A 57,671-nucleotide genomic window follows, 5' to 3' on the forward strand; every position below is an offset into this window, starting at 1 on the left:
TATTTTCCATTTGGTTTAGTCAACATGGATTTTACAGCCACTCTCAATGAGATTAAATCTCTCAGCATTGAAGAACGCATTCGTTTTGTGCAAGCCATTTGGGATAGTATCGCCGCAGAAAAGACTTACCCAAATCTCACAGCAGCACAAAAACAAGAACTAGATCGACGGATTAATGATTATGAAACTAATCCAGATAATGTGATGACATGGGAAGAGATTAAAGCTTCTATTAAAAAACAATAATGGATTATGTATTGGTTTTTCGTCCAGAAGTTCGTGAAGAACTCGATGAGGCTTATATTTGGTATGAAAATCAGCAAGTAGGGCTTGGCGATGAATTTTTAGACTGTGTGGACGAGATTCTCAACAGAATTTGCCAAATGCCAGAATCTTATGCTGTTGTCTATAACGATGTTCACCGAGCCGTTATTCAACGCTTCCCTTATGCTGTTTACTATCGAATTGTATCAAGTCGAATTATTGTCATAGCAGTTTTTCATGGGCGCAGAGATCCCAAAATCTGGCAAAGGCGAAACTAGTCAATTGATAGACTCAAGTTTAGTTGATTGTGCGATCGCACTTGTTGGTATTTTACAGGCGTTGTCTAATTTAAGCTACACATCAGTGAAATTTGAGTAGGTAAAATCCTATCCGCTATATTTCAGGTATATCGCTCGATTTTTCCGTTTAGTTTGGTCAACATGGAAGTGACAAAAAATTGACTGTATGCAAACTATTACTGATATTGGTACATTAATTGTCCGCACCCCTGGAACTCTTGGCGGTCGTCCTCACATTACAGGAACTAGAGTATCTGTACAGAGGGTTGCTGCATGGTACAAAATGGGTCTTAATGCAGAAGAAATTGTAGAACGAATGGGAAATTTGACTTTAGTGCAAGTGTATGCTGCCTTGACTTACTACCATGCTAATCGAGAAGAGATAGAAGCTTACCTGAGTGTGGAGAAGTTAAGTTATGAACAACTTGCGACTCAAATGAATCAATTGAGTTCCTCAATGCTTATTTAGGAGAATAAGTTGGCTTAATTAGAGAGCGATCGCACTTGTTGGTATTTTGCAGGCGATCGCTTTTAGGTAACTCTATAAAATTATTTAGCGATCGCACTTGTTGGTATTTTACAAGCGATCGTTTCCCTACGAGACGCTACGCTAAATTTTTTAGCCAAAACTATTAAATAATTTGGTTCTTTTGGAGATAGAGATCGTCCACGAAAGGCAGATATACGATAAGACTAATTGTTTTTTCAGAATATTTACGTAACGACAGGTTAGTATAAATCGATTATGATTATTATTTTATGACCTAACTGTAAACAGCAGAGATATTCTATCTAAAACCTAAAACTAGCCCTAATTTTATGAGCAAAATTAGTTGGTTTCCTGCTTGGCTGCCTCATCCACAGTCATGGGTGATGGCAGTTAGGCTAGCAATACCAGCCTACTTCGGTGCAAACGTGATTTTTGCATTTGAATTTTGGCGTTATTCTTTAGTAGGTGTTCTTCTGGCGGTAACAGGTAATAATGCTCTAATATTCTTTTTTGCAGTTTCTGCTGTTGCATTGTTGTTCGCTTTTATGTGGTTTTTGATTTTGACAAAAATATACACATTTTTGCTAAAACTTTTGTGGTCAAATCCACCGCAATGGCTCAGTTTGCCGAAATTTAGAACATTGATAGTTCGAGATTTTGGAATACTCGTTTTATCTGTTTTACCAATTATTGCTATTTTTGCAATTTATATTTTGTTTTTTACCAGTTTTAAACAAAGCTTTGCCGATTTAAAAACACCAAGGTTAACTTATGATAGTTTCCTGCTAAGATTCTGGTGGCTTTGGTTTATTTCTGCGGCTTACCTTTACCAATTATCTATTAGGAAAATCATTAGTAATGACAACTGATAAGATGTTGGTAGAGTGAATTTTATAAAGTTTATTACAGTTTCTAGCGGCAATTCTCAACCATGAAACATTAATGAGCTAATGACTAATCATCAATTAGCCATTAGCCACTCATTAATTAACAGCAAACTCTCCGCGTACCTCCGCGCATACCTTTGCGCCACTTTGCGTTAAAGTCTCTCAACTACGCAGTGCGAAAACGCGCCAACTCCTCGCCTGTCTTCGCATCATGGGCGTGAACAGTACACACCAGACAAGAATCAAACGATCGCGCTACGTGTCCTACTTCCACAGGATCGGTAGAATCTTCAATGGGTGTCCCAATTAAAGCTTCCTCAATGGGGCCACGGATACCATTCCCGTCACGGGGGCCGACGTTCCAAGAAGTAGCAGCAATAACTTGGTAATTCTTAATCTTGCCCTCTTCAATATCTACCCAGTGACACAAAGAACCCCGTGATGCTTCTGTTGCACCCCAACCACGGCCGTCTTTTTCCTTGGGTTTAATATACCAGGGGTCATTTAAAACGAACTCGCGCAAACATCTTTCGGCTTGGCGGTATAACTTGACAATTTCATGAACTCGTGCTAGCTGGCGCACATGAATACTAGCACCGCCCATTTTTTTGAAGACATCTAGGATAAACCCATCATAGTGCTGCCAAGATTCTCCATGTTGACCAGCTGCAACTAACTGACGGGCGAGGGGGCCGACTTCCAAGCGGCCGAAGTCTTCATGTAATACCGCAGTCGCCCAAGAGTAAGCACTGTTGAAGTCTTTATGATTTTTCTGGGTGGGTGTAGTGGTGCGGTCAAAGGGGTGAACGTTGTTTGTCCCTTCGTCATACCAAGCATGGGTGGTATTTTCACGAGCGAAGGTGTGATCCATTAAAGTATGTGTATCGCTAAAGCTGTTGTACACACCACTTTTCATAATGACAGCAGCATTACGTCCTTCAATAGTGGGTTTTTGGTATTTATCTTCGTGAGGTAGATATCCCCAGGAAACGTATTTACCTACACCTGCACCATATCTATCTAAGCCAATATCTAAACCCATGCGCCAATAGAAACCCAAGTCTGACTCACGGTGTTTGATATCTTCATCCAACCAATCCATGAAATCGTCGTAAGTTTGGATTTCTTCGTAGCGTTCTAAAGAACAACCCAACCATACAGGTTCTAGCCAATTGGTGCGGAAATATTCCAAAATTGCCCAAGCGCGGGTGATATCAGTCAAAGTGGGGGCGCACATCACACCACCAGGCACCATATAACTGCTGTGAGGCCATTGTCCACCGAATAGGGCGTAAATTTCTACGGGTTTACTGGAAATTGTCACACCCAATTCATAGGATTTACCTGTGAAAGCAGCAAAGCGACGGACGGCTTCATCATAGTAGCGGCTACTGCGGTATTTTTTATTAGTCAAGTCAATGGCAAACAATCCATAGAAGTAGCGGGGGATACTTTGGATTGTTTCAACAAGTTGACCGAGGTTTCTAGCTAAGATGGCATTGCGGGGGACTTCTGTACCCCAGGCTGTATCTAATGCCCAAGCGGCAGAGGTTAAATGTGAAGCACCGCAGATACCGCAAATACGAGGTGTCACAATTAACCCGGCTTGGGGGTCTTTACCGCGTAAGATAATTTCAAAGCCGCGAAATAGTTCGGCGTGTGTCCAGGCGTTAACTACCTGACCATCTGCAATTTCTACACGAACGTCTAAATCGCCCTCGACTCTACCGACGGGCGAGATGTCTAATGTTTGTATTCCCATGATGATTAGTCCATAGTCAACGGTCAACAGTCATTAGTCATTAGTTATTAGTCATTAGTCATTAGTCAACAGTCAAAGAGTTTGCACTATGGACTATTGACTATGGACTATTGACTAGTGACTAAACAGTAAAAAAGTCTTCATCTGCCCAGTCTGGGGCTGTATTTTTGGCGACCATTGTAAGTAGGGCGTAGTCTTTGGTTTTGACTCCTGGGGGTAATTCTTTGGGAACTCCCATGACGGTTTGAGTCTTAAAGACTGTACCTGGTTGTAGGTCAAAGAAGGGAAATTCTGGTTCTGTACAGCCTAAACAGGGCATTCCGGCGCGAGTCTTGGAGGAAACGCGATTCCAGAGGATGCGGTTGCAAGAGGAATGGGTCATGGGGCCACGACAACCCAAGTCGTAGAATAAGCAGCCTTTACGTTGACCGAATTCGGCGGTGGTGGCTTTGTAGGCAAAGTGGACGTTACGAGTACAACCTGTTTGGGTGTAGGTGTTAAAGAAGGTTTGGGGACGGTGCAATTCATCGAGGGCGATGTCTGCAATGCGTCCGGTAGCGATCGCCACTAATATCTGCGTAATCCAGTCGGGGTGTGCTGGACATCCAGGTATATTAATGACTGGTAATCCTGATTTGGCGACGAAGTTTTTACCTAAAAAGCCACCTTCCTGACGCTTGAGAAATTGCAACCCTTGGGATTCGCTGGGGTTGGGTGACATGGCGGGGATTCCTCCCCAAGTGGCGCAATCACCTACGGCTACAACGAACCTAGCGACTTTTGATAAGTCAGCTAGCCAATCTTTCATCGGGCGATCGGCAAATCGATTCCACTCACCTGTACCATCGGGGGCATTAATTACCGTCCCTTCAAATACTAAGATATCGAGGGGGATTTTACCGAGAATACAGTCCCACAGTAAGGTTTGGAGATTGTAACCTAATTCCAATCCCAAGGAAGGATGCCATAGTACCTTAATGCCAAAATCAGCGATTAAATCGCAGACTGTCGGTTCTTCGGCATTAAGAAAAGACATGGTGTTGCCCGAACAAGCACCACCTTGCAGCCAGAGTACGTTAGTCATTGGCTATTAATTTGTCTATTGTTTACCACTGATGACGCAGGTGTGTACGCTTGTAGAGTTTCACCTGATATATTTAGTTTTAATTTTAAAAATAACTGATTTTTTTTAAATAATTTGCTTTTATTAAATAAAAATTAATGTTTAACTAAAAATAAAGTCTATATCCTATCTCCAAGAAAAAGTAAATTAAACTACAGATTTTGATTATAAATTATGGGTGTTTAAAATAGACACTACAAATGGCAATTACCCTCTGGAATTTCGGAATTATAATGTTTTATATTACAGAATTGATGTCTGAAATTCTTAAGTCATCATTTCCCAATAGCAAGGGAATTCCGCTTCATTAATTCCCACTCTGTGTAAATAAATATACTTTTTGAAGATGATAGAAATGAATATTCTACGGAGAATCAGGAAACATGAATGAATTTTTCCATGACCCACACGTTAGTGCATTTCTCACAAGTATGGTAGCGGGTGACTTAACTTTAGTAACAGGATTATTGTGGTTAATTATTGCCACAATTATTTCGATGGTTGCTGGTGCAGTTGGCGGGATGATACTTGCTGGGAAAGAAATAGGTTATGTATTTTCAGCCACTTTGGGAGCATTATTCGCACCAACTGGGACAATTCCCGCCGTAGTTGTGGGGCTGGCTATTCTAAATTTCTTGAGTCGTTTCTAGGAGATAAATATGTTTGAATTAGGCTGGTTTTCTGCTAAGTTATTTTTCAAGGGTAAACTTATACGTGACCCTTTGTACTTTATTCAACAGGCTTCAATTGGTGTAGGTTTTGGTTTACTTGTACTTGTGTTACTTGGTCAATTAGAAATTCCTTTGTGTTTACCAATTACTGCTGCTAGTTTAACTACAGGTGTGTTAATGCCTTTTCTGCTGAAGGATTTCAAAATGAAGTGATATTCATTAGGGTGTGATGTTTTTTCTGTGTGCGGATGCGCTAAGTATTATCTTGTTTAAACGGGAAAATATGCTGAGGTTAGCGCAGCGAAAAGTCTGATCACTGGAAGCCGGTGATCAGACTTTTAAATACAGAGGTACACAGAGTTTTTCTATTGCTATAGGTTTGTAAACAAGGGGAAGTTTTTGTTAAAATAGCCTCATTTTTTTGAGAACTAGAGGGTTAAACTAATTTTCATTCTATTGCTGACGGAAGATAGTTACTATTTTCTAGCAGTTGTTGATTTTGAGTTTCGGATTTGGAGTAAAGCAACGTGATTCCCAGCATCACAGATTCCACAGTTAAAGCTGCGCTGGCGGCTATTACATCAGAATCAGCAACGACAGCAGAAAAAATTCAAATGCTGATTGAATTGGCGCAAGGTTTACAAAAAAAGCCGAAAACTCCGCAGGATTTATGGAATGCGGTGGAGTTATATCAACAGGCTGATAAACTGTGTGATAACGATTATCCTCTGTGGAAGGCGCGATCGCAAGCTGGGATGGCGGGGGCTTTAAAGTCAATTCCTGATGGGGGTGTGGAATTATTACTTAAGGCGAAGGCTGCTTATGAGTCTGCATTGCCAATATTACAGCAATTAGCTGCACCGGTGGAAGTTGCGGAAGCACAGATGAATTTGGGACTGGTGTTACAGTCTCTAGTACCGTTTAATTTGGCGAAGATTACAGATAGTATCGCCATTTATCAGGAGGCGATGCGGGTATTTACCAGCCAAGATTATCCTCAAGAATACGCGATTTTGGCAAATAATATTGCGATCGCCTATCTGTCTATGTCTGGAAATCCCGAACAGCAAAATTTGTGTGAAGGTTTGGCTGTACAAACTTTTGAAGCCGCTTTAAAACAGATTAACTTAATTGAGCATCCCAGAGAATATGCGATGTTACAGAATAACCTGGGTAATGCTTTGCAATATTTACAAAGTTCCCATCCTGTAGAAAATAATTTGCGAGCGATCGCAGCTTATAATGAAGCTCTCAAAGTGCGGAATGCTCAAGATAACCCCTTAGAATATGCTAACACAATTGCAAATAAAGCTAACGCCTTATTTAATTTACCTGATGACCCAGAAAAACCAGAGTTAGGTAATGCTAAAAATCTTTTACAAGCCAGAGATTACTATCAAGCAGCTTGGGAAATATTTAGCCAATATCAACAAACAGAACAAGCGGCGATAATTGCTCAGGCGTTGCAAGATGTAAATGCAGAAATTCGGGTAACTATGAATAATTAGTATATTGACTAATGACTAACTTAGAAGAATTGGTGACAGAGATTAATCGGTTTGAGGCAATTATTTCTCATTGGGATGAAAGTCAGCGTAGTGTGGCTGTTGGATTTAAAAGGGCGATTGAGGATTTACATAAAGAAGCTTTGACGCGGTTAATTAAAAGTGTAAAGCAAGAATCTTTACCAGCACTACAAAACGCGGTAAAAGATGAAATCGTCTATGCTGTATTGCTTTATCATGAATTAGTTAAACCGCCACAGCTACCACTTTCACAACGTGTTCAAACAGCATTAGAAATAGTACGCCCAGGCTTACAAAGCCATAACGGAGATGTAGAATTAGTAGCCATCAAACCACCAGACACAGTAGAAATAAGGTTAATAGGAACTTGTAGTAATTGTCCCACTTCAACCTTAACCTTATCTCAAGGAATAGAACAAACCATCAAAGAATATTGCCCAGAAATCACCAAAATAATCGCCGTAAGATAGAATCTTTACTCTTTTTTCCTTTGCGCCTTTGCGCCTTTGCGTGAGATAAAAACCATTTAACTCCACACCCCAACCTTGCATACAGACTTAACAAAAACTCCCCCTAATCTTCCCTTATCACCCCAAGGTGCAGAGGTAATTTTAGGTAATATTATTAATCCCGAAATCCTAGCAGTTCCCCTAGCACCAACTCCCACCACAATGTTTGCTCCCCGTGGTGCTTGTTTAGTCTCTGAAAACGGCTCATTATGGGTATCAGACACCGGACATCATCGCTTACTAGGATGGCGTAATTTACCCACAACAGATAATCAACCTGCTGACTGGGTAATTGGACAACCAGATTTTTATCATGAGGGACAAAATGCTAAAGGTACACCAGGAAGAAATACCTTAAGTGTACCAACGGGAATTTGTGTATGTGGCGAAGGTTTAGCAGTTGCAGATGCTTGGAATCATCGGGTTTTAATTTGGCATAAATTACCAGAAGATAGCAATGTTCCGGCGGATTTAGTATTAGGACAAGCTAATTTTACTGATAATCAACCAAATAGAGGAAGTCATCAACCTGCGGCTTATACTATGCACTGGCCTTATGGCATTTTATATCATCAAGGTAAGTTGTTTGTAGCTGATACAGGTAATAGAAGATTATTAATTTGGCAGCAATTACCTACAGAAAATGGACAACCTGCTGATATAGTCTTAGGACAGCCGGATATGACATCACGTGATGAAAATGGCGGCGGTTCTCCGACGGCGGCGAGTATGCGTTGGTGTCATGATATTGCAATGTGGAATGATAATTTAGTTGTCACCGATGCGGGTAATAATCGAGTGATGATTTGGCAAGGGATACCAACAGAAAATAATGCCCCTTGTGCAGTGGTTTTAGGACAGAAAAATTTTGATGTTGTAGAGATGAACCAGGGAGTTTATTTCCCTAGTGCTAGTAGTTTGAGTATGCCTTATGGTGTAGCTGTAGCTGGCGAATGGTTATTAGTAGCGGATACTGCTAATTCTCGATTGCTAGGATGGAAGCAGCCAGAGTCAATATTATCATTGCAGGGTGCTGTGGCAGATGGAATTGTTGGACAAGACACCTTTCAAAGTAAAAGCGAAAATCGCAACTTCGGAACACCCACACGCCACAGCTTAAATTGGTGTTACGGAATAAAAGTTTGTGGCAAAACGGCGGTAATCTCGGATTCTGGCAATAACCGAATTTTGCTATGGCGGTTGAACTATGGCGACTGAAGAAATTAGAGTTCGCGGTAATGTACAGGGGGTAGGATTTCGCCCTACAGTTTACCGTCTGGCTAAAGCCTGCGGTTTGCGGGGAGATGTTTGTAATGATGGGGAAGGTGTGTTAATTCGGGTAGCTGGTGATGAAACTGAATTAACAGAATTTGTCACTAGATTACAGTCAGAATGTCCGCCGCTAGCAAAAATTACTGAACTCGTCAGAACTCCCTATCCAGGAGAGTTAAATTTTGATGATTTTGTCATTTCAGGGAGTGTTAGCGGTGTTGCTAAAACTCAAATCTCCCCTGACGCGGCGACTTGTCCCCAATGTCAGCAAGAAATTTCTGACCCCTTTAGCCGCTTTTATCGTTATCCTTTTACTAACTGTACCCACTGCGGCCCCCGTTTAAGTATTATTCGCGCCATTCCCTACGACAGATGCAACACCAGTATGTCTGCGTTTGTCATGTGTCCCAATTGCGAGAGTGAATACCACGATGTCGAAAATCGCCGCTTTCACGCCCAACCTGTAGCCTGTCATGTATGTGGCCCCCAAGCTTGGCTAGAACGGGCTGATGGTAAACCTGTGACGGCTTCCATGTTCTCGATGTTGGATGAGGTAGACGCGGTTTGTACGTTGCTGCAAAAGGGTGAAATTGTTGCTATTAAAGGTATAGGCGGTATTCATTTGGCTTGTGATGCGACACAAGAGGCGGCTGTACAGAAATTACGTCAGCGTAAGCAGCGTTATGATAAACCCTTCGCCTTGATGGCGCGAGATATTGCAATTATTGAAGAATACTGCTTTGTTAACGATAAAGAAAGAGAGTTATTAAACAGCCCAGCCGCACCTATTGTATTGTTGCAGAGGAAGGGACTGGGTATTGGGGACTGGGGACTGGGGACTAGGAAAGCAGATGAAAAAAAATCCCATACCCCATGCCCCATGCCCCATGCCCCATGCCCAATAGCCCCTTCCATAGCACCAGGGCAAAATACTCTGGGTTTCATGCTACCTTATACACCTTTACATCATTTAATTTTGCGGCGGATGAATCGCCCGATTGTGTTAACTAGTGGTAATCTTTCGGATGAACCGCAATGTATAGATAATGATGAAGCCAGAGAAAAATTATGTCACATTGCTGATTATTTTCTCTTACATAATCGGGAGATTGTGAATAGATTAGATGATTCAGTTGTACGGGTTGTTGATGATAAATTACAAACAATTCGTCGGGCTAGAGGTTACGCACCAACACCGCTAAAGTTACCACCAGGATTTGAGAATGTCCCGCCGATTTTAGCAATGGGGAGTGAATTAAAAAATACCTTTTGCTTATTACGAGAAGGTGAAGCCATTCTCTCACAACATCTAGGCGATTTAGAAAATGCGGCGGCGTTAAATGCTTATCAAGATACCCTCAATTTATATTTAAACTTATTTGAACACCAACCACAAGCGATCGCAGTCGATTTACACCCTGAATATCTCTCAACAAAACTCGGTAAAGAACTCGCCACAGCAAACAATCTCCCCATTTATTCCATCCAACATCATCACGCCCATATTGCTGCTTGCATGGCAGAAAATGGTATTCCCTTAGATACAAACCCAGTTTTAGGTATTGCTTGCGATGGTTTAGGATATGGTGCAGATGGTAAACTGTGGGGAGGAGAATTTCTACTAGCTGATTATCGCCAATTTCAACGCATAGCCACCTTTAAACCAGTAGCAATGATTGGCGGCGAACAAGCAATTTATCAACCTTGGCGGAATACATACGCGCATTTACTTGCGGCTAATCTTTGGGAAGATTGCCAACAACAATATATTGATTTAGAAATATTAAAATTTTTAAATCAACAGCCCATAAAACTGCTGAATCAGCTTGTGGAAAAAGGTATTAATGCCCCCTTAGCCTCCTCAGTCGGCAGACTATTTGACGCTGTAGCGGCGGCTATTGGCATTTGCACCGCAGAATGTAGCTATGAAGGACAAGCTGCGATCGCACTTGAAGCCATAGCCGATATTCACACATTAAATAATCCTAAAGAAACCGCAAACTACCCTTTTAACATAAGCTTTTCAGATAGTATTTATTGTATAGAGTCTAGCCCTATGTGGCGATGCTTACTTAATGATATTAAGCAAGAGACACCCCAGTCAATCATAGCTGCTAAATTTCATCAAAGTTTAGCGAATGTCATTGTAGAAATGGTTAACCGCCTGCGTCAAAAATACACATTTAATCAAGTTATATTAACCGGAGGAGTATTTCAGAACACAATTTTATTAAACCTAGTAAAAATCCAATTAAAAAACCTACAAATAAACATCCTCACCCACAGCCTAATTCCCACAAACGACGGTGGTTTATCACTAGGACAAGCCCTAATCACCGCCGCCCTCAAAAAATTTTAAATCCCCTATTATTACTCTCTGCGCCTCTGCGCCTCTGCGTGATAAAAACTCTTCCTCCCACCCCACCAAGGAACATAAAAATGTGTTTAGGAATCCCCGGACAAATAGTAGAAATCAGCGACACTAACCAAAAACTAGCCATAGTAAACATTGGTGGAGTCAAACGCCAAGTAAACATAGCCTGCATAGTAGACGAACAACATCCCCCGAATCATGCGTAGGAGACTGGGTATTAGTTCACGTTGGTTTTGCCATGAACAGAATCAACGAACAAGAAGCAGAAGAGACACTTAAATTATTAGAAGAAATCGCGTTAGTGACGGGAGGCAGGGGGGCAGGGGGCAGGGGGCAGGGGGAGTAAGAAAACGAAAGCCCTACCCAATACCCAGTACCCAATACCCAGTCCCCAACCATGAAATACGTAGACGAATTCCGCGAACCAGAAAAAGCCGAAGCCTTGCGGCGGGAAATAGAAAAATTAAGTTCCCGAATAGATAAACATATAAAAATTATGGAAGTATGCGGCGGGCATACCCATTCTATTTTTAAATACGGTATCGAAGAAATCTTACCAGCAAACATTGAACTAATTCATGGGCCTGGTTGTCCAGTGTGCGTCATGCCCAAGGGTAGATTAGATGATGCGATCGCGATCGCTCAAAATCCCAACGTCATTTTAACAACCTTTGGCGACACCATGCGCGTCCCCGGCTCTAAATATAGCCTACTACAAGCCAGAGCCGCAGGCGCAGACATTCGCATGGTTTACTCACCTCTAGATAGTCTACAAATTGCTAAAAATAACCCCGATAAAGAGGTAGTATTTTTTGGTATTGGCTTTGAAACTACAGCACCTAGCACCGCTTTTACCATCCTCCAAGCAGCCGAGGAAAATATTCAAAACTTTAGTATGTTTACGAATCACGTTCTAGTGATTCCAGCTTTAGAAGCATTATTAGATAACCCAGACTTACAACTAGATGGATTTGTCGGGCCTGGTCATGTCAGTATGGTAATTGGCACTGAACCTTATAAATTTATTGCTCAAAAATATCATAAACCCATAGTTGTTTCAGGTTTTGAACCCTTAGATATTTTCCAATCAATTTGGATGGTATTAAAACAACTAGTAGAAAATCGCTGTGAAGTCGAAAATCAATACAATCGATTAGTCCAAAAAGAGGGGAATCAAATAGCACTAAAAGCCATTAATCAAGTATTCGCAGTTCGCGAAACTTTTGAATGGCGAGGCTTAAATGAAATCCCCAACTCCGGCTTAAAAATTCGCCCAGAATATGCCCAATTTGATGCGGAATTAAAATTTACCATTCCTAACCAAAAAATTGCTGACCACAAAGCTTGCCAATGTGGTGAAATTCTTAAAGGAGTGCTGAAACCTTGGCAATGTAAAGTTTTTGGGACAGCTTGCACACCCGAAACCCCAATTGGGACTTGCATGGTTTCTTCTGAAGGGGCTTGTGCCGCATACTATAAATATGGCAGATTTTCGACTGCAATGCCACAAAGAGCAGTCACATCTCCATAACCTCCAAAAAGCAGCGATACACTCCACACAACAACACTGCGAGGAACATTTGTATGCCATTTGTCACCGTGAAAATTGCCAGAGGACACTCCATCGAAAAAAAACGGCATTTAGTAGAAGCCATTACTAATGCGATGGTTGCAGCATTAGATACTAAGCCCGAATGGATAACTATTCACATCGATGAATTTGAGCGAGAAAACTGGGCTGTTAATGGTATTTTACACTGCGATCGCCACCGTGGTAGACACGATGAAACAGGTAGATAAAAGTTACAAATAAATAGTAAGGTGTGTTACCAATTATGTAACTCACCTTACCCTAATATTCCATATTAAAAACCGCGAATTATCAAAAATGGATGTTTCAAAAACTAACTCAATACCTAACCCACTATTACAAAAAATCACCCAAAATCGTCGTCGTCACCATCCAATCAAAGATACACAGATTACCCTCGCACATGGTAGCGGTGGTAAAGCCATGCGCGACTTAATTGATGATATTTTTGTCAGTAGTTTTGATAACCCCATTCTCTCGCAATTAGAAGACCAAGCCAGCTTTAATTTATCTCAACTTTTACTACATGGTGATAGACTCGCTTTTACTACCGACTCCTATGTCGTAGATCCCTTATTTTTTCCTGGTAGCGATATCGGAGAACTAGCAATTAACGGTACCATTAACGACTTAGCTGTTAGTGGTGCTAAACCTTTATATTTAACTTGCAGCGTCATTTTAGAAGAAGGATTACCAATAGAAACTTTGCGACGTGTTGTCAATAGTATAAAAATTGCCGCGAAAACAGCAGGAGTGCAAATTGTCACTGGTGACACTAAAGTTGTACATCGTGGTGCGGCGGATAAATTATTTATTAACACGGCTGGAATTGGTGTTATCCCCATAGGCGTTAACATTTCCGCCCATAATATTCAACCTGGCGATGCCATCATTATTAATGGCGAACTAGGAAATCATGGCGCAGCAATTTTAATTGCCCGTGGCGAATTAGCATTAGATACGAACATCGAAAGTGATTGTCAGCCATTACATGAATTAGTCGCTACTATCCTCAATGTTGCCCCCGAAATTCACGCCATGCGCGACGCAACCAGAGGAGGATTAGCCACAGTTTTAAATGAATTTGCTTTAACTTCTAATGTCGGTATTCGTATTAACGAAGCATCTCTTCCTGTGCGGGAAGAAGTGAAAGGAATGTGTGAGATTTTGGGATTAGACCCTTTATATTTAGCCAATGAAGGCAAATTAGTAGTAGTAGTTAAAAGTGAACAAGCCGAAACAGTTTTAGCGGCTATGCAGTCTCATCCATCTGGTAAAAATGCTTGTATCATTGGTGAGGTTATTGATTCACCGCACGGCGTAGTTTTATTAAAAACTGCCTTCGGTACAGAAAGAATTATTGATATGTTAGTTGGTGAGCAATTACCCAGAATTTGTTAATTAAGAGTAGATATTTTCATGCACGAACTAGGAATTACACAAAATATCGTCGCTATTGTGAGTGAATATGCCAAAGGCTCAAAAGTTAGCAGAGTTGCTTTAGAAATTGGCAAACTTTCGGCAATTATGCCAGAAGCAATTAACTTTTGCTTTGATATTTGTACTCAAGGCACAATTCTCGAAGGTGCAACCTTAGAAATTATTGAAATTCCTGGTTTAGCCAAATGTCGCCAATGCGGTGCAGAAATTGCCATCGACAAACCATTTGGTCTATGTAAATGTGGTAGCGTTCACTTAGATATTCTCACTGGTGAAGAACTAAAAATTAAAGAAATAGAGGTTGAGGAAGTATGTGTGTAACTTGCGGTTGTTCTGATGATGCTGAAGGCAAAATTACTAACTTAGAAACAGGGGAAATAGAACACAATCACCATCACCATACACACACTTTACCTGATGGTACAGTAATTACCCATACCCATGATCATGAAAATGAAGCATCTCACGTTCATGCAAAAATTCATGGAACAACCATATCTCTAGAACAAGAAATTTTAGGTAAGAATAATGTAATAGCTGCCCAAAATCGGGGATGGTTTAAGGGTCGTAATATTCTGGCATTAAATTTAATGAGTTCTCCTGGTGCGGGGAAAACCACACTGTTAACTCGTACAATTAATGATTTAAAAAATCAATTACCAATAAATGTCATTGAAGGTGATCAAGAAACAATTAATGATGCTCAAAAGATTAAAGAAACAGGCTGTAAAGTCGTGCAAATTAATACGGGTACAGGCTGTCATTTAGACGCATCAATGATTGAAAGGGGTTTAGAACAACTTAAGCCGCCATTAAACTCGGTATTAATGATTGAAAATGTGGGGAATTTAGTTTGTCCAGCTTTATTTGACTTAGGAGAACAGGCAAAAGTTGTAATTCTTTCGGTGACAGAAGGCGAAGATAAACCGATTAAATATCCCCATATGTTCCGCGCCAGTGAGATTATGATTCTCACCAAAATTGACCTATTACCCTATGTTAATTTTGATGTACAGCGTTGTATAGAATATGCAAAACAAGTTAATCCTCAGATGCAAATTTTTCAAGTTTCTGCAACTACAGGTGCAGGTTTAGATAGTTGGTACAAATGGCTTCAAGAAAAAGTTCTGCACTGTGCAAATTTGGTGAACGCTTAATCAATATAAATTCATAAATTCCAGTAGGTTGGTAGTGAGGACTTTAGTCCTTATTTGAGGACTGAAGTCCTTACTACAAAACAAATTTATCGAAAACGACGGGAGACTCCACCTACAATTTTTGTGCAGCTACCATTTCGGCAATACACTGTCCCAGTCCTGATTTTAAGTCTGACTTTTTTGCCTCAACAATAATAATTGCTGGTGCTTCTACTGTTAATTGTTCTGGTGAACGACTAATGAGGAAGTCACAGACACCATTGAGTCCCACACTCGCATCAACGTTAAACTCTTCTCCAGAAAACACGCTAATTTGTTGATTCAGAATACGCCGCACTTCTAAAAGCATGGGATTGATAATTACTTCAGAACGTGATTTTTCTGTATCAACAGCGATCGCCCAAGGTAAATCCTCTAAAATAGCTTGTAATCTAGGGCTAGGCTGGATAGTTTCGATTTTGCTAGGAGAAAAGCGCACTCCCTCCACTGTATTCAGTTGAAAATCTTGTTTTACTCGCTCAATTGTAAATTGACTGTAGGGCATGGTTAGATATTTTGTTCACTAGAAACGGTATTCATCGCTAATTGTCTGCTGATGTTTTAGTCCCCTTACGGGGAAATGGTTTGTGGAAACTTATAAAAATCAAATTCACGCATGGGTGTATATCTTTCAGTCCCCTTGTGGGGAAAAGGTCTTTGGAAACCAGACTGCGGTGGATAACACCCAGGCAACAGTTCAAGCGTTTCAGTCCCCTTGCGGGGAAAAGGTTTGTGGAAACTGCCCAATGTGTAATAGGGCTTGTTACAACGAATATTGTTTCAGTCCCCTTGCGGGGAAAAGGTTTGTGGAAACCCTAAGCACTGGTGGCGTAGATTTAACCAACTACTAGTTTCAGTCCCCTTGCGGGGAAAAGGTTTGTGGAAACCTTATCTCGCATTATCTGGGCGTGTTCTAAAATTTGCCCGTTTCAGTCCCCTTGCGGGGAAAAGGTTTGTGGAAACTGCTCGGTACTGAAACTGAGATAGAGCAAGCTTCCTGGGAAGCATTTTGACGAATCGCAAAATTAGGTCGATTTCAGCCCACCTTATTGCGAGTAATTCGCAACTCCCCGAATTATTGAAACGCTGTAATTATTATGTTGTCAAGGTTCTGGCGATTTTGACGAGTCCCTGGAGTTTTTGACCCCGCTTCGATTCGTCAAACATCAAGCTGATTCCCTAATGATAAAGTGACTATTTGCGATTGTCGAGGTTTTTTTTAAATTAATTCACAGCAACCAAGATACAAATCAGACAGAAAATCTATGTGTATCAGGTTTCACGCGAAATAGAATAAGATGCTAATTGCATCCCAAAAAGTTTTAGACTGAAAGGTGCATCTAGTAGCGTTAAGAACTTGACTAAATCACCTGTGCGAAAAATCGTTATTGCCGGTAACTGGAAAATGTTCAAAACCCAGGCAGAAACACAAGAGTTTTTGACAGGGTTTCTGCCATCCTTACAAGAAACACCTTCCGAAAGGGAAGTGATTCTATGTCCTCCGTTCACTGATCTCAGCGTTTTATCCAAGAGTTTACACGGTAGCCTTGTACAATTGGGAGCGCAAAACGTCCATTGGGAAGAAAGTGGTGCGTACACGGGTGAAATTTCTGGCCCCATGTTAGTAGAACTTGGTGTACGTTACGTCATCGTCGGTCATAGCGAACGCCGACAATATTTTGGCGAAACAGACCAAACTGTGAATTTGCGCCTGAAAGCTGCCCAAAAGCACGGTTTAACCCCCATTCTTTGTGTAGGCGAAACTAAGCAACAGCGAGACGCTGGCGAAACAGAATCATTGATCATCGGACAACTAGAACAAGACCTAGTAAATGTTGATCAAGACAATTTAGTAATTGCTTACGAACCAATTTGGGCTATTGGTACTGGTGACACTTGTGAAACTATAGAAGCTAACCGCGTCATTGGCTTGATTCGCAATCAGTTAAAGAATCCCAATGTTCCCATTCAATATGGTGGTTCAGTCAAACCAAACAACATTGATGAAATTATGGCACAACCAGAAATTGATGGTGTGCTGGTGGGTGGTGCAAGTCTAGAACCTGCGAGTTTTGCTCGTATTGTCAATTATCAGTAGTTGGGGACTGGGGATTGGGGACTAGGAATTTTAGATTTTGGATTTTAGATTGAATCCAATCCAAAAGACGCTCCTGCTACGCTATCGTCAATCCCAAATCCATAATTGAAGGGCTAGCGACTGGGAAGTGTGGGAGTGATGAACTTCCGACTTCCGTTAGTCTAGCGGGATGATTCCATTGTGACTTGATTTATTTATGGGTTTAATCATACGCGATCGCTGTTTTGATTGGGGACAGCGTACTTATTTAATGGGAGTATTAAACATTACTCCTGATAGTTTTAGTGATGGTGGCGAATTTAATAATATTGCGGCGGCTTTATTCCAAGCCCAAGCAATGGTTTCAGCCGGTGCTGATATTATCGATGTCGGTGGACAATCCACTAGGCCAGGCGCAGAGCAAATTAGCCTAGAAGATGAACTCAACAGGGTACTGCCAGTTATTGAGGCATTGCGACCAGAAATTTCTGTACCCATATCAGTAGATACAACTAGGGCTGATGTTGCAAAAGCATCCATAGAAGCTGGCGCAGATATTATTAATGATATTTCTGGCGGTACATTTGACGAGCAAATGTTACCTACAGCAGTCAGTTTAGGTGTACCCATTATCTTGATGCACATCCAAGGGACACCCCAGACAATGCAACAAATGACTAATTATCAGGATGTAGTCAAAGAAATTGCGAGTTTTTTGGCTAAACAGATAGCCATAGCCACCGATTTAGGCATTGATCCCAGCAAAATCATCATTGATCCTGGTATTGGTTTTGCCAAGAACTACGAACAGAACTTAGAAATTTTGCGCCGCTTAGAAGAATTGCGATCGCTTAATTGTCCTATCTTAGTAGGAGTCTCCCGCAAAAGTTTTATCGGACGCATTTTAAATCAACCAGATCCAAAAGCCAGAGTCTGGGGAACAGCTGCGGCTTGTTGTGCAGCCATCTTCAATGGAGCTGATATCCTCCGCATTCATGATGTCAAAGAAATCAGCGATGTCTCCCTAGTTGCAGATGCCATATTTAGGGAAATTAGTTAGAAACTGAATCATACCAATTTTGGATTTTAGATACTTCGACAAGCTCAGTACAAGTTTTGGATTTTGGATTAAAACCCAGATTTGTAACCTCTTCCAGAATCATTTAAGTTGGATAAAGCCAGGGCTAAAGCCCTTACTACAAGCGAATGAGTCTAGAAAAATGAATGACGATTGGCTTACCCACACCCATTTAGTTTGGTGAATGATTCCCAACACTCATCACTCCCTACTCAGAACTCAGAACTCAGAACTCAGCACTCAGCACTCAGCACTCAGCACTCAGCACTCAGCACTCCCTAACCATGTTCAGAACTTTTCCCATTCCCTTCAGTGGTAGTTGATTCCGCAATCACTTCCTTCATCAATTCACCACTTTTACCAGGATCTACAAACACAACCTTAGCATTTGGGCTTTCTCCTAGCCTGTAGCTAGCATTAATGTAATCTTGCGCCACTAAATACCGCAGAATTTCCTTACTTTCAGGATTACTACGCAAACCTTCAGCAATAATCTGCATTGAAGTCATAGTTCCTTCTGCTTTCTTAATCGCAGCTTGTCTTTCTGCTTCAGCTTCCGTAATCAAAGCCCGTTTTTTAATTTCCGCCGCGCGTTCCTCTTCCATAGATTTACGCACACTCTCTGGTGGTGTAATTCTTTGAATATCCAAGCGAATAATCTCAACACCCCAGTCAAGGGTTGTACTGTTCAACTGATCTAAGATGGCTTTATCCATCTCCGCCCTTGTCACATTAGTTTCTTCCACAGTATTCCGAGCAATAATTTCTCGTAGTGTGGTTGTAGCTAGCTGTGTCAGAGAACCTTGCAAATCTTCAATTGCGTAAAAGCTTTTCTCTATATCTTTGATGCGCCAGAACAACACAGCATCAACTTCTAAATAAATATTATCTTTTGTAATGATGTTCTGGGGTTTAATGTCAATGAACTGCTCTCGTGTGGTATCTTCCATCACAATCTGATCCACCAAAGGCACCACAAAATTTAAACCTGGTGTCAGTGTACGGTGTTTTCTGCCCAAGCGTTCCACAAGGGCTGCATTACCTTCATTGATGATTTTGGCAGATCCCAAGGCATAGGCTATCAGTGCTAAGACTACAGCAATAATTGGCTCCATATATGCTCCTGTTAGCTTTTAAGGAGATTTTAGTTTAAAGGACATGGTAATACCATGTTTTACACTTCAGTCTAATGTTTTGAGTTTGTAACTTGTAACTTTATAAACTGAGTAGTCAACAATTATAGTTATATCGACATCATCACCAGTAAACCACAAAATGTTGAGAGACTTTTGTTGAGCTTTCGGGAAATACGGGGACTGGGGACTGGGGATGGGGGAAGCAGGGGGAGCAGGGGGAGCAGGGGAAGAAAAACTTCACTCATAACTTATTACTTATTACTCAGCACTCAGCACTCAGCACTCAGCACTCATTACTCATTACCCAACACTCTCAAAACAACAATGGGGACGAAAGTATCCAACTTCCGTCCCCAACTGCTCAGTGTATTTGAAATTAAATGCCGAAAAATCTCAACATATTAAAGATAATACCTAGAGGCCCTGCTACGATGTTAAGACCATCAGTAGTTCTGGCGAGACCAGATCGGTTAACTACTACCACATCATTGTTGCGAAGAATAGGATTACTTTCCTCATTGATTCCTTGACTGAAATCAACCTTAATCTCACGCTTAGTAACTGAACCGTTGGGGTTCAAGCGAATCAACTCTACGCTACCCTTACGCGCTCTAGCATCATTAAAACCACCAGCTGCCAGTAAGGCTTGGTTTAAGGAACTATTCGCTTGTAATGATACTGCTCCTGGTTGTTTGACTTCACCTACTACCCCGACTTGAATTTTAGCTGGAGATAAAGTTGTTGTTGCTAATTGAGTAGCTTCTGCTGGAGTGATTGCTGTGGCTGTCGGAATCACAATCGTGTCTCCGTCTTGCACGATTACGTCTTGATTGACATCCCCATTTTTCAACAGTTCCCAGAGATTGATATCTACAGTTTGTTCTGAACCTACTCTTGTGGGGCGACGTAGCTTAATATTGCGAATGTCAGCTTGGGATGTAATCCCACCCGCTAATTGAATAGCTCGTGTCACATTGGGTAAACCAGAGCCAGCAGCAGTACCACTTTGTCCATCTGTCGAACCTGCTGACACTAGGTAAGAACCTGGGCGATAAACTTCACCAATAATGGCGACGGTGCGCGGTGCAGTTTGGCTAGCTGCAAAGTTAGCTGCAAACAAATTACGTGCTTCTGCCACATTAAAAGTAGTGGCTGTTGGCACAACTATCACATCGCCATCCCGCAGGGTGATATCTTGGGCAGTATTACCAGTTTGGATGAGTTCCTTGAGATTGAGCGTTACCAGTTGCTCACCAGAACGTCCTGTTTTACGTCTAAGCTGCACTTTAGTAACATCGGCTGCTAAGGTAACTCCCTGTGCTGTCGTCAATGCAGCTAAGACCGTGGGATACTGTACCCCTGGATTGTTACCTGCACCACCTTGCAAACTGAGTGTATAAGCACCAGGACGGGTAACTTCTCCTGCAACCAAAATATTAATCGGGCGTGGAGATAAAAGATTAATAGAAATTTGGGGACGTTTCAGAAATTTACGATATTTTTCGGTAATAATATCAGCCGCTTGTTCGGTGGTTAAACCCAGAACAGAAACGCTACCAATTAGAGGTAAGTTAATTGCACCACCGGGCGGAATTTGATACTCACCCGTATATTCAGGCACTTCAAAAACATTGACACGGATGAGGTCTCCACCGCCTAACAGATAATTTGTATCTGGTTGTTGGATAGGCGTGGATACGGGTTGGTTAATCCGAGGTACTGTTTGGGGATTGGGAAATACTGGCTGTCCCTGAGCTAAACTGGCAGACGGCAAAATGAGATGAACAGCTGTTAACAAAGCTGCACCCACAGCTGGCTGGGCTAGAAATTTCAGCGAACCTGCGTTAACCATATTTACCTTAGACTCTGAGACTACAAGTGTTAAAGTATTGTCTAAACATTTTAATCTTGACTATACTTAAGTATTTAGGTTTCCCGACAATCTCATTTTCCTAAAAAAGCCTTCTTTTCCGGAAGAATATTTTGACTAGGTTGTTGAATTTTTAATGAAGCACAATGGAATCTATGGATTTGATTGACGTTTTAAATTATCTGCTGGAGTAGGTAACAATGAAATAGGAACGGAGATAAATCATTTTAGAAGCTAGTTTTGTCAAGTATTCAAGAGCAAATATTATATGATTTCTAGTTTTGGTTAATGTAGCAAAAACAACTTATATTCTCCTAATTAATCAAAGCTATTAGTGTTTAAATGACAGCTAATATTATGTCAACCAAGATGTAATTACTTGAGCAATTTATATTTTTAATTAGTTACTTGTAAACCCATCTAAAGTTATACATTTGAATAATTCAGGACAATAAATATACAGCAAATTTTTATCCCTAATATGTGATTTTTGTCAAAAAACACACAATAAGAGATTGATGATTTGTTCCCTATTGCCTATTCTCTATTCCCTATGCTCTGATTTTTGACTAATTTGTTGTATAAAAAAGTCTTCTAAAGATTGGCGAGATAGATTAAGTGTAATAATTCTGCCATCCATCAAGCGCAAACTAGAGAGAAAATCATAGTAATCACCTTGTAGGACACCATGCCAAGAACCGTCAGGTTCAAAAACTATACTAGGTAGCCATTTTTTGAGAATTGCCCAATCGCCACCCTCACCTTTGACATGATATGTTTCATCTTGTCCTAAGAGTTCCCCTAGAGAACCGACACAGACTAATTCACCTTGGGACAAAATGGCGATGCGATCGCAAATCTGTTCCACTTCACTCAGAATATGACTATTAAAGAATATCGTCTTACCTGCGGCTTTGAGCGACAAAATAATTTCCCGCATCCGGTAACGTCCTAAAGGATCTAATCCTGACATCGGCTCATCTAGAAAGATTAATTCTGGATCATTAATCAAAGCCTGCGCCATCCCCACCCGTTGTAACATCCCTTTAGAGTAGCGACGCATCTGTTTTTTGCGTGCATCGGTTTGAGATAAACCCACTAAATCCAGTAGTTCGGGAATGCGTTGACGTTGCACACTCACAGGGATCTCAAATAAGCCGGCGGCTAACTCTAAAAACTCCCAGCCTGTAAGATACTCATACAAATAAGGGTTTTCGCTTAAATAGCCGATATGTTGTTTAACTTGGCGATCGCCTAAAGGTTGACCCAACAGTAAACCTCTACCACCACTAGGGCGAATAATTCCCAGTAACAGTTTTAACAGGGTAGTTTTCCCTGCCCCATTCGGCCCCAATAAACCAAAAGTTTCACCCTGATAAACAGTCAAAGAACAGCCTTTGAGGGAGACAACCTGTTGATTCATCCAAAAGCCTGTACGATATATCTTTCTTAAACCGGAAGTGATAACTACTGGCGGAACATCTTCAGTAGTCAATTGAGCATCAGCAGTGTCTTTAACAGATTTCATCTCAGTTGAATTAACACAGCGTTGGTAACAAGTTACTCAATAGGATAACTGCGATTGGCTCCAAGTGGTCAATAGTCAATGGTCAATAGTCATTAGAAAACAGGGAACAGGGAACAGGGAACAGGGAACAGTTTTTCTCATCTCCTACCTTGTCTACCTTGTCTACCTTGTCTACCTTGTCTACCTTGTCTACCTTGTCTACCTTGTCTACCTTGTCTCCCAATCCCCAGTCCCCAATCCCCAGTCCCCAATCCCCAATCCCCAATCTAAACCTTACTCTCCAGGGGTTTTCGCACTGGCGCGATCGCAGCTAGTTTTCTGCCGTAAACAATTGCCATAAACCCTGTAACGTTCATGAATAAACTGTAAACTGCTGCTGGGACTGCCATGTCGGGATTTTTGAGTAGTCCGGCGGTAATTGCTAGGGCAAGTGTGCCATTTTGCAGGCCGACTTCAATCGCAATGCAGATTTGTTGTGCAGGATTTAATTTTGAGAGTTTACTAGTATAAAATCCTGCTGCCATTGCCAGGGTATTTAAGAGAACAACACCGACTCCGACTTGCACAATGAAGCCAGGAAGACGATTCCACTCACGAATTACCAACAGGAGAATAATTGTAGCAAGTAAGGCGATCGCTAATTTACTGGTGACTTTTTCTAAACGCAGAGCCAGTGCTGGGAAAATTTGTTTTAAAGTCATTCCCAAGACTACGGGTAAAATTGTCACCAGAAAAATTTGCGTGATGGTTGAGACAATGGGAAGCGCGATCGCGGCTGTTTGTCCCATGAAGTGCTGTAAGGCTAGGTTAGCCAAAACGGGAATTGTAAATACTGTAATTACACTACTAGCTGCTGTCAGCGTGACGGAAAGAGCAACATCACCCTTAGCCAAATATGTAATGACGTTTGAGGAGGGGCCACCAGGACAGATTGCGACGATAATTAGTCCGACTGCGATCGCAGGTTGCATGGGGATCACTTTCGCAATCACAAAGCCAATCGCAGGTAAGAACACTAACTGACTAATTAAGCCAATTGACACAGCCTTGGGATATTTCCTGATCCGTTGAAAATCTTCCGGTACAAGAGATAAACCCATTCCCAACATCATCATAGCCAAGGCTATAGGTAAGATAACCGCAGTAAAAACGTTTGCTTCCATATTAAAAAATTTTGGATTTTGGATTTTGGATTTTGGATTAAAAGCCTAGAGTCGTAAACTATTCCAGAATCTTGAAAAAAGACTAACTTTAGTTTTCAACTGAAGAATAATTGAAAATTACTTTAGTCAAAGCTAAAGTTTTAGGTTCAATTTATAAATAAAACATATAGGGGTGCAAAAATTTACACCCCAAAATTTGATTTTCTCTATTTGATTTATTCACATCATCAAAAACCTGATGAATTAGCCTCAAAGCACACCTTTAGAACTAGGAATAGTCCCAGCACGACGGGGATCAACTTCCACAGCGATGCGTACTGCTCTAGCAAAGGCTTTAAATGTCGCTTCAATGATGTGATGAGAATTAATACCATCTAACTGACGGATGTGTAGCGTCATTTGACTGTGGTTGACTAAGGCCACAAAAAATTCTCGCACCAATTGGGTGTCGTAAGTCCCCACCCGTTCGGTAGGTATGGTTAAACCATAGCTGAGGTGAGGACGACCAGAAAAATCTAGTGCTACTTGGACTAACGCTTCATCTAAAGGAGCTAAAAAATTACCAAAGCGGACAATACCTTTTCTATCACCCAAAGCTTTATGTAAAGCCTGACCCAAAGTAATACCCACATCTTCGTTAGTGTGGTGGTCATCAATTTCCCAGTCTCCTGTAGCTTTCACCTCCAAATCAATTAAGCCGTGGGAAGCAATTTGATGCAGCATATGATCCAAAAACGGAATACCCGTTTCGACTTTGCAAATACCACTACCATCTAAGTTGATGCTCACTTGTACATCAGTTTCACCAGTGGTGCGATGCACGGAAGCAATGCGAGGAATTGAAGAGAAATTAACTTGGGGATAATCGCTGATTTGCATAGAGATTAGGGACTGGGGATTGGGGATTGGGGATTGGGGATGTAAAAAATAAAAGTTAAGAACAGTTATCAGTTATTAAGTAGAACGGTGTAAATAATTCAAGGTTTGTAGTGAGGACTTTAGTCCTCTGATAAGGACTGAAGTCCTTACTACGAACTAGATTCCAATCTTTTTACATTACTTCACATAGTTTGGTTTTTTCAAGTCGTTCTACTTAGTCACTCTATCAACGTTAACTGGTCACTGTTAAAAGATTCTTTTATTTTTTTTTGCCTTTTGCCTTTTGCCTTTTGACTTTTTTTACATTCCCATAATTTCATATCCTGAATCAACGTAAATCACTTGTCCGGTGATCCCACTAGACAAGTCACTAGCCAAGAAAGCTGCTGTGTTACCGACTTCAGTTTGGGTAACGGTGCGACGTAGGGGAGCAACTGCTTCTACATGGTGAATCATATCTAAAATTCCACCCACAGCACTAGAGGCTAAAGTGCGAATAGGCCCGGCAGAAATGGCATTGACGCGAATATTTTGGGGGCCGAGTTCTGATGCTAAATACCGGACACTGGCTTCTAATCCAGCCTTAGCCACACCCATAACGTTGTAATTGGGAATTGCTCTCACACCACCCAAATAGGTCAGAGTAATAATACTTCCTCCTTCCGTCATTAATGGTTTAGCTGCGCCGCTTAACTGTACTAGTGAATAGGTACTAATTTCTAAAGCTGTAGCGAAGCCACCACGAGAAGTTTGACTAAAATCTCCACTTAAATCGTCTTTGTTAGCAAAAGCTAAACAATGAATCAAAATATCTAGTCTGCCCCACTTATCGCGAATGGTATCAAAGGTAGATTGAATCTGTTCGTCATTTTGGACATTACAGGGAAGGAATAAGCTGGGGTTGAGAGGTTCTACTAGTTCAGCAACTTTCTTCTCCATTTTGCCCTTGTCATCCGGTAGATAGGTAATGCCAAGATTTGCACCTGCGGCGTGTAGTTGTTGGGCGATTCCCCAAGCAATGGAGCGATTATTGGCAATACCTGTAACTAGAGCATTTTTTCCATTCAGATTCAGCATAGAAACCTTGGATGTGATCGGTTGATGAAATTGGGGACTGGTGAGTCAGCGCGGTCTTGGGGGTTTCCCCCATGAGCGACTGACGAACCCCGAAGGGGGGATTGGGGATTGGGGACTGGGTATGATTTTTGATTATCCTTTTCCCTTAACTTTCCGTCTCCTGTCTTCATGAGCATACTAGAATCTGGGGCGTGTTGGTCTTGTTTTTATACAGGATGGGCAAAAATGATGATTAGGAATGATGATTTTGAGGTTTAAAATACATATTATTCCTTAAGATATTTTCAAGATTACTTAAGTTTTTAGTTGAAAAACCTGATAGTTCTATTAAGCAGAAGTATCTATCAAGAATTGCTAGCTAAAAAATGCAAAAATTAGGTATCATTATAAACAAATAGCTATAAAGTTATGGGTTGGAGTATAGGAAAGTACAGTTGGGTTAACGGTGCTTTATTGAATATTCAGGTGTATTCTTAGGTAATTAGTTTTTACTTTTTTGTTATTCCGGCATTGGGTAGGGGAAGGGAGATGATCGTGACACAAGATAAGGCCCTAGCAAATGTTTTTCGTCAAATGGCAACTGGAGCTTTTCCGCCAGTTGTCGAAACGTTTGAACGCAATAAAACGATCTTTTTTCCTGGCGATCCTGCCGAGCGAGTCTATTTCCTTTTGAAAGGCGCAGTGAAGCTTTCCAGGGTGTATGAGGCAGGAGAAGAAATTACAGTTGCACTACTGCGGGAAAATAGCGTTTTTGGAGTGCTGTCTTTATTGACAGGGAATAAATCTGATCGGTTTTACCATGCGGTGGCATTTACTCCTGTAGAATTGCTCTCTGCACCCATTGAACAAGTAGAGCAAGCACTCAAAGAGAATCCAGAATTATCAATGCTAATGCTGCGGGGTTTGTCTTCGCGAATTTTGCAAACAGAAATGATGATTGAAACCTTAGCTCACCGAGATATGGGTTCAAGGTTGATTAGTTTTCTGTTAATTCTCTGTCGCGATTTCGGGATTCCTTGTGCTGATGGCATCACGATTGATTTAAAACTATCTCACCAAGCGATCGCAGAGGCCATTGGTTCAACTCGCGTCACCGTGACTAGATTACTAGGGGATCTACGTGAGAAAAAGATGATTTCCATTCACAAAAAGAAGATTACTGTGCATAAACCCGTGACTCTCAGCCGACAGTTCACATAACATCAAGGGGATTGGGGGGGAGATAGTCTTGTGCTATATTGCTCTATATCACACCTGTAGTTGGCAGTGAATCTCAGATATTGAGCAACTTTAGCCATTGCCGACTTCCCCATCCTCCACACACAAATGACCGCACCCCTATGGGTCTACAGCCCATAAATTTATCCTGAAGGAAAATAATTAGACAATCTCAACAGTCTGTGAATACTGCTGGAGATAGATGATTAATCGTGAGAGTTTCATAGCTATGGGGAGTGTCAATGAAAGAAGTGGGCTGTATCTGGAAACATTTCGGTAGCTGAAGATGACCACCGGGTACATCCTGATTGCAGCAATTTTAATTTTGGGAGGCGTAATTGCCACCGTTGGTGATCGCATCGGCACCAGGGTTGGCAAAGCACGCCTCTCTCTATTTAAGCTGCGTCCCAAAAACACGGCTGTACTAGTAACGATTTTCAGTGGTGTGTTGACGGCAGCCACTACTCTCGCCATTCTATTTTTAGTTGATGATGGTTTACGAAAGGGAGTTTTTGAGCTAGAAGATATCCTCAAAGACCTTAGACAAAAACGAGAACAACTCAAAGTCACAGAAGAACAGAAAACTCAAGCAGAAGTACAACGAAACCAAGCCAATCAAGCGTTAGAAGTTACCAAAAAAGAGAAATTCACAGCGCAGCAAGATTTGGCACAAACCCAAACAAAACTCCAGCGCACCCAAAACGAACTGAAAAACCTGTACTCCCAAAGAAAAGGTTTACAAACAGTCGTCACTCAACTAGAAACAGAACGCAGACGCTTAATTGCCCAAATTGCTGAACGTCAAACAGCCATAGAAGAACGCGATCGCGAATTGAGTAACCGCAAACAAGCCATAGAAGAACGCGATCGCGAACTGAGTAATCGTCTACAAGCCATTAAACAACGCGATATCAAGATTGATCAACTAGATAAACTCATTCAAAAACGCAACTTAGAAATTGCCCAAAGAGAACAAGTAATTGCTAAACGTGAATCTTTACTGAAAGAATTAGAAAAACAACAGGATTATCTAGAACAAGAAGTGGCGAGACTGGAGAAGTATTACCAGTCATATCGTGACTTGCGCCTGGGTAAATTGGCCTTAGTGCGGGGTCAAGTGTTGGCGGCGGCGGTAGTGCGTATCAGTCGAGAAGTTACACCCCAGCAATTAGTTTCGCAACTGCTCCAAGAAGCCAACCGCAATGCTAGCATCGAACTAGCCGAACCTGGAACTCCCGCCAATACACAATTATTGCGCGTGACTCCCGACAGGATAGAACCACTGATCAAGCAAATTAGTGATGGACGAGAATATGTAGTCAGAATTTTCTCTGCTGGTAATTATGTCAGGGGAGAAAAGCAAATAGAATTTTTCGCTGATGCCGCTAGAAATGTTTTAGTATTTTCTGAAGGTGAGGTACTGGCGACAACCACAGCCGACCTAAAAAACATGACCTCTTATGAGTTAAGGCAACGATTAGATTTATTAATTTCAGCATCCCAATTTCGTGCCAGGAATGCGGGAATTGTCGAAAGCGTACAAATCGATGGGACTTTTATCCGTTTTGTTTCTCTATTAAGACAATTAGAACAACCAATAGAAATTAAAGCCGTAGCAGCAGAAAATACTTATACATCTGGGCCATTGAGAGTAAAATTAATAGCAATTCAAAATGGCAAAGTGGTTTTAAGCACTTAAAAGGGAACTGGGGATTGGGTATTAGGGACTGGGGACTGGGGAATAAAGTTTATGTTTTCTAATGAGTTTTCGCCAACACAACCAGTAATTTTAGGTTTTGACCCTGGTAAAGATAAATGTGGTGTAGCCATCATGGGATTAGACAGGCAATTGCATTATCATCAGGTCGTACCTTCCCCAGAAGCGATCGCTACTATTAATATACTCAGACAAAGATTCCCTGTTTCCTTATTGGTTATGGGCAATCAAACCACAGCCAAACGCTGGAAACAGCAGTTACAACAAGAATTAGTCGAAGCTGTCAATATTGTTTTGGTAGATGAGCGTTATTCTACCTTAGAAGCACGCGATCGCTATTGGCAGATGTACCCACCCCAAGGACTCACAAAACTTATCCCAGAAGGAATGCGCCAACCACCACGCCCCATAGATGACATAGTTGCGATTCTGTTAATTGAACGATATTTAAGCCGACTGACCGAATAAAAAGGCAAAAGGTAAAAGGTAAAAGGCAAAAGGTAAAAAAAGAATCCTTATTTGTTCGATTTGCGTCTATTGTCTGTCTCTATCTGTTCCCAGTCCCCAGCGAAGCACTGAGCTTGTCGAAGTGTCCCCAGTCCCCAATCCCCAATCCCCAGTCCCCAATCACAATTGCGCGCGAATCGTAAACGCGTAATCCCCTCCTGGTTCTAATTGATAATCTTGCTGTTCCAAAAATCGTCCTAGAGGTTCTTTGATTAAAGCACGACCCTGGGAAGGTTTAACGGAAAGTTCTCCCAGACGAAAATTCCATTGAAAATGCCACTCAAAATCACCTGCACTCACTTCACCTTCTAGGAAGCCGTGTTGCCAGGATTGGCGAGTGATTTTGACGTGGGCGGTTGTTTCGGGCAAACGTTTAGCACTCACAATGCTTGGTGTTAAGTATGGAACAAAAGCTAACCATTGCAGCTATCTTTTATTTACCAAACTTCGTCGCGATCGACAAACTCACAATCTGAGGATTTTGGTGAGAATGTCGCTTTATTTAAAAGTAATCAAAAACTTGGCGGCGATGCCTACCGAAAAGGCATCGCGGATTTTAGATATTATCTAAAATCCCCATCGATTTTAACGGTTTACTGCCGCAGCTTCTCGTGCTGCTGCTGCCTGGTCTGGGTGAATACCCAAGCGTGTGAGGTTAATCCGTCCTTTATTGTCAATTTCACGCACTTTGACAATGACTTCATCACCTACGGCAACCTCATCTTCTACCTTGCCTACACGATAATCAGCAAGTTGAGAAATATGGATCATTCCTTCCTTACCAGGGAGAAATTCCACAAAAGCACCAATTGGTATAATTCGAGTCACGCGTCCAGCATAAACATCGCCCTCGTTCAATTTGCGAGTCATGCCTTGAACGATATTACGCGCACGTTTAGCTTTATTTTCATCTACCGCAGAAATGGTAACTGTACCATCATCTTCAATGTCAATTTTAGCACCAGTTTCTTCAGTAATTCCCTTGATGGTTTTACCACCGGGGCCAATGACTAGACCAATCATGTCTGGATCAATCTTGATAGTCAACAGACGCGGTGCATAGGGTGAGGTTTCGCTGCGTGGTGTTTCTATGGTTTGCAGCATTTTTTCGAGAATGTGCAACCTAGCCGCTTTGGCTTGGTGGATGGCTTGGGCGATGACATCTAAAGATAAACCAGAGATTTTCATGTCCATTTGTAAGGCTGTAATCCCTGTATCTGTGCCGGCAACTTTAAAGTCCATATCACCTAAAAAGTCTTCAATGCCTTGAATATCGGTGAGGACTCGCACTTCATCGCCTTCTTTAATCAGACCCATCGCCGCACCACTAACAGGTTTAATAATGGGTACACCTGCATCCATTAACGCTAGGGTAGAACCGCACACAGAACCCATTGAGGTAGAACCGTTAGAAGAAAGCACTTCCGAAACTACGCGGATAACGTAGGGGAATTGTTCTTTGGGCGGTAATATTGGTAAAATTGCCCGTTCTGCTAAGGCACCGTGACCAATTTCGCGTCTACCAGGGGCGCGTAATGGTTTGGTTTCCCCGACGGAGAAGGGGGGGAAATTGTAGTGGTGTAGGTAGCGTTTAGATTGGTCGGTTTGGAGGTCGTCGTTCAGGTTTTGGGCATCTCCGGGAGTACCAAGGGTACAGGCGGATAGTACCTGGGTAAGTCCGCGATTAAATAAACCGCTACCGTGGACGCGCTTGGGTAGGACATCAACTTGGCAAGAAACGGGACGAACTTCATCCAGTTTGCGACCATCCACACGCACGTTATCTTCAACGATTTGACGGCGCATGAAGTATTTAGTGATGTCTTTGAAAGTGTTACCCAAAGCTTTGTTATCAGCCGTAGCCGCAACACGGATGGGGTCTTCTTCTGGTAGTTCAGCGATCGCTGTGGCAATATTTTCTTTAACGGCATCTAACGCGTTATCGCGTTCGGTTTTGCCTAAATCAAACTGAGCCAAAATTTTCTTAATTTCATCGCTGGCGCGATCGCGAATATAATTTGCCAAGGTTTGGTCTACCTCTGGCGGTGCTTCCTGCACAAATTCCAAACCGAGTTCCGCTACTAAATCTTGTTGCGCCTTAATTAAATCGCGCACGGCTTCATAGCCAAAATCAATCGCTTCAATAATATCTCGCTCTGGCAGTTGATTCGCGCCTGCTTCCACCATGATTACACCATGTGGTGAACCAGCTACGATCAAATCCAAATCTCCTGCTTCGATTTCTGCATAGGTGGGGTTAATGATAAAGTCATCACCTACCAAACCTACCCGTACTGCTGCCATTGGCCCATTGAAGGGGATTTTAGCAATCAGAGTGGCAATAGAAGCACCTGTCACGGCCAATACATCTGGTGGTACTAGTTCATCCATTGACATGGTGAAAGCCACAACTTGCAAGTCATCCCGCAACCATGAAGGGAACAAAGGACGCAAGGGACGGTCAATCAAACGGCTGGTGAGAATGGCTTTTTCTGGTGGACGACCTTCCCGGCGCATGATCCCACCAGGGATTCTCCCAGCTGCATATAGTCTTTCTTCGTAATCTACTGTCAGGGGAAGGAAATCAATGCCCTCTCTGGCTGCTGATCGCGTAGCTGTTACCAAAACAGCTGTATCCCCTGATTCTATCAACACAGACCCACCGGCTTGCGGTGCTAGTAAGCCTACCTTCAGTCGAATATCCCTTCCATCGAAGGATATTGACTTCTCAAATTCTGCCATTCAGCTTTTTTTCCTTCTCTTTCTTTATTCTCTCTCTGTGGCAATCCTAACATTTATGCCCTCTGGCTGGCTTCTATTACATAACAAATAGCAACAAGTTGCCTAAAGCCAAGCCCAACACCTCTTGAGTGCTGTTAGCGGTAGCGGGGCGTTGAGCCAATGTTAGGTACTGAGTAAAAATAACTAGTACAGTACCACAAGAATAGAGCTATTATTTGGGATAGACAATAACTTTACTAATGTTGTTTGGCTGGAATTGAGGACGCAGGGAATATTATCTTAACAATAATTTGTGTTTTTACAGTATATATTATTGATTTATTATATTAATTAAATATAGAGTTTAAACAATGATTAATAATATTAAATTTATCCTCGAAATGAATATATTAGTTTGGTAATAATTGTAATTCTTGATAAGAATACCAAAAATATTTCATAAATTTAATGATATTAAGGTCTGAGTAATTAAAAAATGGCGATTTTACATGGTAGTTGGTTATTAAAAGAGCAGGAAAATTGTTTATTTATTTGGGGTGAAACTTGGCGATCGCCGCGAGTAAATGTAAATTTTAGTGAATTACCACTGCATCCTTTGGCGATGACAGCAGCAGAGTTAAGTGAGTGGTTGATTGCCGAAAATTTCCCAATTGCAGACTTTAACAGTCAAACAGCACAGAAATCAGGTAATAAAGCTGCACCTACTAAAAAAATCAATTTACCAAGCCATTCTCAAATCATTAATCTCCCGACGCAGATTCTAGAAGTCACCCAGGAAGACACAGCATTAATTGCGCCTGTACACTCGGCGGCTGTAGAATCAGCACCTGATACCAAACCATACTTGCAACCTTGGTTAGTTGAAGGTTTTTGTCTTTCACCTCTAACCGCAACTAAATTTCTCACCTCTTTACCTTTAAATATCGTCAATGGAGAAGATACATTTTTAGGTGGAGATTTACGTTTTTGGTCACAAATTTCCCGTTGGAGTTTAGATTTAATTTCTCGTTCTAAGTTTTTACCAATTATCCAACGACCAGTGAATGGGAATTTTACGGCTCAATGGCAAGTGCTTTTAGATAGTGCCATAGATGGGACTCGGTTAGAAAAGTTTGCGGCAAAAATGCCGTTAATTTGTCGGATTTATCGGGGAATGGGGAATGGGGACACTTCGACAAGCTCAGTGCTTCGCTGGGGACTGGGGAGTGAGGGAGAAGTTAGTCAGTCGCCAATGTATGTGGATTTTCCTTGTCAACCACAGGAATTAATTTTATCGTTTCTCAATAGTGTGATTGATGCTCAAGTGCGAGAAATGATGGGAAATCAAACGCTACTTGAACCCAGGGTGATGGCGGCTTTACCATTACCTGTGCGTCAATGGTTGCAGGCTTTAACGTCTGCATCTGGTGGAGTCAATGCAGATGTAATTGGGGTAGAACGGCTAGAAGCAGCATTAAAAGCCTGGATGCTGCCGTTACAATATCAATTAGCCACTAAAAATCAATTTCGTGCTTGTTTTCAGTTGCTTGCGCCTGATGAGGGAAAAACTGATTGGACATTGGCGTATTTTTTGCAAGCGGCTGATAATCCAGAATATTTAGTAGATGCAGCAACAATTTGGCAACATCCCGTTGAGCAATTAGTTTATCAAAATCGTACCATTGACCAACCCCAGGAAGCGTTATTACGGGGTTTGGGGTTAGCCTCTCGATTTTATCCCGCGATCGCATCCAGTTTAGAAACAGAATCACCCCAATTTTGTAACCTCACCCCCATCCAAGCCTATGAATTTATCAAAGCTGTAGCTTGGCGATTTGAAGATAGTGGACTAGGCGTGATTTTACCTCCAAGTTTAGCCAACCGCGAAGGCTGGGCGAACCGCTTGGGGTTAAAAATTTCCGCCGAAACTTCCAAGAAAAAGCAGGGAAGACTGGGATTACAAAGTTTATTAAACTTTCAATGGCAATTAGCGATCGGTGGACAGACAATTTCTAAAGCCGAATTTGATCGCTTAGTGGCGTTAAATAGTCCTCTGGTAGAAATTAACGGTGAATGGGTGGAATTGCGCCCCCAAGATATTAAAACAGCCCAAAATTTCTTTGCATCCCGAAAAGAACAAATGTCCCTATCTTTAGAAGATGCTTTGCGTTTGAGTACGGGAGATACCCAAGTAATAGAAAAGTTACCAGTCGTTAGCTTTGAAGCATCTGGGGCTTTACAAGAATTAATTGGCGCGCTAACTAATAATCAAGCAGTTGCACCTTTACCCACACCAAAAGACTTCCAAGGACAGTTACGGCCTTATCAAGAAAGAGGCGCAGCTTGGTTAGCTTTTCTAGAACGTTGGGGTTTAGGTGCGTGTCTCGCAGACGACATGGGACTCGGTAAAACTGTTGAGTTCATAGCATTTATTTTATACCTAAAAGAACAAGATGTATTAGAAAAACCCACATTACTTGTTTGTCCGACTTCTGTGTTAGGAAACTGGGAAAGGGAGGTGAAAAAATTTGCCCCGACTCTGAAAGTTATGCAATATCATGGTGATAAACGTCCCAAAGGTAAGACATTTCAAGAAGCAGTCAAGAAGCATGATTTAGTAATTACTAGTTATTCATTAATTCACCGTGATTTGAAATCTTTACAGACAGTTGATTGGCAAATAATTGTGCTGGATGAAGCCCAAAATGTGAAAAATGCTGAAGCAAAACAATCCCAAGCAGTCAGACAATTAGAGTCAACATTTCGTATTGCTTTAACGGGTACGCCCGTAGAAAATAGACTACAAGAATTATGGTCTATTTTAGATTTTCTCAATCCTGGATATTTAGGTAATAAGCAATTCTTTCAACGCCGCTTTGCTATGCCGATTGAAAAATACGGTGATGCAGCATCTTTAAATCAATTGCGTGCTTTGGTACAGCCTTTTATTTTACGCCGTCTCAAAACAGACCGTGAAATTATTCAAGACTTGCCAGAAAAGCAAGAAATGACAGTATTTTGTGGCTTAACTCCAGAACAAGCCGCACTGTATCAAAAAGTAGTAGAAACATCATTAGCTGAAATTGAATCAGCCGAGGGATTGCAACGTCGGGGCATGATTTTAGGCTTATTAATTAAGCTCAAACAAATCTGTAATCATCCAGCCCAGTATTTAAAAGAAGCGAGTTTAGCACAACATAATTCAGCCAAATTGCAACGGCTAGAAGAAATGTTAGAAGAGGCGTTAGAAGAAGGCGATCGCGCCCTCATTTTCACCCAATTTGCCGAATGGGGTAAACTCCTCAAACCCCACCTAGAAAAGCATCTTGGACGTGAAATCTTCTTTTTATATGGGAGTACCACCAAAAAGCAACGGGAAGAAATGATTGACCGTTTCCAACACGATCCTCAAGGGCCACCAATCATGATTTTATCCCTCAAAGCTGGCGGTGTCGGCTTAAATTTAACCAGAGCAAATCATGTATTCCACTTTGATAGATGGTGGAATCCCGCCGTAGAAAATCAAGCTACAGACCGAGTATTTCGCATTGGACAAACCCGTAATGTGCAAGTACATAAATTCGTTTGCACCGGCACATTAGAAGAAAAAATTCATGACATGATTGAAAGCAAAAAACAACTAGCAGAACAAGTAGTGGGTGCAGGCGAAGAATGGTTAACAGAATTAGACACAGACCAACTACGTAACTTATTAATATTAGACCGCAACGCAGTCATTGAAGAAGAGACAGAATAAAGAAAAAAAATTAGGGACTTCCAGAAAATAAATTATTCAATTTCTGAGAGAGAATATTTTGATTTTTTCCTCTGCTCCCTGCTCCCTGCCCCCTACAGCGATTGTATATTTTTTTAGTTTGAAGTCCTTTACCTTCTTCTCTCTCCGCGCTCCTCTGCGTTTACCTTTGCACCCCTTTGCGTTCAAAATATGCAATATTAGGGGAAAAATATCATATCCCTGTGCTATGTCATCAAACCACTTTGCTCACGGTTACGCCTTGTTAATTGGAGTTGGTAAAACAGCCGATTCTAGAGTGAGCCAATTGCCTGCAACAATTAAAGATGTACAAGCTTTAAAAAACGTGTTAATCGACCCAAACTATTGTGCTTACTTGGACGATGCAGAACATATTCGTTTATTGCAAAATGAGCAGACAACACGCACAGCAATTTTAGATGGATTAACGTGGCTACAAGAAAAAGCTGCTAGTGATCAAGACGCAACAATAGTAATTTATTACTCTGGGCATGGTTACTTAGACTTATCAACTCAGTCTTATTATTTGGTGCAATATGACATTAATTGCGATGACATTCCTAAGACCGCGCTATCTGCCGCAGCATTAACTCAAGCCCTGCGGCAAATTCCAGCAAAACGGTTGTGGGTAGTCATTGACAGTTGTCATGCAGAAGGGATGGCTACATCCAAAGGAGGAGAATTACCTGCTGACTTTATCCCCACAGCCTTACCCAAGGGCGTAGTCGAAGCACTCAAGCAAGGTGAAGGCAGGGCAGTATTTACTTCCTCCAGGGGAAATCAGAGTTCTTACATACGTCCTGATGGCAGTATGAGCATCTACAGTTATCATCTCATTGAGGCGTTAAAGGGAGCAGCGAATCAAGCAGGGGATGCCAAAGTTATGCTTTCCAACTTGATTAACTACTTAGGTAAAACCGTGCGAGAGAGTGCCAGAACCTTATGTAAAAGAGAACAAACCCCATTTTTTGATACAGCAATGGAAGATTTCCCCATTGCTATGTTGTGCGGGGGAAAGGGACTAGGGAAATTTACCACAACCCCAGACTTACCTAAAATCATGACAGATGAACAAGTGGTAACACCTGCACTAGCAATGGCGCGTCGCTCACTACAAATTTTAGAAGAGCAAGCTGCTGGATTTGACAAACTGTCTATACCTGCTCATCTGCGAATTCAACTAGAAGAAAAACGTCAAGAAGTAGCAGAGTTAGAAGCTAGACTGAGAAAAACAGAGTAAGTAATTTCCGCAGGCTGCTATGGAAGAGCGCACAAACTTGGAACAAATGCTTTCTACTGCTCAGATGATATTACAAGTTTTGGAACAGCAGGCGGCAGGTTATACCAACTTGACTATTCCGGCTCACCTCAAGGTGCAACTAGAGGAGAAACGCCAGGAAGTCGCTAGCTTAAAAGCAAGATTAAGCCAATTACAAGGACATCAACCAGCCAATTTACCCGATAATCTACCCCGCTATCATGATGTATTTGTCGGACGCAAACCAGAAATTGAACGTTGCTTAGAAGCACTCTCACCAGAGGAACGGGGCTGGGGTGTGACCATTGATGGGATTGGGGGTATGGGCAAAACAGCATTGGCACTGGAGGTAGCACACCTTGCCCGTAAGGAAGCGATGTTTGACGCTTACCTGTTCGTGTCTGCTAAAACTACCTGGCTGACAGCCGAGGGAGTGCGGGAAGAAACTCTGGCCTTGTCTTCCCTGGATAGCTTTTGTCGAGAATTTGCTAGAGTGCTGGGACAGGCAGAGATTGTCAACATGAGTGATGCCACAGAACGCCGCCGCGCCCTTTTAGATGCCCTGCGAGGACGGCGCACGCTGTTGATTTGGGACAACCTGGAAACATTGAACGCAGAAGAACGCGATATGATTGCCGAGTTTGTGCGGAAGTTGCCCAACCCCAACAAAGCCATCATCACCAGCCGCCGCCGCACTGGAGAAAGCGCACTCACCATTCGTTTAGACCGACTCTCTGAGGCGGATGCTTTGGAATTAATGAGAGAAAAGGGAAAGAAAAACCCCCTTCTAGGTGAGCAACTAAAGGCTACGACACGACAAACTTTAATTGCTGTGTATGAAGCGGCTGGTGGCAACCCCCTAGCCCTAGATTGGACATTGGGACAGGTGGCACACAAAGGCTACTCTATCAATCTTGCCCTGGAGCGATTGCGGAATGCTGCTAAATCCCCTGATCTCTATGGGTTTCTGTTTGCTGATGCTGCTCAAACGCTCACTCCAAATGATCGCAAAGTTCTATCTGCCCTGTCTGTGTTCCTCACACCAGCCAAAGCTGTAGCTCTGGCAGATGCCACGGGTTTGGCTAGTACCGAGATCCAAGTTTCTTTGGAGCGGTTAGTCACTTTATCATTGGTAAATGACTTAGATGGAGAACGGTTTGCTCTGCACCCCCTCACCCGCACTTATGTCAAGGCAAATTTGGAAACAACGGATATCGTAGGGACGCTGCGCTACTGGGTGGACTATGCCCAAAAGTACGGGGGTAGTGGCAAAGATGCCTACAAAACATATGACAAGTTAGAAGCCGAATGGCAAAACCTAGAGGGTGTGGCAACAACCCTGCGAGAAATGGCAGGCATCTCTGGTACACTGAAAGACAAACAAGCTGCCCAAATGCTCATCGATTTGGAAAGCGCTTTGCATAACTTCCTCTGGTTTCGCGGTTACTGGGATGAGCGTGTGCGCTTGGGTGAGTGGGTGTATCAGGCAGGAAAAGTACTAGGTCAGTGGAGTGATGCTGGTTGGGGTGCTGATCACGTAGTCTGGATTCACTATCATCGCGCAGAGACAGAACGGGCGGCAAGTTGGGCGGCGCAGATGGTAGAAGCTATGGAGCGAGGCGGTAGCCGTAGTGATAAAGCTTCTGCAATTCACCTGCAAGGATTAATTGCCGAGCAACGCCAGGAATGGATGGAGGCGGAGCGATTTTATCAAGAAGCATTAGCAATTGGGCGAGAGTTGGGGGAAGAAGAAAATGAGGCGATCTCTCTCAACGCTTTGGGAGGTGTTGCGCGATCGCAAAAACACTATGACCGCGCCGAGTCCTACGTCAAGGAAGCATTGGCGATCGCGCAAAAGTTAGGTAATAAAGAACTTCAGGCAAGTTTTTTCGGCAACTTCGGAAATCTAGCCCTTGAGCGCAACCAACCTACAGAAGCCCGCTCCTGGCACGAGCGTCAGTTAGCATTGGCGCAGGAAGTGGGACAGCAAGACTTGGTAGCTGGTGCTAAATCAGGACTGGCGATGGTTCTGGAAGAGGAGGAGCGTTATACAGAGGCACTACCCTTGGCACAGGCTGCCCTAGAAATCCGAGAACGCCTGCGCGATAGATATTTGGCTTGGACTCGCCAATTAGTTGAGCGGTTGCAACGCAAAGCAGGGATGAAATAATTAAATCAATTCGCAATGGGCTAACGCCCCGCTCCGCTAACACAATTTGCAATTCGCAATTTTTTCTCCAACCTAACCTTCAACCCTTTACCTTCAAGGAGAGAGGCTTTGAAAGCTAGGTTTACTTTTTCTCTGGTTGTATGAAACCACCCTGATAGGGAGAAGTTTGGAGAGGGGTGTCAAGAATAAATTACATATTTTATTAAATAGTAATTAGCAATTAATTATGACAAACACAACACTACAAGCAAGCCGAGAATGGTGGTCACAAAGATGGTTAGAACTACTCGATTCCTACCGCTTTAAAAAACGCTTAGAACGTGCGAGAAACTACGCTCGTCAAGGTAACGTTCTCAGCATTGAATTTAAAGGTGCGAAAGTATTAGCTAAAGTCCAAGGTAGTGAAGTCGAACCTTATAAAGTTTCTCTTTCTCTAGATTCTTTTAGTGATGAAGAGTGGGGCTATATTATTGAAACCATGTCCAAAAAAGCTGTTTTCGCCGCTAAATTATTAGCAGGAGAAATGCCCCAAAATATTGAAGAAGTATTCACAGCTAATGGTTTGTCTCTATTTCCCTTCACCTTGGGTGATGTTCATAGTAAATGTTCTTGTCCTGATAAGGCTAACCCCTGTAAACATATCGGTGCAATTTACTATCAGTTAGGCGATAGATTCAGCGAAGACCCCTTTGTTTTATTCCAATTACGAGGTAGAACTAAAGAACAAATTATTAGTGATTTACGCCAATTACGGGGCGAAAAATTAGAAGTTAAAACAACTAAAACAGATGATGGACAAAAACTAATTAACAGGCATCAATCTAGTGTCAAAATTGATGAATGCTGGCAATATAATGAGCCACTAGATTCTTCTTTAGTAGTGATTACACCATCAAGTAATGAAACTGTTTTAGATATGTTGGGTGCTATTCCTTTAGCCAAAACAGAGGATGATGCTATTAACTTAAATTCTAGCGATGTAGTGATGAAGTATTTAGAGACTCTATATAAAGATGTTAGCCAAAAAGCGATGTTAGCAGCAATGAATGTGGGTGGTAGTTAAGTTTTCTTTAGTTAACAGTCAACCAATTTTGGATTTTAGGAAACACCAAAAAATAAACTATCCTAAATAAACAGCTTAGTAGGGTGCGTCAGTGCGAGAAAACCTAACTATACCAAGAGATTATTCATACTGACGCACCCTACAGTTTGGATATTTTTTTATCTAGAATTTCCCTAAAGAAAAAGGCTCTTGCTGTTACACAAGAGCCGCAAAAGCGTTCGATTGTCAGTGATGAATAAAGTTTAGAACCTAGTCAAGATCATTCATGAACATTACTGGTTCATTCTCACGGTCAATACCTTTCTCGAAACCACCAGCAGCAGCACGAGCGCGTCCAGCGTGCCACAAGTGACCTACGAGGAAGAAGAAACCTAAGACGAAGTGAGAAGTTGCCAACCACGCGCGAGGAGATACGTAGTTGAAGGAGTTAATTTCGGTAGCCACACCACCTACAGAGTTCAAAGAACCCAGAGGAGCGTGAGTCATGTATTCAGCAGCACGACGAGCTTGCCAAGGCTGAATATCATTCTTGATTTTTTCTAGGTCAAGACCGTTAGGCCCACGTAGAGGCTCTAACCAAGGGCCGCGGAAATCCCAGAAGCGCATGGTTTCACCACCGAAGATGATTTCACCTGTAGGAGAGCGCATCAAGTATTTACCCAGACCTGTGGGGCCTTGAGCAGAACCAACGTTAGCACCTAAGCGTTGGTCACGAATCAAGAAGGTTAAAGCTTGAGCTTGAGAAGCTTCAGGGCCAGTTGGGCCGAAGAATTCGCTGGGGTAAACGGTGTTGTTGTACCAAACCATGCAAGAAGCAATGAAGCCCATTAAGGACAACGCGCCCAAGCTGTAGGATAGGTAAGCTTCACCAGACCAGATGAAAGCACGACGCGCCCAACCAAAAGGCTTGGTGAAAATGTGCCAAATACCACCAGAGATACAGATTAAAGCAATCCAAATGTGACCGCCGATAACATCTTCCATGTTATCTACGCTGACAATCCAGCCTTCGCCACCAAAAGGAGATTTGATTAAATAACCGAAGATGACGGCAGGGTTGAGGGTTGGATTGGTAATTACACGCACATCACCGCCACCAGGGGCCCAGGTATCGTAGACACCGCCGAAGAACATCGCCTTCAGCACTAACAGCAACGCACCACAACCCAAAATGATCAGGTGGAAACCGATGATGTTGGTCATTTTGTTTTTGTCTTTCCAGTCATAACCGAAGAAGGAAGAATACTCTTCTAAGGTTTCTGGGCCGCGTACAGCGTGATAAATACCACCAAAGCCCAGGACTGCGGAAGAAATGAGGTGAAGTACACCAGCTACGAAGTAAGGGAAGGTGTCAAAAACTTCACCACCAGCACCTACACCCCAACCTAAAGTAGCGAGGTGAGGTAACAGGATTAAACCCTGTTCGTACATTGGTTTTTCTGGAACGAAGTGAGCGACTTCAAATAAGGTCATCGCTCCAGCCCAGAAGACAATCAAACCAGCGTGAGCAACGTGTGCGCCCAGCAGTTTACCAGATAAGTTGATGAGGCGAGCATTACCAGACCACCAAGCGAAACCTGTGGATTCTTGGTCGCGTCCGCCGCCCATAACGGCAGTTCTATTAGAGAGCGTTACCACGTGGTAGTACCTCTTCGGGGAATACAAATTTTTCGTGAGGCTGGTCTTGAGGAGCCATCCAAGCGCGGATACCCTCATTCAGCAAAATGTTCTTGGTATAGAAAGTTTCAAATTCTGGGTCTTCAGCCGCGCGCAACTCTTGGGATACGAAGTCATACGCCCGCAAGTTGAGTGCTAAACCAACGATACCCACAGCCGCCATCCACAATCCTGTGACGGGTACGAACAGCATGAAGAAGTGTAACCAACGTTTGTTGGAGAAGGCAATCCCGAATATCTGTGACCAGAATCGGTTGGCTGTCACCATTGAGTAGGTTTCTTCTGATTGGGTGGGGTTGAAGGCGCGGAAGGTGTTGGCTCCTTCGCCGTCTTCAAATAGGGTGTTTTCTACTGTGGCTCCATGAATCGCACACAATAGCGCACCACCTAATACACCCGCTACTCCCATCATGTGGAAGGGGTTGAGGGTGAAGTTGTGGAACCCTTGTACGAATAGGATGAACCGGAAAATTCCTGCTACTCCGAAGCTGGGTGCAAAGAACCAGCTAGATTGTCCCAAGGGGTACATCAAGAAGACGCTGACGAATACCGCGATGGGGGCTGAGAATGCTAGGGCGTTGTATGGTCTAATTCCTACTAACCGTGCAATCTCGAATTGACGTAGCATGAAGCCGATTAATCCGAAGGCTCCGTGTAATGCTACGAATGGCCATAATCCACCTAGTTGACACCAACGGGTGAAGTCGCCTTGGGCTTCTGGCCCCCACAACAGCAATAGGGAGTGTCCTAAGCTGTCTGCTGGTGTGGATACTGCTACTGTTAGGAAGTTACATCCTTCTAGGTAGGATGATGCTAGTCCGTGGGTGTACCAGGATGTGACGAAGGTTGTACCGGTTAGCCAACCGCCTAATGCTAGGAAGGCGCAGGGGAATAGTAATATCCCTGACCACCCTACGAATACGAAGCGATCGCGCTTTAACCAGTCGTCTAGTACGTCAAACCACCCTCTACTGGGGGCGCGTCCTACTGCGATGGTCATCTAACTAAATCCTCTTTTACTAAAATTGCAACGTTTCTAAGCAGAACCTTTGAGGAGTTTCATCCCGTAAGCGACTGCCGCGAGGAAATAACGTTTTTTTTGACAATTTCAGCAGTTTACCACTACTGAGTTTCTGAGATTCTGCTAATTATGAAAGTCAGCGTTTCTCAGGCATATGTCGTTACACGTACCACAAGCTAGTTACCTAGCTTGTAGTAACTTAATGCTTCTTAACTTATCACATTGTTCGGGTTTTCGCTCAACCCACTTAGGGAAATCAAGTATTGATCACGATCCTACTAAATACTATCAATATCAGAAATTTTACAATCTGACACAACTTTTCTCAGAAATCTTATTTAGGGGGTTGGGGACTGGGGACTGGGGATTGGGGATTGGGGATTGGGGATTGGGGATTGGGAGAAAAGAGCAGGGGAAGCAGGGGAAGAAATATTAATGGCTGTGGACTATTGACTAATGACTAATGACTAATGACTAAACATTAAACTTGCAAGACATCCTGTTAAAATGGCAGACTTTTAGTGAAAGGGAAGCACTCACAGGCCAAGGTAGTTCAATGACTGGATCAACAACTGTTAACAAAGGCGATCGCCTTCTACATCAAAACGTCCTCGGTTCGCGTAGGTTTAGTAACTACTGGTGGGCAACTATCGTGACAATGGGAGCTACAGGCTTTTTATTGGCAGGTCTATCCAGTTACTTAAAAGTCAATTTACTCATAGTTACCGACCCGTCTCAATTAGTATTTATCCCCCAAGGACTAGTAATGGGGCTTTATGGTACGGCAGGGCTGCTATTAGCATCGTATTTGTGGCTAGCTATCCTTTTGGATCTGGGCGGCGGCTACAACGATTTCAATAAGGAAACTGGTTACTTGAAAATCTTTCGCTGGGGTTTTCCTGGCAAAAATCGGCGGATTGAAATCGACTCTCGTATTCAAGATGTGCAGTCTGTGCGGATAGAAATTAAAGAAGGGATCAATCCTCGACGTGCGCTGTATTTGCGTGTTAAAGGCCGTCGTGACATTCCTTTGACACGGGTAGGACAACCATTACCGCTATCCGAGTTAGAAACTCAAGGTGCAGAATTGGCCAGATTTTTAGAAGTTCCATTAGAGGGACTTTAACAGAAAAAAGGCTCTCATGAAAAAGGCAAAGTGTTAATTCACATTAGACGTAATTAACAATCAACATCTTTTGCCTTTTTCCCAGCCACTTGCCGCTTGCCAAAAACAGGCTAAGATACACTGGTTGAGTCAGTAATGGCAATGCGGTTAAAAGTTTCACAATTTTTTGTTGCACTTGTGATAGTTGGTGCTTTGATGTTGGGGGCTGTTCTACACAGCAGGCTAGTTCCACTACCTCCCAAACATCAACAACAGCCGAAACAACCACGACAGCAACCACTGAAGCAACCACTGTATCTAATAATACAAATGAGAGTGTTCCAGGTATGAAAGATTTACCCCGTCTTGAAGGTAAAGCTACCGTGGTGATGACGGTCAACGGCTCGCCGATTACTATCGAGGTAGACGGTACAAATGCTCCCATCACAGCTGGTAACTTTGTCGATTTAGTTCAAAAGGGCGTTTACGATGGTTTGGTGTTCCATCGTGTTGTACGTGATCCCCAGCCGTTTGTAGTGCAAGGTGGCGATCCTCAAAGTAAAGAAGGCTCAAATGTTCCTGCTAGCAGATGGGGAACAGGCGGTTACATTGATGCTGTAAGTAAGAAAGAACGTTATATACCCTTAGAAATCAAACCCGAAGGGGAAGCTAGCCCAATTTACAGTAAAACATTTGAGCAAGCACGTATTACCAAAGCACCTCAATTAAGACATAAACAAGGTGCGGTAGCGATGGCGCGATCGCAAAACCCTGATTCTGCATCTTCTCAGTTCTATTTTGCGCTAGCAGATTTAGGATTTTTAGATGGTAACTATGCCGTATTCGGTTATGTCACCGATGGTTTTGACGTAGTTAACAAAATTCAGCAAGGCGATCGCATCACTTCTGCTAAAGTCACTCAAGGCGGCGAAAACTTGAAAGTTGGACAATAGTTTTTGGGCATGGGGCATTGGGGCATGGGGCATAGGAGAGCAAAACACTTAAATATTCTCCCCTATACCCTTACACCCTTACACCCCTATACCCTTGTTGAAATGGTTGAAGTTGTGATCACTGGTATTGGTTTAGTTTCTGCCTTGGGTACAAGTCTAGAGGGGAGTTGGCAGAAATTAATTGCTGGTGAGTCTGGAATTAAGCTACATCAACCGTTTCAGGAATTAGAACCACTACCTCTGGGTCTAATTGGTCAACAACCAGCTAGTTTAAGAATGCTTACTGAGCTGGTTGTTGATGCCGCAATCAAGGATGCTGGTATATTGACAAAATTACCAAATTGTGCAGTTGTAATTGGTTCTAGTCGTAGCCATCAAGCATCCTGGGAAAAATTGGCGAGGAATAGGTATACAAAATCTCTCAATCAAGACTTATCTGTCATCGGGGAAAGATTAGAGGATTGGTTAGAGACTTTACCTCACATGAATGCGATCGCATCTGCTAGACAAATTGGTGCAGAAGGGATAGTTTTAGCACCAATGGCTGCTTGTTCTACGGGAATTTGGGCAATTTCGCAAGCCGCATTATTAATTAAAACAGGACAATGTGAAATAGCGATCGCAGGCGCAACGGAAGCACCTATTACACCCTTGACTATTTCAGGGTTTCAACAAATGGGTGCTTTAGCTAAAACTGGCGCGTATCCTTTTGATAAGCATCGAGAAGGGTTAGTTTTGGGTGAAGGAGGAGCTGTATTTGTTTTAGAATCAAAAGCATTAGCCCAAAAGCGTCAAGCCAAGATTTATGGTGAAATTTTAGGATTTGGGTTGACGGCAGACGCACATCATCCCAATCAACCAGACTTAGAGGGTAAAAGTGCGATCGCAGCTATTAAACAGGCTCTAGAACGCAGTCATATTCAGCCTCATGATATAGATTACATTCATGCTCACGGTACAGCTACCCAGCTAAATGACCAGATGGAAAGTAGCGTGATCAAAAAATTATTTTCCCATTCGGTCGCAGTTAGTTCCACTAAGGGAGCTACAGGTCATACACTAGGAGCATCGGGAGCTTTAGGATTAGCTTTTACATTGTTAGGGATGCAACACCAAATTTTGCCTCCAAACATAGGATTAAAGCAATCGGAATTTGACTTGAATTTTGTTCGCACCGCGTATCATTGTCAAATTCGCCAAGCACTATGTTTAAGTTTTGGTTTCGGCGGACAAAATGCGGTGATTGTGGTTAAGAAAAATTAGTAATCACCGCATTTTATTAGTTGAGAAATATTCAAATGAACTCTATCTGTGAATTAGGGGAAAATCCAGTAGGAAGATTTTCCAGCGTAGCAAATTTGTTTCCTTCAAAAAACAAACTACCAGTAGAGGCATCGTAGCTAAAATTATTAATATCAGTAGTGCCGAACATCACTTGATAAATCTGGATTTTGTCACCTTCACTAATATTAAAGTCTTTAATAATATCTACCCCTTCAGATACATTATTAAAGACAAATTTATCTTGACCTAAACCACCAGTGAGGATATCGTTACCATCACCACCCATCAAAGAGTCATCACCATCACCACTAAGCAAAGTATCATCATCGCCTTCTCCCATGAGAGTGTCGTTACCACTCCCGCCTGTTAAATAATCATTGCCAAAGTAACCCCAAATGTAATCATCACCACTACCACCATTGAGGTTATCGTCGCCTTCATATCCATCTAGAAAATCATCACCACCGTTACCTATTAACAGGTTATTTTGACTGTCTCCGACGATATCATCACTTTGATTTGAGCCTTTGACATTATCAAAGTTTTCTATGGCAAATGATTTAATTCCAGAAAGACTAATAACATCGAAAAATTGATAGTTAAGATTCACATTAATTGAGGTATTGGAGTCTGCTGTGGAAGCATCAATAATGTTATTACTGGCATTCGCGTTAACAACAACTCTTTCTATGTTGACTAGTTCATCTTCACCTAAACCACCATCTTTTTGAATCACACCAGTTTGTAAGAAAGTGATATTTTTGGTGATTTGGCTATAGTCGGCAGTGTCATAATCTCCCCCACCATTTAAGGTATTGTTACCACTACCCCCATAAAGGATGTCATTCCCATATCCCCCATTAATAATGTCATCGCCACCATAACCAAACAATTGATTATCTTGACTATCACCCGTGAGAGAATCAGCCTGATTTGTCCCTTTAACATCATCAAAATTCACCACATTCCAAGATTGAGAACCATTGACAGTGATAATTTGATTAGCAAGATTGGCATTAATTGAGGTGATAGTAGTCAGTGAGGAAACATCAATAGTATTGTTAGCTGTCGTAGCATCAGCGATGATTGTTTGAATGTCAGTGAGTGTGTCTGTACCTAAAACACCTTTCTTAACAGTATTAACAGGAACAAAAGTAATGCTTTCACCCAATTGACTGTAATCAGCACGATTATTACCAGTCCCACCATCGAGAGTGTCATTACCACCACTCCCTCGGATAGTGTCATCACCACCATTAGCAAATAACTGATTATTGCCAGTATTGCCAGTGATGGTATCATTGCGACTTGTACCCCTGACATGATCAAAGTTGACCACGCTGAGAGTTTTCACACCACTGCTGTTAGTCACAGTTAAAGTCTGAGTTTGGAGATTAGCATTGATGCTGGCGTTGTTTCCCCATGTGGACGCATCGATGATGTCGTGTAAATAACTGCTGTTAGCAATAATCTTTTCGATGTTGAGGATTTGGTCTTGTCCTGATGTGCCTTTGTCGATGCGGTCAATGGCTGTGAGAATGATTTGTTGATAGCGTTGACTGTAATCTGCGGTATCTGTCCCACTTCCACCATTGAGGATGTCGTTACCTGCGCTTGCTTCTAAGATATCTTCGTTTGCACCACCGTCAAGGCTATCGTTGCCATCTTCGCCATTGAGGATGTCTTTTCCATATCCTCCCTCTAGGATGTCGTCTCCACTCCCGCCTTTGAGGATGTCGTCGTTTTCTCCTCCCATCAGGCGATCGCTTTGCGCTCCTCCATACAAGCTATCATTGCCGTATCCGCCATCTAATATGTCTTCTCCTGTGTCTCCGTAGAGGATGTCATCTCCATATCCTCCCTCTAAAATGTCGTTGCTGTAACTCCCGATAATTTCATCATTGCCATTTCCTCCATACAGACTGTCATTCCCGTATCCCCCATTAATAATGTCATCGCCACCATAGCCAAATAATTGATTATCTTGACTATCACCCGTCAGAGAATCAGCCTGATTTGTCCCTTTAACATCATCAAAATTCACCACCCTCCAAGATTGAGAACCATTGACAGTGATAGTTTGATTAGCCAAATTGGCATTAATTGAGGTGATTGTAGTCAGTGAGGAAACATCAATAGTATTGTTAGCTGCCGTGGCATCAGCGATGATTGTTTGAATGTCGGTGAGTGTGTCAGTACCGAGATTAGATTTTTTGATAGTGTTAAAAGGAACAAAAGTAATACTTTGACCAAGTTGACTGTAATCAGCACGATTATTACCAGTCCCACCATCGAGGGTATCGTTACCACCACTTCCTCGGATAGTGTCATCACCACCATTACCAAATAACTGATTATTGCCCAGATTCCCAGTGATGGTATCATTGCGACTTGTACCCCTGACATGATCAAAGTTGACCACGCTGAGAGTTTTCACACCACTGCTATCAGTCACAGTTAAACTTTGAGTTTGCAAATTAGCATTGATGCTGGCGTTGTTTCCCCATGTGGACGCATCGATGATGTCGTGTAAATAACTGCTGTTAGCAATAATCTTTTCGATGTTGAGGATTTGGTCTTGTCCTGATGTGCCTTTGTCGATGCGGTCAATGGCTGTGAGAATGATTTGTTGATAGCGTTGACTGTAATCTGCGGTATCTGTTCCACTTCCGCCATTGAGGATGTCGTTACCTGCGCTGGCTTCTAAAATATCTTCGTTTGCGCCACCATCCAGGCTATCGTTCCCATCTTCGCCATTGAGGATGTCTTTTCCATATCCTCCCTCTAGGATGTCGTCTCCACTCCCGCCTTTGAGGATGTCGTCGTTTTCTCCTCCCATCAGGCGATCGCTTTGCGCTCCTCCATACAAGATATCATTGCCGTAACCGCCATCTAAGGTGTCTTCTCCTGTGTCTCCGTAGAGGGTGTCATCTCCATATCCTCCCTCTATGATGTCGTTGCTGTAACTCCCATTAATTATGTCGTTTCCATTTTCTCCATACAGACTATCATTCCCGTATCCCCCATTAATCGTGTCGTCACCGTCATAACCGTAGATTTGGTCATCATCACTATTACCGATGAGAATGTTATTGAGAGAATTACCTTTAATTAGTCCCATGTTCAAAAATGGTGATTGTGTAACTTCTGATGTCAGCCAACTTTGTGAAGACAGATTTATGAAGTTTGATTAAAAATTAACAAATTCAACATGAAGTTAACATATGTGATATTCAATCAGCAAACATCACCGAATGTGCTAGCAACTAGTTAGCAAATACACCAAGAATGAAAACAGCTAAAAAAATCCCCAATCCCTCACAGGTGTAGGTTTTTTACGTTGTGTACCAAAAACCTTGGTTTTGGGGTGTAGGGGTGTAGGGGTGTAGGGGTGTAGGGGTGTAAGGGTGTAGGGGTGTAAGGGTGTAGGGGTGTAAGGGTGTAGGGGTGTAAGGGTGTAGGGGTGTAGGGGTGAGTGAAACGATGATTCTCTTGTTAGTTTGAGAGTCATCACTCATACCAATTCACAATTCGCAATGGACTAACGTCCCGCTACGCTAACGCAATTCGCAATTGATAAATCCTGACTTGACAAGGTTTTCTGGGTTTCGATCTGTATCAGAATTTTAGTGAATTGGTATCACTGCTGGGTAAAAAACCTACACTTGTGAGATCCCCAATCCCCAGTCCCCAATCCCCAATCCCTAATCCCCCAGAAATCGATATGATATAAAAGTCGATAAAACTTCAAAAATATTCACCAAATGCTGATTCACTCCTCTGGCTTATCCAAGGTCAAGGACTCAGTTACAGAGAAAATCTTCTTCGGTAATGAACCCAGTGCTGAGTTAATCGCCATCCTGACTGTTTACTTTGTCCAAGGAATTTTAGGGTTGGCACGTTTAGCCGTCAGTTTTTTCCTGAAAGATGAATTATCACTGAGTCCGGTTCAGGTATCGGCACTGTTGGGAGTTGTGGCCTTACCTTGGATTATTAAGCCAATATTTGGTTTTATCTCAGATGGTTTACCTATCTTCGGCTATCGTCGCCGTCCCTACTTGATACTATCGGGGATACTAGGTGCGTTATCTTGGGTAAGTTTGGCAACCATAGTTAATGATAGATGGAGTGCGACAGTAGCGATCGCCCTTGGTTCTCTATCCGTAGCCGTTAGTGATGTAATTGTTGACTCATTGGTTGTAGAACGAGCCAGGGTAGAATCCCAAGCAGATGCCGGTTCCCTACAGTCATTGTGTTGGGGTACTTCAGCATTAGGTGGCTTAATCACAGCTTACTTTAGCGGCTTACTACTAGAACACTTCACCACCCGCACTGTATTTTTGATTACAGCCACATTTCCCTTAATTGTTTCCTGTGTCGCTTGGTTAATTGCGGAATCTCCAGTTACTAAGGATACAAGCGAAAACACAGACAATCTCAGCCTCAAAGAACAACTAGTACAGCTACGTCAAGCCATTACTCAAAAAAGCATCTGGCTACCAACAGCATTTGTCTTTATTTGGCAAGCCACACCCACCGCCGATGCAGCCTTTTTCTTCTTCACTACCAACGAACTTCACTTTGAACCAGAATTTTTAGGTAGGGTGAGGTTAGTAACCAGTTTTGCAGCTTTAATTGGGGTGTGGATTTTCCAACGCTTCCTCAAAAGTGTGCCATTTAGAGTTATTTTTGGCTGGAGTACAGTCATTTCCTCCGTTTTGGGTATGACAATGCTACTGTTAGTCACACACACTAACCGCGCGTTAGGTATAGACGACCACTGGTTTAGTCTAGGTGATAGCCTAATTCTCACGGTTATGGGACAAATCGCCTATATGCCGGTGTTAGTCCTAGCAGCCAGATTATGTCCACCTGGAGTAGAAGCGAGTCTATTTGCTTTATTAATGTCAGTTTCCAATTTAGCTGGAATGGTTGCCTACGAATTTGGCGCGATTATTATGCACTGGCTGGGAATTACTGAAAGCAATTTTGATTCATTATGGCTATTAGTCCTAATTACTAATCTCAGCACCTTACTACCATTACCCTTTCTAAATTGGCTACCAGGGGATGATGCCAAAATCGAGACAATCAACGCTGAAACAGCCAAATTAGTTCCCAGTTTAGTTTCTGAATTAAGCCTCAAGGAAATACAATCAGAAACCGTTGATTAAAGATAGTTCAAATTACCTAATCTCTTAGAATTCCTAACTCTAACTTCTATGAAAGTACAGAGTAAATTTACAGATGTGATTTGTAGCATCTGTAAATTATTATGAAAAAATGTCTGAAAAATATACTCGTTGGAAGTCTCCACCAACAATTAATAACTATCAAAATATGCAAGTTTTTCAAAACTCACAATCAGAATTTTTAACTAAATCCTATACATTAGAAGATTGGCAAGGTGGTTATGAGTCTCTTAAAGAAGAGTTTGATTATTGGATTGATGACATAGAAGGAGAAATACCACCGCAATTACAAGGAACATTATTTAGAAACGGGCCAGGATTACTGGATATTAATGGACAGAAAATCCATCATCCTTTTGATGGTGATGGCATGATCAGCCGCATCACCTTTACTAATGGTCGCGCTCATTTCTGCAATCGCTTTGTCAGAACCGAAGGGTATTTAGCAGAACAAAAGGCAGGTAAAATACTCTATCGCGGTGTATTTGGTACACAAAAACCAGGAGGCTGGTTAGCTAATATCTTCGATTTTAAAATCAAAGAAATTGCCAACACTAATGTTATCTACTGGGGTAACAAACTATTAGCTTTGTGGGAAGCTTCTGAGCCATATATTCTTGACCCGTATACATTGGAAACTTTGGGCAAAGAATACTTTGATGGAGTTTTATCTAAAGGTAATACCTTCAGCGCACATCCCCGATTTGACCCTAGTTGTATGCAAGATGATGGCGCACCTTGTTTAGTCAATTTTGCCATTAAACCAGGCCCATCAACGACAATCAAAATTTTTGAATTAAATCCAGCAGCTAAAGTCATCAGAGAACACACTCATCAAGTTTCTGGATTTTGTTTTATTCATGATTTTGTCATTACTCCCCATCACTATATTTTCTTTCAAAATCCTGTTGTTTTTAATCCCCTACCCTTTGTTTTGGGTTTACGTGCTGCTGGAGAATGTATTAAATTTCAACCTGAACAGAAGACTAAAATTATAGTTATTCCTCGTTTTCCCAGACAAGAAAATTCTGAGTTGAAAATTTTAGAAACACAATCAGGTTTTGTTTTTCACCATGTCAACGCTTTTGCTCAAGGTGATGAAATTTTTATTGACTCAATTTGTTACGATAACCTAGCAGAAGTAAAGCCAAACAGCGATTTTCGCCAAGTTGATTTCGCAGCCAGTTCTCCTGGTCAAATGTGGCGATTTCATGTCAATCTTCTAGATGGAAAAGTCGAGCGTCATTTAATTGAGAGTCGCTGTTGTGAGTTTCCCAGCATACATCCTGATTATGTAGGACGCGAACACAGATATATTTACTTAGGTGCAGGTCATGCAGCTAATATCAATGCACCATTACAAGCAATACTCAAGATAGATTTACAGTCTGGAGAAAGACAAATTTGGAGTGCTGCTCCCCGTGGGTTTGTTGGTGAGCCGATTTTTGTACCGCGTCCAGACGCACAAACAGAGGATGATGGCTGGTTACTAGTGGTGGTTTATGATGCTGCTTACCATCGCTCAGATGTGGTGATTTTAGATGCTCGTGATTTAGACAGAGGTGTGATAGCTAAACTACATCTCAAACATCATATCCCCTACGGTTTGCACGGCAACTTTACCTCACAAATTTTTACACCAAATTGATCCCCTAATTGTTTATCTCTATAGGTTCTAGTCAAAACCCACGTTTGGCTAGAACCTATATTTTTTTAAACATAATATAAAAATGTAACAAAAACTACAAAATTCCCATATTTCGCTAAAACGCGAGATAGGCTAGGCATATATGTATCCGGTTCGCCAAAAACCGCGACTAGGAGAAAATCTTATGGTTTCAACCCCTATCAACCCGTTAGAAGCTGCTACCCCAGCGCATATTTGCCCATTTGACCAAGCTTGTAGTTATTTAGACGCAGCTGGGAAAGAATTAAGGTTAGATCAAGGTGTCTTAGAAATTCTCAGCCACCCCCGCAAAGTAGTAACAGTTTCTATCCCTGTGAAATTAGACAGTGGCGATATCCGAGTTCTAGCAGGACATCGAGTCCAACATTCTGATGTTTTAGGCCCCTACAAAGGCGGAACTCGCTACCATCCGTCCGTGACGCTAAGGGAAGTCTCAGCTTTAGCTATGCTGATGACCTGGAAATGCGCCCTGTTGGGTATACCTTATGGTGGCGCAAAAGGTGGCATTGCGATCGACCCAGAAAACTACAGCGTCGCTGAACTAGAGCGCATCACTCGCCGCTATACCAGCGAATTAATTAAAGATATTGGCCCTGCCGTAGATATCCCTGCCCCAGATATGGGAACTTCCGCCCGTGAAATGGCTTGGATGATGGATACTTACTCCGTGAACGTTGGTCATGCTGTACCCGGAGTTGTCACAGGTAAGCCATTATCTATTGGTGGCTCATTGGGACGGGAAATGGCGACTGGACGGGGTGTGATGATTATCGTCCGAGAAGCATTAGCTGATATGGGTAAATCCTTGGAGGGGATGCGAGTAGTTATCCAAGGTTTCGGGAATGTCGGAGGTGCAGCAGCCGAACTACTCCATCAAGCAGGGGCAAAAATTATTGCTGTTTCCACTGCTACAGGTGGTGTGTATTCATCTCACGGTTTGGATATTCCCGCACTCAAAGCTTATGCGGCGGAAAATCGCCGGAGTGTAGTAGGTTTCCCTCAAGCTTCAGCAATTAGCAATGCAGAATTACTCACTTTACGTTGTGATGTGTTAATTCCCGCCGCTTTAGAAAACCAAATCACAGAAGAAAATGCTCACGAAGTCAGAGCGCAAATCATCGCAGAAGCAGCCAACGGCCCAGTAACTTTAGAAGCTAACCGTATTCTAGAAGGACGGGGTGTGACTGTGTTACCAGATATCCTAGCCAATGCTGGGGGTGTAGTAGTTAGTTACCTAGAATGGGTGCAAGGTCTTTCTTACCTATTTTGGGATGAAGTGCGCGTCAACCGCGAAATGGAACACTTAATGGTGCAAGCATATCAACAAGTAGTCCAACAGTCCAAGGCGCGGCGAGTTCCCCTGAGATTAGCAGCCTATACACTAGGAGTAGGTAGAGTAGCTCAAGCCTTACATGACAGAGGTTTGTATCCGTAATTTCTTGGCTTGTAGTGAAGACTGTAGTCCTCAAAATTTAGAGCATAGATTGCTATTGTTGACATGATGCTGAGGTAATGAGATAATCAGCGCAGTCTTTAGGAATATGGTTCTTTTATTAAGTTTGAAAAATAAGTTGGATTGTCCGCGAAACAATCCAACTTAGGCAGGTAGCTAAACCTAGCGTCTTAAAAAAGAACCTAATTCTTAATCAGAACAAGTTATTTTTTGAATGGGAAAAACTTGATAGGTCTGGTACCAATTTTTCCAACGGGTTGTTTGCCACCGAATTCAAATACTATTCTTTTTCCACCAGCGATATCTTTTAAATCTTCCTCAGAAAGTTCGATGGAATACTCTTGATTGTTTTGTTCGTTATTAGACATGGTAGTTTCTCCTTGAATAGTTGAAAAGACAATAAGATACAAACAAAGCGAAAAGAAATAAACATAATGAGTCAGCTTTTTTGATGTTTAAGCTGGCTTTTTGTTTGTTATTCGCCCTGTTGATGTCATCCTAACGTCAAGACAAAAATAAGTAAATACACCAAAAACAACAACAAAGAATACTGCACTTTCACTAACTTTTTTTTACATAATGTTTTAATCCAATAGATTCTAGATCAGCCAATACGGTTCAGTTAAGTGAATAGTAGGTTGAGTTGAGCGATAGCGAAACCCAATAAAGTCTTGATAATGTTGGGTTTCGTTCCTCAACCCAACCTATACCAGTTTTGGTTTTAACCTTAAGTGAACTGTGTTGCCAGATAAGCAATTATTAGCATAGCAGGGCTAAAATTTTGCAAAATTTTAGCCCTGCTACGCCACTATACATCTACTTTTCTACTCAAAAATCGATTAGTAATCCTAATATTAATTAATTTATAAACGTCCTAGTAATAATTCATATTTTTGAGAAAATTAACTATATCTACATTGATGAAATATGAATGTAGGAGTAGAAAAACACCTCTGGGAATTATTGACGTGCTGAAGTTTCAAAAATGATTGTGTAAGGAGTGGATAGGGACTTCTGCAAAACCATGATTGCATATAGTTAGTTCTGGACTAGTCAATTTTTGCAGCGATTTGCTTAAATCCTCTGTAAGTTGCTTGGCGTTTTGTTTGGCTTTGCCAATAGTATAATCCTTGACATTAATTGCTGGGCCAATGTTGATCATGACATCTGCGCCCCAACTTGGATAAGGCTCGCTGTAGTTAATCCCCACTGGGATAATTTTGACCTCTAATCCTGGTTGATATGATTCTGCACTTAGAGCCAAACGGGAAATTCCTGGCTTGAGAGTATGAACCTTACCATCCCGAAATATATTACCTTCAGGGTAAATAACTAACATTTTTCCTTGTTGTAACACTTCCACCGCATGACGGAGAGTCGCAATAGCAGGACGCTTTGTATCTACAGGAAAGCCGCCCATACGGCGTACAAACCAACCTTGTAACCCTTGACATTCATCAACCGTCACCATGAATTGTAAGTCTCTACCGGTAACGTAACGACCAGCAGCATAGGCTAGTAGTAAGGCATCCCAACGAGCGCGGTGAGTAGGGGCTAAAATTACAGGGCCAGTTGTGGGAATATGTTCCTGTCCGGTGATTTGGATTTGTCCAAAAAAGAACGGTAAGAGGAAATGATATCCTAAAAAGTAAGCTGTAGAAGTCAATAAAGGTGATATATTACCTTCATAGACGGCTATTTGGGGTTTCTGAGCGGTCTTTTGGGCTTGTAAAGGACAGTTATCAGAAGCAGAGTAAATTTCCATCATGTGGGTAGCTGCAAATTAACTGGTAAGATACGGCAAAAAATTAGGTAATGTAGTTACACCGTAAATTTTCTTCCTCAATTTGTGTGATCACAGCTGGACAGTTTTGTCTCTGTCTGCGACTGTTTTTGATTTCGCTTAGTAGCAAACCAATTTTGTAATTGTTGACGACAGGCTGATTCTAAGATACCTCCGATAACTTGCAGACGGTGATTAGAGGCAGCACTATCAGGAATATTGATCACAGTCCGAATTGCGCCAGTTTTAGTATCGTCCACTCCATAGACAAGTTTAGCTAAACGCGCTTGTACGATCGCACCTGCACACATGGGACAAGGTTCTAAGGTGACATACAAAGTACAACCATGAAATCGCCAGCTTGGTAAATTTTTCCTAGCCGCACGCAAAGCCATAATTTCTGCATGGGCTGTAGGGTCTTGATCCCGTTCTTTTCTATTTTCGCCTTCAGCAATCAAATTACCGTCAGCATCAGTAATGACAGCCCCCACAGGAACTTCCCCCGCATCACCAGCATTTTGTGCTAACTCTAAGGCTCGGTTCATCCAGTGACGGTAAGTTAAATATTCTGGGGATTGGGGATTGGGGACTGGGGATTGGGGACTGGGGACTGGGGATTGGGGATTGGGGATTGGGGATTGGGGATTGGAAAACAAGGGATGATTGCTAATGACTAATGACTAATGACTAATGACTAATGACTAATGACTAATGACTATTGACTATTGACTATTGACTATTGACTAATGACTGTTCTAACAGGGTATCAAGTTGACCTTTGGTGTCTAACTCATATAGGTCATCGCAACCGCCGATGTGTTGGTTATTGATGAAAATTTGTGGTACAGTGCGGCGACTGTTGGCTCGTTCTGCCA

Annotated in this window: 52 protein-coding genes, 3 pseudogenes and 1 CRISPR repeat array (1 of these 56 only partly in view); of the genes and pseudogenes, 35 read left to right on the plus strand and 20 right to left on the minus strand. The window is 42.2% G+C overall.

The window, feature by feature from the left end:
- Positions 1-24: 24 nt before the first annotated feature.
- The 4 genes from CV014_RS02625 (at position 25) to CV014_RS02640 (ending at position 1,922) form a co-directional block, all read left to right on the plus strand.
- Positions 25-246 (plus strand): addiction module protein, encoded by a 222-nt coding sequence (locus CV014_RS02625; RefSeq protein WP_236140600.1) that lies wholly within the window; start codon positions 25-27, stop codon positions 244-246.
- Positions 246-542 (plus strand): type II toxin-antitoxin system RelE/ParE family toxin, encoded by a 297-nt coding sequence (locus CV014_RS02630; protein ID WP_236140601.1) that lies wholly within the window; start codon positions 246-248, stop codon positions 540-542. Before CV014_RS02625 ends, CV014_RS02630 begins: the two co-directional genes overlap by 1 nt.
- Before the next feature lie 187 nt (positions 543-729).
- Positions 730-1,032, plus strand: coding sequence for a DUF433 domain-containing protein (locus CV014_RS02635; RefSeq protein WP_236140602.1), 303 nt, complete (start codon positions 730-732; stop codon positions 1,030-1,032).
- Between the two features lie 350 nt (positions 1,033-1,382).
- Entirely contained in the window at positions 1,383-1,922 is a 540-nt protein-coding gene (locus tag CV014_RS02640; protein ID WP_236140603.1) for a hypothetical protein, read from the plus strand.
- Positions 1,923-2,106: 184 nt separating this feature from the next.
- Here CV014_RS02640 and CV014_RS02645 read toward each other — a convergent pair whose 3' ends face one another.
- Positions 2,107-3,702, minus strand: coding sequence for a nickel-dependent hydrogenase large subunit (locus CV014_RS02645; protein WP_236140604.1), 1,596 nt, complete (start codon positions 3,700-3,702; stop codon positions 2,107-2,109).
- 121 nt (positions 3,703-3,823) lie between these two features.
- Positions 3,824-4,786 carry a hydrogenase small subunit gene (locus tag CV014_RS02650; protein WP_236140605.1) on the minus strand — a complete coding sequence of 321 codons (963 nt, stop codon included), beginning with the start codon at positions 4,784-4,786 and terminating at the stop codon, positions 3,824-3,826.
- Between the two features lie 422 nt (positions 4,787-5,208).
- On the opposite strand from CV014_RS02650, the gene CV014_RS02655 reads away from it, so the two are divergent.
- From CV014_RS02655 to hypB, 12 genes and pseudogenes are all read left to right on the plus strand, one after another.
- On the plus strand, positions 5,209-5,475 hold the full coding sequence (locus CV014_RS02655; RefSeq protein ID WP_236140606.1) for a hypothetical protein: 267 nt from the start codon (positions 5,209-5,211) through the stop codon (positions 5,473-5,475).
- A 9-nt stretch (positions 5,476-5,484) separates the two neighbouring features.
- Positions 5,485-5,709 (plus strand): hypothetical protein, encoded by a 225-nt coding sequence (locus CV014_RS02660; RefSeq protein WP_236140607.1) that lies wholly within the window; start codon positions 5,485-5,487, stop codon positions 5,707-5,709.
- A gap of 314 nt (positions 5,710-6,023) precedes the next feature.
- Entirely contained in the window at positions 6,024-7,004 is a 981-nt protein-coding gene (locus tag CV014_RS02665; protein ID WP_236140608.1) for a hypothetical protein, read from the plus strand.
- An 11-nt stretch (positions 7,005-7,015) separates the two neighbouring features.
- Entirely contained in the window at positions 7,016-7,492 is a 477-nt protein-coding gene (locus CV014_RS02670) for a NifU family protein (protein WP_236140609.1), read from the plus strand.
- Between the two features lie 75 nt (positions 7,493-7,567).
- Positions 7,568-8,749, plus strand: coding sequence for a hypothetical protein (locus CV014_RS02675; RefSeq protein WP_236140610.1), 1,182 nt, complete (start codon positions 7,568-7,570; stop codon positions 8,747-8,749).
- Positions 8,739-11,162, plus strand: coding sequence for a carbamoyltransferase HypF (hypF, locus tag CV014_RS02680; protein ID WP_236140611.1), 2,424 nt, complete (start codon positions 8,739-8,741; stop codon positions 11,160-11,162). Before CV014_RS02675 ends, hypF begins: the two co-directional genes overlap by 11 nt.
- Positions 11,163-11,242: 80 nt before the next feature.
- A pseudogene (locus tag CV014_RS02685) lies at positions 11,243-11,523 on the plus strand (HypC/HybG/HupF family hydrogenase formation chaperone).
- A gap of 51 nt (positions 11,524-11,574) precedes the next feature.
- Positions 11,575-12,708 carry a hydrogenase formation protein HypD gene (hypD, locus tag CV014_RS02690; RefSeq protein ID WP_236140612.1) on the plus strand — a complete coding sequence of 378 codons (1,134 nt, stop codon included), beginning with the start codon at positions 11,575-11,577 and terminating at the stop codon, positions 12,706-12,708.
- A gap of 53 nt (positions 12,709-12,761) precedes the next feature.
- Positions 12,762-12,977: a tautomerase family protein gene (locus CV014_RS02695; RefSeq protein WP_066380276.1), complete on the plus strand. Its 216-nt coding sequence runs from the start codon at positions 12,762-12,764 to the stop codon at positions 12,975-12,977.
- A gap of 88 nt (positions 12,978-13,065) precedes the next feature.
- Positions 13,066-14,169 carry a hydrogenase expression/formation protein HypE gene (hypE, locus tag CV014_RS02700; protein WP_268964455.1) on the plus strand — a complete coding sequence of 368 codons (1,104 nt, stop codon included), beginning with the start codon at positions 13,066-13,068 and terminating at the stop codon, positions 14,167-14,169.
- A gap of 18 nt (positions 14,170-14,187) precedes the next feature.
- A complete protein-coding gene (gene hypA, locus CV014_RS02705; RefSeq protein ID WP_236140613.1) occupies positions 14,188-14,529 on the plus strand; it encodes a hydrogenase maturation nickel metallochaperone HypA in 342 nt (113 codons plus the stop codon).
- A complete protein-coding gene (hypB, locus tag CV014_RS02710) occupies positions 14,520-15,365 on the plus strand; it encodes a hydrogenase nickel incorporation protein HypB (RefSeq protein ID WP_236140614.1) in 846 nt (281 codons plus the stop codon). Before hypA ends, hypB begins: the two co-directional genes overlap by 10 nt.
- A gap of 118 nt (positions 15,366-15,483) precedes the next feature.
- On the opposite strand, the pseudogene CV014_RS02715 reads toward hypB, so the two are convergent.
- Positions 15,484-15,909: pseudogene (locus CV014_RS02715) on the minus strand (hypothetical protein); the annotation flags it as partial.
- A gap of 53 nt (positions 15,910-15,962) precedes the next feature.
- Positions 15,963-16,367: direct repeats of the CRISPR family, unit length 37 nt; unit sequence GTTTCAGTCCCCTTGCGGGGAAAAGGTTTGTGGAAAC.
- 409 nt (positions 16,368-16,776) lie between these two features.
- On the opposite strand from CV014_RS02715, the gene tpiA reads away from it, so the two are divergent.
- The 3 genes from tpiA (at position 16,777) to CV014_RS29825 (ending at position 18,841) form a co-directional block, all read left to right on the plus strand.
- Entirely contained in the window at positions 16,777-17,502 is a 726-nt protein-coding gene (gene tpiA / locus CV014_RS02720; protein WP_329608314.1) for a triose-phosphate isomerase, read from the plus strand.
- A gap of 196 nt (positions 17,503-17,698) precedes the next feature.
- Positions 17,699-18,541 (plus strand): dihydropteroate synthase, encoded by an 843-nt coding sequence (gene folP, locus CV014_RS02725; protein WP_236140615.1) that lies wholly within the window; start codon positions 17,699-17,701, stop codon positions 18,539-18,541.
- A 171-nt stretch (positions 18,542-18,712) separates the two neighbouring features.
- Positions 18,713-18,841, plus strand: coding sequence for a hypothetical protein (locus CV014_RS29825; protein ID WP_268964457.1), 129 nt, complete (start codon positions 18,713-18,715; stop codon positions 18,839-18,841).
- Here the strand turns inward: CV014_RS29825 and CV014_RS02730 are convergent.
- Positions 18,838-19,674: an SPFH domain-containing protein gene (locus CV014_RS02730; RefSeq protein ID WP_236140616.1), complete on the minus strand. Its 837-nt coding sequence runs from the start codon at positions 19,672-19,674 to the stop codon at positions 18,838-18,840. The genes CV014_RS29825 and CV014_RS02730 overlap by 4 nt on opposite strands.
- Before the next feature lie 177 nt (positions 19,675-19,851).
- Here CV014_RS02730 and CV014_RS02735 point away from each other — a divergent pair, with 177 nt between their 5' ends.
- Positions 19,852-20,100 (plus strand): hypothetical protein, encoded by a 249-nt coding sequence (locus tag CV014_RS02735; protein WP_236140617.1) that lies wholly within the window; start codon positions 19,852-19,854, stop codon positions 20,098-20,100.
- Here the strand turns inward: CV014_RS02735 and CV014_RS02740 are convergent.
- The 6 genes from CV014_RS02740 to fabI all read right to left on the minus strand — a co-directional run bounded on the left by CV014_RS02740 (position 20,072) and on the right by fabI (position 26,212).
- The gene (locus CV014_RS02740) at positions 20,072-21,547 is read right to left on the minus strand and encodes an SLBB domain-containing protein (RefSeq protein ID WP_236140618.1); all 1,476 of its coding nucleotides are present in this window, start codon (positions 21,545-21,547) and stop codon (positions 20,072-20,074) included. The two genes, CV014_RS02735 and CV014_RS02740, sit on opposite strands and share 29 nt — an antisense overlap.
- Positions 21,548-22,109: 562 nt before the next feature.
- Positions 22,110-23,093, minus strand: coding sequence for an ABC transporter ATP-binding protein (locus CV014_RS02745; protein ID WP_236140619.1), 984 nt, complete (start codon positions 23,091-23,093; stop codon positions 22,110-22,112).
- An 82-nt stretch (positions 23,094-23,175) separates the two neighbouring features.
- Positions 23,176-23,358, minus strand: a complete 183-nt coding sequence (locus CV014_RS02750; protein WP_236140620.1) for a hypothetical protein — start codon at positions 23,356-23,358, stop codon at positions 23,176-23,178.
- Position 23,359: 1 nt separating this feature from the next.
- On the minus strand, positions 23,360-24,256 hold the full coding sequence (locus CV014_RS02755; RefSeq protein WP_236140621.1) for a bile acid:sodium symporter family protein: 897 nt from the start codon (positions 24,254-24,256) through the stop codon (positions 23,360-23,362).
- A gap of 249 nt (positions 24,257-24,505) precedes the next feature.
- Positions 24,506-25,135, minus strand: a complete 630-nt coding sequence (gene hisB, locus CV014_RS02760; RefSeq protein ID WP_236140622.1) for an imidazoleglycerol-phosphate dehydratase HisB — start codon at positions 25,133-25,135, stop codon at positions 24,506-24,508.
- Positions 25,136-25,435: 300 nt separating this feature from the next.
- Positions 25,436-26,212 carry an enoyl-ACP reductase FabI gene (gene fabI / locus CV014_RS02765; RefSeq protein ID WP_236140623.1) on the minus strand — a complete coding sequence of 259 codons (777 nt, stop codon included), beginning with the start codon at positions 26,210-26,212 and terminating at the stop codon, positions 25,436-25,438.
- Between the two features lie 528 nt (positions 26,213-26,740).
- On the opposite strand from fabI, the gene ntcA reads away from it, so the two are divergent.
- The 3 genes from ntcA to CV014_RS02780 all read left to right on the plus strand — a co-directional run bounded on the left by ntcA (position 26,741) and on the right by CV014_RS02780 (position 29,615).
- Positions 26,741-27,412 (plus strand): global nitrogen regulator NtcA, encoded by a 672-nt coding sequence (ntcA, locus tag CV014_RS02770; RefSeq protein ID WP_017321409.1) that lies wholly within the window; start codon positions 26,741-26,743, stop codon positions 27,410-27,412.
- A 304-nt stretch (positions 27,413-27,716) separates the two neighbouring features.
- Positions 27,717-29,129: a DUF3084 domain-containing protein gene (locus CV014_RS02775; RefSeq protein ID WP_236140624.1), complete on the plus strand. Its 1,413-nt coding sequence runs from the start codon at positions 27,717-27,719 to the stop codon at positions 29,127-29,129.
- 51 nt (positions 29,130-29,180) lie between these two features.
- Positions 29,181-29,615, plus strand: a complete 435-nt coding sequence (locus CV014_RS02780; protein ID WP_236140625.1) for a pre-16S rRNA-processing nuclease YqgF — start codon at positions 29,181-29,183, stop codon at positions 29,613-29,615.
- Between the two features lie 159 nt (positions 29,616-29,774).
- Here CV014_RS02780 and CV014_RS02785 read toward each other — a convergent pair whose 3' ends face one another.
- Positions 29,775-30,038 (minus strand): DUF3146 family protein, encoded by a 264-nt coding sequence (locus tag CV014_RS02785; RefSeq protein ID WP_103138613.1) that lies wholly within the window; start codon positions 30,036-30,038, stop codon positions 29,775-29,777.
- A gap of 1 nt (position 30,039) precedes the next feature.
- Between CV014_RS02785 and CV014_RS02790 the strand changes: the two genes are divergently transcribed.
- Entirely contained in the window at positions 30,040-30,225 is a 186-nt protein-coding gene (locus CV014_RS02790; RefSeq protein WP_236140626.1) for a hypothetical protein, read from the plus strand.
- A 14-nt stretch (positions 30,226-30,239) separates the two neighbouring features.
- Here CV014_RS02790 and CV014_RS02795 read toward each other — a convergent pair whose 3' ends face one another.
- Positions 30,240-32,396 carry a polyribonucleotide nucleotidyltransferase gene (locus CV014_RS02795; RefSeq protein ID WP_236140627.1) on the minus strand — a complete coding sequence of 719 codons (2,157 nt, stop codon included), beginning with the start codon at positions 32,394-32,396 and terminating at the stop codon, positions 30,240-30,242.
- Between the two features lie 475 nt (positions 32,397-32,871).
- Between CV014_RS02795 and CV014_RS02800 the strand changes: the two genes are divergently transcribed.
- The 4 genes from CV014_RS02800 (at position 32,872) to CV014_RS02815 (ending at position 40,641) form a co-directional block, all read left to right on the plus strand.
- Complete coding sequence (locus tag CV014_RS02800; protein ID WP_236140628.1) at positions 32,872-36,132, plus strand: DEAD/DEAH box helicase; 3,261 nt, start codon at positions 32,872-32,874, stop codon at positions 36,130-36,132.
- Between the two features lie 226 nt (positions 36,133-36,358).
- Complete coding sequence (locus tag CV014_RS02805; protein WP_236140629.1) at positions 36,359-37,390, plus strand: caspase family protein; 1,032 nt, start codon at positions 36,359-36,361, stop codon at positions 37,388-37,390.
- A 19-nt stretch (positions 37,391-37,409) separates the two neighbouring features.
- Positions 37,410-39,578 (plus strand): tetratricopeptide repeat protein, encoded by a 2,169-nt coding sequence (locus tag CV014_RS02810; RefSeq protein WP_236140630.1) that lies wholly within the window; start codon positions 37,410-37,412, stop codon positions 39,576-39,578.
- Positions 39,579-39,804: 226 nt separating this feature from the next.
- The gene (locus CV014_RS02815) at positions 39,805-40,641 is read left to right on the plus strand and encodes an SWIM zinc finger family protein (protein WP_236140631.1); all 837 of its coding nucleotides are present in this window, start codon (positions 39,805-39,807) and stop codon (positions 40,639-40,641) included.
- 249 nt (positions 40,642-40,890) lie between these two features.
- Here the strand turns inward: CV014_RS02815 and psbC are convergent, their stop codons facing one another.
- Both psbC and psbD read right to left on the minus strand, forming a co-directional pair.
- A complete protein-coding gene (psbC, locus tag CV014_RS02820) occupies positions 40,891-42,279 on the minus strand; it encodes a photosystem II reaction center protein CP43 (RefSeq protein WP_236140632.1) in 1,389 nt (462 codons plus the stop codon).
- The gene (gene psbD / locus CV014_RS02825) at positions 42,263-43,318 is read right to left on the minus strand and encodes a photosystem II D2 protein (photosystem q(a) protein) (protein WP_236140595.1); all 1,056 of its coding nucleotides are present in this window, start codon (positions 43,316-43,318) and stop codon (positions 42,263-42,265) included. The genes psbC and psbD overlap by 17 nt, the downstream gene beginning before the upstream one ends.
- Before the next feature lie 175 nt (positions 43,319-43,493).
- On the opposite strand from psbD, the gene CV014_RS02830 reads away from it, so the two are divergent.
- From CV014_RS02830 to CV014_RS02845, 4 genes and pseudogenes are all read left to right on the plus strand, one after another.
- Positions 43,494-43,775, plus strand: coding sequence for a hypothetical protein (locus tag CV014_RS02830; RefSeq protein ID WP_236140633.1), 282 nt, complete (start codon positions 43,494-43,496; stop codon positions 43,773-43,775).
- A gap of 120 nt (positions 43,776-43,895) precedes the next feature.
- A complete protein-coding gene (locus CV014_RS02835; RefSeq protein ID WP_236140668.1) occupies positions 43,896-44,465 on the plus strand; it encodes a photosystem I assembly protein Ycf4 in 570 nt (189 codons plus the stop codon).
- A gap of 141 nt (positions 44,466-44,606) precedes the next feature.
- Positions 44,607-45,397: pseudogene (locus CV014_RS02840) on the plus strand (peptidylprolyl isomerase).
- 102 nt (positions 45,398-45,499) lie between these two features.
- Positions 45,500-46,660: a beta-ketoacyl-ACP synthase gene (locus CV014_RS02845; RefSeq protein ID WP_236140669.1), complete on the plus strand. Its 1,161-nt coding sequence runs from the start codon at positions 45,500-45,502 to the stop codon at positions 46,658-46,660.
- A 31-nt stretch (positions 46,661-46,691) separates the two neighbouring features.
- Here the strand turns inward: CV014_RS02845 and CV014_RS02850 are convergent, their stop codons facing one another.
- Both CV014_RS02850 and CV014_RS02855 read right to left on the minus strand, forming a co-directional pair.
- Positions 46,692-49,802, minus strand: coding sequence for a calcium-binding protein (locus tag CV014_RS02850; RefSeq protein WP_236140634.1), 3,111 nt, complete (start codon positions 49,800-49,802; stop codon positions 46,692-46,694).
- A gap of 177 nt (positions 49,803-49,979) precedes the next feature.
- A complete protein-coding gene (locus CV014_RS02855; RefSeq protein ID WP_236140635.1) occupies positions 49,980-50,192 on the minus strand; it encodes a hypothetical protein in 213 nt (70 codons plus the stop codon).
- A 253-nt stretch (positions 50,193-50,445) separates the two neighbouring features.
- On the opposite strand from CV014_RS02855, the gene CV014_RS02860 reads away from it, so the two are divergent.
- The 3 genes from CV014_RS02860 to CV014_RS02870 all read left to right on the plus strand — a co-directional run bounded on the left by CV014_RS02860 (position 50,446) and on the right by CV014_RS02870 (position 54,995).
- Entirely contained in the window at positions 50,446-51,855 is a 1,410-nt protein-coding gene (locus CV014_RS02860) for a folate/biopterin family MFS transporter (RefSeq protein ID WP_236140636.1), read from the plus strand.
- A gap of 166 nt (positions 51,856-52,021) precedes the next feature.
- On the plus strand, positions 52,022-53,521 hold the full coding sequence (locus CV014_RS02865; RefSeq protein WP_236140670.1) for a carotenoid oxygenase family protein: 1,500 nt from the start codon (positions 52,022-52,024) through the stop codon (positions 53,519-53,521).
- A gap of 184 nt (positions 53,522-53,705) precedes the next feature.
- On the plus strand, positions 53,706-54,995 hold the full coding sequence (locus tag CV014_RS02870; protein ID WP_236140637.1) for a Glu/Leu/Phe/Val family dehydrogenase: 1,290 nt from the start codon (positions 53,706-53,708) through the stop codon (positions 54,993-54,995).
- 221 nt (positions 54,996-55,216) lie between these two features.
- Here CV014_RS02870 and CV014_RS02875 read toward each other — a convergent pair whose 3' ends face one another.
- From CV014_RS02875 to grxC, 4 genes are all read right to left on the minus strand, one after another.
- Positions 55,217-55,381: a hypothetical protein gene (locus tag CV014_RS02875; protein ID WP_236140638.1), complete on the minus strand. Its 165-nt coding sequence runs from the start codon at positions 55,379-55,381 to the stop codon at positions 55,217-55,219.
- A 611-nt stretch (positions 55,382-55,992) separates the two neighbouring features.
- Positions 55,993-56,781 carry a lysophospholipid acyltransferase family protein gene (locus CV014_RS02880; RefSeq protein ID WP_236140639.1) on the minus strand — a complete coding sequence of 263 codons (789 nt, stop codon included), beginning with the start codon at positions 56,779-56,781 and terminating at the stop codon, positions 55,993-55,995.
- Positions 56,782-56,855: 74 nt separating this feature from the next.
- A complete protein-coding gene (tadA, locus tag CV014_RS02885; protein WP_236140640.1) occupies positions 56,856-57,341 on the minus strand; it encodes a tRNA adenosine(34) deaminase TadA in 486 nt (161 codons plus the stop codon).
- A 184-nt stretch (positions 57,342-57,525) separates the two neighbouring features.
- Positions 57,526-57,671 carry the 3' portion of a glutaredoxin 3 gene (grxC, locus tag CV014_RS02890; RefSeq protein WP_236140641.1) on the minus strand. 178 nt of this gene lie beyond the right edge of the window, so the window shows 146 of its 324 coding nt (coding positions 179-324); its start codon lies off the right edge, out of view — the gene reads right to left on this strand; it ends in the stop codon at positions 57,526-57,528.

The organism is Nostoc sp. CMAA1605 (assembly GCF_021596505.1).
Taxonomy (GTDB): domain Bacteria; phylum Cyanobacteriota; class Cyanobacteriia; order Cyanobacteriales; family Nostocaceae; genus Trichormus.

Excerpts from the sequence above, each read along its gene's own strand:
- CV014_RS02830 (WP_236140633.1), top strand. The coding sequence starts at position 43,494 with ATGTCGTTACACGTACCACAAGCTAGTTACCTAGCTTGTAGTAACTTA.
- CV014_RS02845 (WP_236140669.1), top strand. The coding sequence starts at position 45,500 with ATGGTTGAAGTTGTGATCACTGGTATTGGTTTAGTTTCTGCCTTGGGT.
- fabI (WP_236140623.1), bottom strand. The coding sequence starts at position 26,212 with ATGCTGAATCTGAATGGAAAAAATGCTCTAGTTACAGGTATTGCCAAT.
- CV014_RS02860 (WP_236140636.1), top strand. The coding sequence starts at position 50,446 with ATGCTGATTCACTCCTCTGGCTTATCCAAGGTCAAGGACTCAGTTACA.
- hypD (WP_236140612.1), top strand. The coding sequence starts at position 11,575 with ATGAAATACGTAGACGAATTCCGCGAACCAGAAAAAGCCGAAGCCTTG.
- CV014_RS02775 (WP_236140624.1), top strand. The coding sequence starts at position 27,717 with ATGACCACCGGGTACATCCTGATTGCAGCAATTTTAATTTTGGGAGGC.
- CV014_RS02630 (WP_236140601.1), top strand. The coding sequence starts at position 246 with ATGGATTATGTATTGGTTTTTCGTCCAGAAGTTCGTGAAGAACTCGAT.
- hypF (WP_236140611.1), top strand. The coding sequence starts at position 8,739 with ATGGCGACTGAAGAAATTAGAGTTCGCGGTAATGTACAGGGGGTAGGA.
- CV014_RS02635 (WP_236140602.1), top strand. The coding sequence starts at position 730 with ATGCAAACTATTACTGATATTGGTACATTAATTGTCCGCACCCCTGGA.
- CV014_RS02870 (WP_236140637.1), top strand. The coding sequence starts at position 53,706 with ATGGTTTCAACCCCTATCAACCCGTTAGAAGCTGCTACCCCAGCGCAT.
- CV014_RS02800 (WP_236140628.1), top strand. The coding sequence starts at position 32,872 with ATGGCGATTTTACATGGTAGTTGGTTATTAAAAGAGCAGGAAAATTGT.
- CV014_RS02670 (WP_236140609.1), top strand. The coding sequence starts at position 7,016 with ATGACTAACTTAGAAGAATTGGTGACAGAGATTAATCGGTTTGAGGCA.
- CV014_RS02780 (WP_236140625.1), top strand. The coding sequence starts at position 29,181 with ATGTTTTCTAATGAGTTTTCGCCAACACAACCAGTAATTTTAGGTTTT.
- CV014_RS02645 (WP_236140604.1), bottom strand. The coding sequence starts at position 3,702 with ATGGGAATACAAACATTAGACATCTCGCCCGTCGGTAGAGTCGAGGGC.
- CV014_RS02865 (WP_236140670.1), top strand. The coding sequence starts at position 52,022 with ATGCAAGTTTTTCAAAACTCACAATCAGAATTTTTAACTAAATCCTAT.
- tadA (WP_236140640.1), bottom strand. The coding sequence starts at position 57,341 with ATGAACCGAGCCTTAGAGTTAGCACAAAATGCTGGTGATGCGGGGGAA.
- CV014_RS02855 (WP_236140635.1), bottom strand. The coding sequence starts at position 50,192 with ATGACTCTCAAACTAACAAGAGAATCATCGTTTCACTCACCCCTACAC.
- ntcA (WP_017321409.1), top strand. The coding sequence starts at position 26,741 with ATGATCGTGACACAAGATAAGGCCCTAGCAAATGTTTTTCGTCAAATG.
- hypB (WP_236140614.1), top strand. The coding sequence starts at position 14,520 with ATGTGTGTAACTTGCGGTTGTTCTGATGATGCTGAAGGCAAAATTACT.
- hisB (WP_236140622.1), bottom strand. The coding sequence starts at position 25,135 with ATGCAAATCAGCGATTATCCCCAAGTTAATTTCTCTTCAATTCCTCGC.
- CV014_RS02815 (WP_236140631.1), top strand. The coding sequence starts at position 39,805 with ATGACAAACACAACACTACAAGCAAGCCGAGAATGGTGGTCACAAAGA.
- hypE (WP_268964455.1), top strand. The coding sequence starts at position 13,066 with ATGGATGTTTCAAAAACTAACTCAATACCTAACCCACTATTACAAAAA.
- CV014_RS02740 (WP_236140618.1), bottom strand. The coding sequence starts at position 21,547 with ATGGTTAACGCAGGTTCGCTGAAATTTCTAGCCCAGCCAGCTGTGGGT.
- CV014_RS02650 (WP_236140605.1), bottom strand. The coding sequence starts at position 4,786 with ATGACTAACGTACTCTGGCTGCAAGGTGGTGCTTGTTCGGGCAACACC.
- CV014_RS02660 (WP_236140607.1), top strand. The coding sequence starts at position 5,485 with ATGTTTGAATTAGGCTGGTTTTCTGCTAAGTTATTTTTCAAGGGTAAA.
- CV014_RS02880 (WP_236140639.1), bottom strand. The coding sequence starts at position 56,781 with ATGATGGAAATTTACTCTGCTTCTGATAACTGTCCTTTACAAGCCCAA.
- CV014_RS02850 (WP_236140634.1), bottom strand. The coding sequence starts at position 49,802 with ATGGGACTAATTAAAGGTAATTCTCTCAATAACATTCTCATCGGTAAT.
- CV014_RS02790 (WP_236140626.1), top strand. The coding sequence starts at position 30,040 with ATGCTTGGTGTTAAGTATGGAACAAAAGCTAACCATTGCAGCTATCTT.
- CV014_RS02875 (WP_236140638.1), bottom strand. The coding sequence starts at position 55,381 with ATGTCTAATAACGAACAAAACAATCAAGAGTATTCCATCGAACTTTCT.
- CV014_RS02695 (WP_066380276.1), top strand. The coding sequence starts at position 12,762 with ATGCCATTTGTCACCGTGAAAATTGCCAGAGGACACTCCATCGAAAAA.
- CV014_RS02640 (WP_236140603.1), top strand. The coding sequence starts at position 1,383 with ATGAGCAAAATTAGTTGGTTTCCTGCTTGGCTGCCTCATCCACAGTCA.
- CV014_RS02655 (WP_236140606.1), top strand. The coding sequence starts at position 5,209 with ATGAATGAATTTTTCCATGACCCACACGTTAGTGCATTTCTCACAAGT.
- CV014_RS02805 (WP_236140629.1), top strand. The coding sequence starts at position 36,359 with ATGTCATCAAACCACTTTGCTCACGGTTACGCCTTGTTAATTGGAGTT.
- CV014_RS02745 (WP_236140619.1), bottom strand. The coding sequence starts at position 23,093 with ATGAAATCTGTTAAAGACACTGCTGATGCTCAATTGACTACTGAAGAT.
- folP (WP_236140615.1), top strand. The coding sequence starts at position 17,699 with ATGGGTTTAATCATACGCGATCGCTGTTTTGATTGGGGACAGCGTACT.
- CV014_RS02795 (WP_236140627.1), bottom strand. The coding sequence starts at position 32,396 with ATGGCAGAATTTGAGAAGTCAATATCCTTCGATGGAAGGGATATTCGA.
- psbD (WP_236140595.1), bottom strand. The coding sequence starts at position 43,318 with ATGACCATCGCAGTAGGACGCGCCCCCAGTAGAGGGTGGTTTGACGTA.
- CV014_RS02755 (WP_236140621.1), bottom strand. The coding sequence starts at position 24,256 with ATGGAAGCAAACGTTTTTACTGCGGTTATCTTACCTATAGCCTTGGCT.
- CV014_RS02835 (WP_236140668.1), top strand. The coding sequence starts at position 43,896 with ATGACTGGATCAACAACTGTTAACAAAGGCGATCGCCTTCTACATCAA.
- CV014_RS02810 (WP_236140630.1), top strand. The coding sequence starts at position 37,410 with ATGGAAGAGCGCACAAACTTGGAACAAATGCTTTCTACTGCTCAGATG.
- CV014_RS02625 (WP_236140600.1), top strand. The coding sequence starts at position 25 with ATGGATTTTACAGCCACTCTCAATGAGATTAAATCTCTCAGCATTGAA.
- CV014_RS02730 (WP_236140616.1), bottom strand. The coding sequence starts at position 19,674 with ATGGAGCCAATTATTGCTGTAGTCTTAGCACTGATAGCCTATGCCTTG.
- hypA (WP_236140613.1), top strand. The coding sequence starts at position 14,188 with ATGCACGAACTAGGAATTACACAAAATATCGTCGCTATTGTGAGTGAA.